Origin of the sequence: Shewanella vaxholmensis (genome assembly GCF_031932135.1) — a bacterium.
Taxonomy (GTDB): Bacteria; Pseudomonadota; Gammaproteobacteria; order Enterobacterales; family Shewanellaceae; genus Shewanella; species Shewanella hafniensis.
Window position 1 is genome coordinate 1 of record NZ_JAUOEV010000029.1, and the last position, 57,671, is coordinate 57,671.

Sequence of the window (57,671 nt, forward strand, 5' to 3'; positions counted from 1 at the left end):
TTGCTTCCGTCTTACGACTTCAGCGGCTCAATGAATTCTGATTTTTTGTTTCTCGCACTCCCTATAAAAGAAGGGCTAAAACAAACTGTACATATTGCTATGAACACTCATTGTTACATTGATTTAAATTTTTGACTGCCAACCCTAAGGTTAAGCAGTTTCGATTAACTCAACACCTGTGAGTGTCCACACAGATTTCTTGTTTTATCTTGTTAAAGAGCAACTCAATATCCGTAAGAGGACGTGAGTACCACACTGAGCGTCGAACGCTTCCAGGTGGCTAGGGCTGCGTATTCTACGCATTTCCCGTTTCGCGTCAAGGAGTTTTTTCAACTTCTTGCTGCGGTTGAATTAAGTGCCATTCTCAACACAGAGTAAGCCATTCAATTCAACCTAACTCGTCAGCTTGCTTTCGCTGTCTGCCGTGTCAGTGGATGCGCATTATAGGGAGCAGGAGATTTTGTGCAACCCCTATTTTAAGGAAATTTGCAGTTAATTCATATTCCTCAAGCTAGTCACAAGATACTCACCACTTACCCCCAAACTTATCCACACACCGCTCAATTTTGAGTCAGTTCCAGCTTAATATGAGGTTGGATTGGCCTGTATTACTACGGATAAGGCATAGGGTTTTCGTTGATTATCGAGGCCAAAGGTAGGTTCTTGGTGCTGCCTGTTCAGTTTTAATAGGCGAACGGCTGATTAAAAGGGTTCTTTGACGACTTAATCAGAGATACTGGTCTTGCACAACGCTGATACTGGTCACTTGTATACTATGGACTTATTTCTTGGCTCTAAGTTGGTTCATTAAAACCGTCATATATTAAGAGTGTTAACCTTCTTTCATATATTGGCGCCAAATAACAATGCTAAAAAAATACCCGCCAGTGGCGGGTATTTTCTCATTCAGCTATTGCGTTAAACGCTGAGCTTATTCTTCAACTGGCGAGACCACGAAGAGTAAGTCACCTTGAGACACTTGCTGACCATTGCTGTTCAGGATGCGCTCGATGCGATACTTCTTATCCTCAGGGTACAGAATCGCACTCTGACGGTTAAAGCCGGCTAAGGTCACTTGCGAGAACATCTTCATCGCTTCTGTGAGTGCTAGCGTTTGATCGACTGTGACTATGTCACCTTCTTTCACGAAATCCGCTTCACCTGGCGCAGAAGAGGTATAGAAGATACCTGCGCCTTGGGCTAACACTTTCAGTTCGTTACTTTCACCAACACGCAGTGACTCAGTGTCCACTTCCACAGTTTCAGCAGCGGCTTCCATTTCAGCGATCAACGCAGGAATATCCAGCTCAGCCATTAAACGTGGCAGATAGTTAGTATCGTAAACACCTTCGTTGAAGGTGCCGTCTTTCAGGATAAGCTTGAGTAACGGAATGTTAGTCGCGATGCCTTTCAGCACTACGCTGTCTAAGTATTCGTACAGTTTGGCGATCACATCTTCACGGTTTTCACCGCGCATGATGATTTGCGCAATCAAGCTATCGTAGTATGGCGATACTTCTTTACCTGGCGCAGCAATCGAAATGATTTCCACATCTGGATGTTCTGGGAACACACATTCAGTGATCTTGCCTGGATTTGGAATGAGCTGCAGTATACCATGGCTATCGAGCGCCGCTTTCTCAGCCGTCACACGTACTTCCATCGCATAACCAATTTCTTTCGGCTCTAACGCTTCAATTGAACGGCCAGCTGCGATATCAAACTGCGCGCTAACGATATCAATACCTGACGTCGCTTCCGTTACTGGATGCTCAACCTGCAGACGCGTGTTCATTTCCATGAAGTAGACTTCGTTTGCATCTAAGTTATAGATGAACTCAACGGTACCTGCGCCCATGTAATCGGTCGCGTCACCTAAAGCACGGGTATAAGCCAGTACTTGTTTCTTCAGCTCATCTGGCAACATAGTTGAACCAGACTCTTCGACTACTTTTTGGTTGTTACGCTGAACCGAACAGTCACGTAAACCCAATACTTTTGCGTTGCCGAACTTGTCACGCAGTAACTGCACTTCGATGTGACGCAGTGATGTCACATATTTCTCTAAGTACAAGTCACCATTACCAAAGGCTGCAGCCGCTTCGGTTGCCGTTTTTTGGAATAGACCAATCATGTCTTCAGGGCGTTTCACTACCTGAATACCTTTACCGCCACCACCTTGTACCGCTTTAAGCAGCACTGGATAGCCGATTTCGCTCGCCACGTTTATGGCTTGCTCAGCATTGGTCAGAATGCCGTGAGAACCTGGCACTACAGGTACATTTTGCGCTTGTGATGTCTTAATGGCGTTCGACTTGTTACCCATAGTCGTCATTGAATGCACGCTAGGGCCAACAAAGTTAACACCGTTATTCACACATAAGGCGGCGAACTGCGGGCTTTCAGATAAGAAACCGATACCTGGGTGCAATGCATCCACTTGCTCATACTCGGCTACTTTTAGCACTGAGTAAGCGTTCAAGTAACTTTCGTCCGAGGTATTACCCCCTAAACAAACTAACTTGTCGGTGTCTTTCAACATGTCGGCTGGTACTGACGTCATATCAGGATCAGACGCCACTAATACCACATTGATATTATTGTCGTGAGCCTTACGGATCAGTTTCACCGCAGTACAACCACGGGCGTGAACCAATACTTTGTTAATTGGCTTCATTAACTGGCGTGGATCGTTCTGTACGATCACATCTTCTTCAACAGTTGCTTCAACCACTAAGGTCGATAGTGCATTGATGATCACGTCGTTAATTTTTGCCGAAGGCATTGGCATCAGAGGATCGATACCCGCTAACTGAGTGTCTAAATTGTCGCTGAATGGGTTATGGACTAAGCCCGCCATTGCGCCAGGTACTTTTGACAAGTAGTTAGACAGCGTTGCCGTTGATGGTAAGTAAGCTGGCACCACCATTTGACCCGCGAACGGCATGTTAGTACCAGACAGGTAGTAAGTTTGCACTAATGGGTGAGTCACAAAACTCGCCTGCGCACCACCGGTACAGTCACCAAAACCAAACATCAATACTGGCAATTCGTTATCACGAACAAAGCGCGTGATACGGTCGTTCACCACAGCCATAGAGAATAGCGCCGCGGCACCTTCTTTAGTCTGCATCCCGCCTGAACTGATAAAGCACACGACAGGTAATTTACGCTTAGCACACTCGATCAATAGTGCAGAGAATTTCTCGGCACTGGCCATATCGAATGCACCGGCTTGGAATGCAGTGTTAGACACAGCCACACCCACACGCACTTTTTGACCTTTTTCTTTGAAGTCAGCAATACCTGTGATCAAACCACATGGGCGAATGCCTTTATCTAACGCGTCTTCAATCGATAAACGGAAGCCCGGGAAGTTGAGCAAGTTAGCCGACATCTTGTCGCCATTGATCTCTTCGAAATGGGTAAAGAACTGCTTAACCACATTTTCCCAAGTCATGTTGCCTTTACGTTTTTCGTCACGCAGCACTTTTTGGATCAATAGATCCTGATAACCCATGGTCAAGCGGTTCCAGAAGTCCTTACGACGACCGATACGCACAGGGTTGATCGCGCCAGTGTACTTACTGGTATCGCTTTCGCTATCGAAATACTCAGGCAGTAAACGTTCGAAGAAGTAAGTCAGTACCACGAATAGACTGTCGTTAAGCTGCGGGAAACCCACACTCTTCCACTGTTCTACGCGGACTAATAAATCTGCACGGTTCGATTGACCCATGAAGTATTTAAGCCACTTGTAGAATTTAGCTTTGTCGTTCGAGGTATCTTGTGTCGACATTGCATGGTCGATTGACTTGTGCAGCAGGTTGTTCACTGAATTACGTGACAAACTCTTCGACATCATGGCTTCTTTCGCGATTGACGCTAAGCTGCCGACAACGTTGTCGTACAAGGCATTGAAGATCAGAATGTTATGGCATTGCCAAATAAAGTCTTCACGCAGCTCTTCATTCACAACCACATCGAGTACGGTCAGCTGATTCAGCTCAGGCCATTTGGCTTGAGTCACAGACTTTGGCAAACTTTCTAAGTGCTGAATCAGCCCTTTGAAGTTGTTGGCCGCATTGCTCTTCCAGCGGTGATATAAAGACCAGCTGATGTTAAATAACAGCGCCTTACGTGCTTTCTTATAGTTCTCTTTTGGTTCACCCAAAATCAAACGAGTCAACATGTTACGCTCGGTAGACACTTCATCACGCTTAGCGACAAAAGTAGTCCACAATTTGTTCAGTTCTTCGTCATAAACCAGTTTGTCTGGGTTAGATAACCAAGCTTGGAACACACGGTCTTGTTCTTGTTGAATACGCGCCAACAAATCACCTTCTGGCACGCTAGCACGTGACAGACGACCATACTGCTCTTGAGAAATCGAATGGATACGGCTACGCAGCGTTAAATAACGCAGATAACGATAGGCGCTACCGAACAGGTTGTGGTGACTGGTCGGGCTCGTTGCCACAGCCAATTCTGCGTTCAGTTCCAAAGCCATCAAGTTTTTAGATGGATTCAAGAAACGGGTTAAGCTGCGATCATAATGCTCACGTAAATCTTTAGATTCACGCACAAAATTCATCGCTGCACGCTCAACCGCTTCTACGCTGCTAATAATAGCGCGGCGCAGATTGTGCTGACGCTCATCACGGTCGCCCGGTGAAAAGTCGATAATACCGTCGATACAACCTGAGGTATAAAGCTCTTCTGGCGATACACCCACAGATTTCGCACATTCTTGCCAAGATAAGTTGTACTTACGGGCAATACTTTGCAGACCTTGTGGCTGGATCGTGTTGAAAATACCGTCACGCAACGACAACAGAATGTTCGCCGCCGCTAATGGAATCGCACCGCCAGAATAACCGGCACCGATCACAATACCGACTGTCGGTACGTCAACGTTGGCGCTTTCTGCGATAGCTTTAGAAATTGAATGCGCTTGGTTTTGGCTGTTAGCGATTTCGCCAGCATCCGCCCCAGGAGTATCAATTAAATAGATAATTGGCATAGACAATTCGGCAAAATGACGAATTGCTTTACAGGCGGCGTAATGATGCTCAGGCATCCAAGCACCGTTTGCGGTAGTGCGTTCTTGGGCGATAAAGCCAATACGACGAGTGCGTGAACCGAAGTTCAGCTCGACCTCAGCACTGTAAAAAGAGCCCAAGTGAGTTTCAGTAATCAAGCGACCTTTAAGATCGGCAATGATACGTTTTGCACCAGGACGACCTTTATCTTGGGTCGGCTGGATCACTTTAGCAACGTAACCGTCGACATCTAACGATGCCAAGTCTTTCAAGTTTGCCTGAATAGCATCCTCATTTAAAAGACCTTTAATTTCTTCCGATAAACTCTGTTTGCTGTGCTTAGGAAACAGAGAAAAATCCTTTGCCAAATGCTCGGCTTGTAAAAAAAGCGGATCGGGCGTTTGGGCTTGAGTCATGTGTGTGGGCTGATTATTGCTGGTCATCAAAAGATCCTCTGCTTAGCCTCTGAAAATTTTTAGCCAATAAATATAACTTTGTTATCCCGTCAAATGCCATTAAACTGCATAAGACGCTATGTTCCAAATATGAGACAGTGGGAAAAACATGCCAGATTTAAACGGTATGATGCTATTTGCAGCCGTAGTTAGAGCTAAGGGATTCTCCCAAGCTGCACGTGAAACCGGCCACCCAAAATCCACCATAAGTCGCAAAATCGCGCAGCTTGAAGAACAACTTGGCGTGCGATTACTACAACGCGACACCCGTAACTTGAGTCTGACCCAAGTCGGGGCACTCTTTTACCAACACTGTGATTCCATTCGCAATGAGGTGGAAGCGGCCAAGGCTGTTATCGAGAATACTCACGATGATGTGTCAGGATCATTACGGATTGCGATCCCTGTGTCATTTAGCCAAGAATTAATCGCTAACCTCTGTAGCGGATTTATGCGTTTATATCCCAATGTTGAATTGGATGTCCAGTTTACCGACAACGATATTGGTTTAGTCGGCGAAGGATATGACATAGCCATCAAATATGGCCCACTTCAATCGTCGGACTTAGTCGCACGATTACTGTTTGAACGCCAACCGATTTTAGTCGCAAGCCCTGGTTACTTAAAACTCAAAGGCACGCCCGCAACGCCAAAAGAACTCAGCCTGCACAGTGGTATTTTATTGGGCACTTCTCGCTCGGCGCCGATTTGGCCATTGGGTAAAGGTTCGCGTAAAACCATGGCGAACTTCCAACGTAAAGTACGGGTCAACAGCCCTATCATGGTGAAGCAATTAGCCATGGATGATTTTGGCATCGCCATGCTATCCAATTCGGCCTGTAAGACCGAACTCGCCAATGGACAGCTAGTACCGATTTTACAGGAATGGCCAATTGAACCCTTTAAGGTTTACGGGGTTTATTCGAGTCGACGCCAACTGGCCACCAATATCAGCGTCTTCTTAGACTTCTTCGTAAAACGCTTTAGCAGCCAAGAAAGTCTGCAATCCCTCATGGGCTAAGGAATTACGTGTTCCAGTTTTAATACTTCTTTAGTAATGGCTTGGCGCAATGGCAAACCTGCGGCATCAGGGATATCCATATTCATTGCAAAAAACCACACATTATCATCGAGTTCTATCCAACCAACCCACCAGCCAATGCTTGGCTCAGCTCTGACCGCATAACCGGTTTTTGCGCGGATAATATAATCAGAATTCGCCTCGGTGAGCATGGCTTGCTTAACGATGCGTTGACTGCGCTCTGAAGCGTGTATTTTGTTGTAATAAAGTCGGCGCAGGAAATCGATTTGCTCAGTGGCCGATATCCGAATACCACCATCAAGCCAAAAGCTATCTAAGTTACCCGAGATAGTCTCATTACCATAATCGAAAGAGGCGATCATCTTCGACATTCGCGCCTCACCAATTTGGCGGGCAAACTCTTGATAGACTGGCACAACCGAATACTTCATCCCGGTAATCAAGTTGTGGTCACGATTCCAAGTGGCAATATCACGGCTTTTACCATCCCACTTAAACACTTGGTGCTCATCCTTCACCACACCCAACTCGAGCGCAATCAAGCTATTGGGGATTTTAAAGGTCGATGCTGGTAAAAAACCTTTATTGGCACGTTTAAGATTGTTGGTATATCCCTGTTGCTTGTTTTCGTTCCACAGCACCACCACGCCCGAGGCTTGTTGGGGCTTAGTTTTTTGCGGTTTAGCTTGTAGTTGCTTAGCTTGTTGCGGTTCAACTTGGTGCTGAGTAAAAATGGCATCCCAACTGCGTGTTTCTTGCCACTCCGTCTTCGCCGCTGTTGAGGCAAAAGCTGGGGCAGCTATGATTGACGACGCTAACAGTGAGGACATCACCAACACAGTCGATATGGCGAACGAACGCATAAAGTCTCCTTGTAGAAACAAAAAATCCAAAGAACTAAAAAGTGCTTAAGGCTATCACTTAGCGTTTTTGCATGCCCTAGCAAACTGCTGACCAATTGTGGCAAAAAAGAGGCAAGTAAGTTCTGCCATAGAAAGACTGATGCCAGCTCCGCCGGCTTTGAAATAGAAGATGTTGAGATAGAAGATATTGGCATAAGATGACTAAGATCACTGAGCATAACTTTATTACCCTCAGCTTGTAGTGCATACTTTTTGGCATAAAAGCCTTCCGCAGGACGAGATGAACATCATTTCCAATCAATAACGTCTAATCACTACAGGGAAATCAAAAATGTTGAAGCCAGTATTGAAGCCAGTGTTAACGCTAATCCTCACCAGTAGCTTGATCAATACGGCCAGTGCTGTGCAGCTATTTGGTGATGTTGAAGTTTCCCGCCTACCAACAGCCGAAAAAACCATGGGCGAAGTCGTGACTCGTTATCAAGCACTCGATGATGGCCTGACCCAGCAGTTAAGTTCTAAGAAAAACGAAGTTGACGCCACCCAATTAGCCGCGCGCCAAGGCCATAGATTATGGCAACAGGCGGTACGCGATGTGCAGTCAGGTCATGTTGACGACCGACCTTTATATTGGGCGCGCCTTGCCATGCTTAATAGTCTTAAGAGCACCAGCGCCAACTTTAAAATGGCCGATTGGCAAAATGACATATTAATGAGTGCAGTTGAAAAGGCCTCACGGGGATTTAGCGATATTCAATATGCTGATGATGTCCAAATCAAAATATTCCTCACGGGTTTCGATCCTTTCTTTCTCGACAAAGATATCACCCAGAGTAATCCTTCCGGCTTAGTCGCCCTCGCCTTAGATGGTTTCCGCTTTGATGTAAATGGCAAAACGGCGCAAATCGAAACTGCTATGGTGCCAGTGCGTTTTGACGATTTTGACCAAGGACTTATCGAATCGCTACTGAGCCCGATATACCGCGATCCTAAAACCCAATTTGTATTTACCGTCAGCATGGGCCGCACTGACTTTGATATTGAACGCTTCCCAGGGCGAAATCGCAGTGCCGCGGCGCCCGATAACCAAAATGTCCTCACTGGCGGCACTAAAACCGCACCGGTTGCCCCTAAGCTCAATGGCAAAGATTTTATCGGCCCGCAATTTGTCGAATTCTCGCTGCCTGTTGCCGCCATGCAAGTAAAAGATGGCGAATGGAAAGTCAACGATAACCACACTGTCACTACCCTCGCCCGCGGCGAGTTTAGTGCAACATCATTAGGCGAACTGCAAAATGAAACGTCGGTCGAAGGCTCTGGCGGCGGTTATCTTTCTAATGAAATTTCCTATCGCGCCATAGTGTTGCAGCAAAAGTTTAATAGCCGTGCGAAAGTCGGCCATATTCACACCCCAAGAGTCAAAGGCTATGACGCCGATACTGAGCAAGCCATAGTCGAACAAGTGCGCACTATGGTGATGCAAGCGGCGGCGAGTTTATAACCAAGCCACACTGGCTGAAACTGGCATTGTCAGATAGCGTTCGCTATGATGCGAACGCTTGGCCTGACTCTTATTTCAAGCGCTAATTTCAATCGCTGATTTGGAAGGCTGAGTATAAGAGCGGATTGCAAGAACAAGCGTTCGAACGCAGAAGCCAAGCGCCATACTTAGGATTGGCTTCATAACTGATGCTTTTATAACTAAATGAGTGTTAAGCACTCAATGTTTACCTTTAACCGACGAGATCCAACGCTAACCTATGTTGAAACCTGCAGACTTACTCAACGCTTTACGTCGTCGCAGCAGTGAAGCACTCGCCCCACTGACAAAATCAACATACGCAGCCTTAGGCCAAAGCCAAGATAAGTCGCATGTGATAACGAGTCCACCAGTACAAGATACGGCTCAGGCGCATATTTTCACCGGTTCATCACGCCCACTCTCATCACTGCAAATACAAGTACTAGAGCGAATTGAAGCTTGTTATCAAGAAGCGGAGATATCGCTTAAGCGCGCTTTCCCACGCCCAGTCACACAATTTAGTCTCAGGGGAAAGAGCGCGGGTACGGCTCATCTGCAGCAGAATCGTTTGCGATTCAATCCGGTGTTGCTACGCGAAAACAGCGAAGCTTTTCTAACTGAAGTTGTACCGCACGAAATTTGTCATTTACTGTGTTTTCAGCTTTTTGGCAAAACCAAGCCCCACGGTAAAGAATGGCAATCTTTGATGCTAACGGTATTTAAGGTTAACCCGAGTACCACCCACAGCTTCAATACCACTTCGGTGGCAAGTCGCGACGTGGAGTATCGCTGCGCCTGTGGACCGATTCGGTTAAGTATTCGCCGCCATAACAAGGTGCTACGCGGTGAAAGCCGTTACATCTGTAAGCGCTGTAAGACCCATTTAACGGCGATCTAAGCACTCTTCCCGCACAATCCTCACACCCACTCCAAAATTCGAATTTCAGCATTTGGGAATTGCGTGAGTAAAAAGTACGACGCAATTTGCATAAGCAGCGGCATTTCCCTTACCATCACGCCATAAAAGACGAGCCAAAGGCTCGCGTAGTGTTTGTTATTTTGGGATAAATTTTGAACAAAACTTCTTTAACCGTTAATTCGCGGCGACTTTTGTTGTGCCTAATCACTTGGGCCGCGACCTCATCTGTGCCCGCTAGCGCCTCAGTGTCACACCCCAGCAGTTTCAGCCAAGCGAAAACCAAGTCGCAGGCGCTCTACGCCGGAAGTCGCCAAGGTACTCTACCCGCCACCAGTTTTTACTGTGGCTGCGATATTCAGATCAAAGGCAAATCGTGGAAACCCGATCTCGCCAGCTGCGGTTATCAAGTCCGTAAACAGGAAACCCGCGCCAACCGTATCGAGTGGGAACACATAGTGCCCGCCTGGGAATTTGGCCATCAGCTCCAATGCTGGCAAAAGGGCGGGCGTAAAAACTGCGCCGATAACAGTAACGAATTTAATAAGATGGAAGCGGACATGCACAACTTAGTGCCCGCCATCGGTGAAGTGAACGGCGATCGCAGTAACTTCCGTTTTAGCCAATGGAACGGTAAAGCCGACCAATATGGCCAATGCGCTATGGTGGTCGATTTTAAGAATCGTCAGGCGCAGCCGCCCGTAAACGCCCGCGGCAAGATAGCCAGAACCTACCTCTATATGCAGCAGACCTATGGGCTTAAAATCGCGTCGAGCCAATTAAAATTGTTTAAAGCATGGGATAAAACCTATCCAGTTGATACTATTGAGTGCAAACGCGATAACGCCATAGCGCAAACTCAAGGCAACCATAACCCCTTTGTGCAGAATGCCTGTAATGCGCCACCACTGCGTCAACAACTAGCCGAGTAAGGTCGAATGAGAGTCCCAAGAATTTATCAACCTCAGCCATTAGCCATCAATCAACAGCTGAACTTAGACGAAGATGGCGCGGCCCATATCGGCAAAGTGCTGCGCATGGGTAACGGCGAACATATCAGCCTATTCAATGGCGATGGCCATGATTATCTTGCTGAAATTGTCGATGCAGGTAAAAAGCATGTCACAGTAAAACTGCTTTCCTGTGAGGCAAATTCATCTGAGTCGCCACTCAACTTGCACTTAGGCCAAGTGATTTCCCGTGGCGACAGAATGGAATTCACCATTCAAAAATCGGTCGAGCTGGGGGTTAATACCATTACGCCGCTGTTTTCCGATCGCTGCGGTGTAAAGCTTAATGGCGAACGCCTAGAGAAAAAAATTCAGCAATGGCAGAAAATCGTTGTGAGCGCCTGTGAACAATCGGGCCGCAGTCAAGTACCTGTGGTTCGCCCAGCGATGGACTTACACGATTGGTGCAGTGAGCCAACCTCGGCACTGAAACTAAATTTACATCCACGTGCCGCACACGGCATCAATGGCTTAGATTTAGCGCACACACGCGTGCGCCTGTTAATTGGCCCAGAAGGTGGTTTGTCGGCGGAAGAAATCGCCATGACAGAAACCTATCAATTTACCGATGTGTTGCTTGGCCCTAGAGTACTTCGCACTGAAACCGCCTCGCTCACGGCCATTACGGCGCTGCAACTCAGATTTGGTGATTTAGGCTAAACCGCAGCCGCAAGCTGCGCTGGCATGACAGACCCCATTATCCAATAAATGCTTTTTTGCCTGCAAACGGCGACAAATAAGGAACAGATTAATGATAAAACTCGGCATAGTGATGGACCCCATCAGTGAGATCAACATTAAGAAAGACTCCAGTTTTGCCATGTTAATGGCCGCGCAGGACAGAGGTTATCAACTGTTTTATATGGAAATGGCCGATCTTGCCATGGTCAACGGCGTGGCGATGGCCAATATGCGTCCGTTAACTGTTATCAATGATGCGAGCAAATGGTATGAGCTAGGCGAATCTCAAGACACGCCAATGAGCGAACTCGACGTAATCTTAATGCGTAAAGACCCGCCATTCGATACTGAGTTCATCTACGCCACTTACATGCTTGAGCGCGCCGAAGAACAAGGCGTATTAATCGTCAACAAGCCGCAAAGCCTACGCGATGCTAACGAAAAGCTGTTCACCGCATGGTTTAGCGAATTCACCCCAGAAACGATCGTGACCCGTGATGCCAAACGTATCCGCGCCTTCCACCAAGCTAAGGGCGATATCATTCTCAAGCCTTTAGATGGAATGGGCGGCACCTCGATTTTCCGCGTGAAGCAGGATGACCCTAACCTTGGGGTGATCATCGAGACCTTGACCAGCTACGGCCAACAATATGCGATGGCGCAAGCCTTTATCCCTGAAATTACTAAAGGCGATAAACGCATTTTAGTGGTCGATGGCGAGCCTGTACCTTACGCGTTGGCACGTATCCCAATGAAAGGCGAAACCCGTGGCAACTTAGCCGCTGGCGGTAGCGGTGTGGCACAGCCTTTATCCGACAGCGATTGGGCGATTGCCCGTGCCATTGGACCTGAGCTTAAAAAACGTGGACTGATTTTTGTCGGGCTGGACGTGATTGGTGACAAGCTGACTGAGATCAATGTGACGAGCCCAACCTGTATCCGTGAAATCCAAGCGGCATTTGATGTCGACATCACGGGCATGTTAATGGATGCTATCGAAGCACGCATTAACGCCAAAGCATAAGAATTTACCAACGAGTTTGTTGATTGTAAGGCGCGAGCCAACCGCGAGCGCCGAACCACTTCTAGGGATGTGATATGAGTTTCACCAAAGCGCCACTCTTGTTACTCGGCATCAGTTTGCTGTTATCTACGCCAGCTTGGGCTGATGAAACGGGTCCAACAAAAGCGCCATCGCGACCGAAAAATATCGTCATCATGATAGGTGATGGTATGGGACCGTCTTACACCAGCGCCTACCGTTACTACAAAGATAATCCTGACACTGAAGAAGTCGAACAAACCGTATTCGACCGTTTACTGGTGGGCATGGCGAGCACCTATCCCGCGAGCGTCAGTGGCTATGTTACTGACTCAGCCGCGGCCGCGACAGCGCTGGCCACAGGAGTAAAATCCTATAATGGGGCGATTTCAGTCGATACCCAAAAACAACCACTGCCGACCATACTCGAAAAAGCCAAATCCCTTGGCCTCAGCACAGGAGTCGCGGTAACGTCACAAATCAACCACGCCACGCCAGCCGCCTTTTTGGCCCACAACGAGAGCCGTAAAAACTACGATGCTCTGGCACTCAGCTATTTAGAAACCAACGCCGATGTATTTTTAGGCGGCGGTCAAAAATATTTTCCCCCTGCATTATTAGAGCAGTTCAAAGCCAAAGGTTATCAGCACATTAGCCGCTTTGAGGATCTCACCAGCATCACCCAACCTAAAGTGTTGGGCCTGTTTGCTGAAGTCCAATTGCCTTGGGCAATTGATGAAAAAGATGCGAAGAAACTCAGTACCTTAACCCAAAAAGCACTCAGCTTGCTGTCACAGAATGACCAAGGGTTTGTGCTATTAGTCGAAGGGAGTCTCATCGACTGGGCGGGCCATAATAACGATATCGCCACAGCCATGGGTGAGATGGATGAATTCTCCAATGCCATTGAAGTGGTTGAGCAATTTGTGCGTGAACATCCCGATACCCTGATGGTGATCACCGCCGACCACAATACCGGTGGTCTATCGATTGGCGTCGATGGCAACTACAGCTGGAACCCTGAAATCCTGCGTAATATCTCGGCCAGCACAGACACTTTGGCCTTAGCCGCCATCACTGGTGAACAATGGCAAGCCGATCTCGCCCGCGGTTTAGGCTTTGAGCTTAGCGAAGAAGAAGTCGCCAAATTGAACGTCGCCAGAATGCAGGGATTAGAAACCATGGCGGTGGCGATTCGCCATGTTATTGATAAACGTACTGATACAGGTTGGACAACCGACGGTCACACAGGCACAGACGTACAAGTCTTTGCCGCAGGTCCGGCGTCTGAGCTGTTTAACGGCCATCAAGATAATACCGATATCGCCAATAAGATTTTTAGCTTATTACCTAAACCGAAGAAACCTAAAAGCTAAGCGTTAATCGATTCCGTTCATTAAAGGCAACCGCATAATGCAGTTGCCTTTTTTATTGGGTCTTTTTATTAGGGATTTTATTAGGGATTTTATTAGCTCTTTGAGTAGGGATTCGATGCAAACTGGCTCAGGCGTGAATAACGGGTATAATGCCCACACTTAAGTTTATAGGTGCCAGTAACTGTGTTAACCAATCCATCGCAAGTCATTATTCGTAATCAAGACAGCCTAAGCCAACACAAAGTATTAGTGCTCAATCATGAAGCCGATCTACTGCCAAAAGCCCTGCTCGATGTCGCGGCATCGGTCGATGCACTCGCCTTGGATTACCACCATTACTTGCACTTAGCGCCGCACGCCAACACAAAGCTGCGTTGCTATTTCGGCCATGACCTGCCGCACCAAGATCCGCTTGAACGAGAAAAGTACGATACGGTTATTGTTTATTTCCCCAAAGCCAAACCCTTAGCACCTTATTTGTTTAACCTCGCCGCCAATCATCTTGTGCCTAACGGCCAACTGTTAGTCGTGGGAGAAAACAAAGGCGGGATTAAGTCTTTAGTGAAGCTGTTACCTGAGTATTTTGCGACTGGGATGAAGCTCGATAACGCTCGCCACTGCCTGTTATTTGGCAGCCATTTAGAGGGCAGCGCGCCGGCGATGAAGCTCAGCGATTGGGTCAGTCAGTATCAACTCGCGACGCCACAGGGCGAAATCAGTATCTGTAACTTAGTCGGGGTGTTTAGCGAAAAACGCTTAGATCTGGGCACTGAATTATTACTGTCGCACCTGCCGACACTCTCGGGCCGAGTGCTCGATTTTGGTTGCGGCGCCGGCGTGATTACCGCTGCCCTACTCAAGGCACTGCCGAGCTTATCCTTAGAGTGTGTCGATATTAATGCGATGGCCTTGGCTTCCTGCGAACTCACCTTAGCCGCCAATGGCATGACGGCCAAAGTCTATCCTTCCGATGGACTGGCGCAAACCACGGGGAAATTTAACGGCATTATCTCTAATCCACCGTTCCACGATGGCCTTGCAAGCACCACCAGCATAGCGCAGAACTTTGTCACTGATAGTGCCAAGCAATTACAACATAACGGTATTTGGCAAATTGTCGCCAACCGCCACTTGCCCTATTCCGATATCATTGCCGCCGAATTTGGCCAATTAAAAGTGGTTGCCGATAACAACAAGTACAAGCTGTATTACTTCCAACACAAGTAAAACTCTACAGATAACGCGCTTATGCTTTGGTTATAGGCGCGTTATTGACTACGCCTCATACTCACTCGTGTCACTATCCCATTTTTCAGATAAAGCTTATCTTTCCTCGTGTTACAAAACTCAATATTGTGATCTGCCGCATGTCAGCGATTCCCGTAAACACAGTTCCATTTACCTCAAACTGCCGTTCCTAGCATAGGAATTTGATTTAAAACACCAAAATAATCGCTAAAGCGAAAGTTAGCATTAAGTTGCGACTTACACTGCGATTAGTAGGAATAAACCAGAGATAACACTGTTTATCTCATTCAATTTCTTATAAAAAACCAACTATAAATCGCCCAGTAGACCATTAACAACAAAATGCCAACATTTGCTGTTTTTGCAGCCAAAAAGGCTTCTTTACCCTAAGTTTCTACTGTTATACTCAAATCAGCTTCTTAAACAATAATAAAACGCAATTACTAGGAATGCCCCTATGCTGGACCCTGAACTCATAGAGCTAAACAGCGATAAGACCAAAGCTGAATTGCGCCTGATCCCTAATGTCCATGGCCCAGTCACCCATGAAGACATAATGCGCCTGCTGTCTTTACCTGAATTCGGTTCCCTGTTTCCTTTAGAGCCAGCTATTACTAAAACCGTCGCTAAAATTAACGCTCTGTGCAGCCAAGATGAGGGGAAGTTTGAGCTATTCGCCACTTTAGCTGAACGCCGCGATGGCACCATAGCAATCGAAATTAGCCCAGATAAAATGCAAGCCAGCCTCAAACTGACCGCAGCATGGGGCGGTAAACAGATAGATTTGCCAGAGATCCTCACCCATCTCAAAAAGAACAACGTCTGCATGGGGTTAAGCAAGCTCAAAATTCAAACCCTACTCAAACAACTTAGCACGCTGAAGCCGGGTGAAGTTTGCCAAAGTGACATCGCCCAAGGTAAAGCGTCGGTCAATGGACTCAATGCGGTATTAGAACGCAAAGTGTTCCTCGCGCGTGAACGCTTACTTCAACCACAAGAGCGGGAAGATGGCAGTGTCGATATGCGTAATCTCGGCTCACTTATCGTCGTCAAAGCCAATGATCTCTTGATGGTTAAACACCCCGCCACCGAAGGCACACCAGGTTACAACATCAAGGGCGAAGTACTTAAACAAAAACCGGGTAAAGATGCCGTACTCCAAGCGGGTACCGGCACAGCTTTGCATCCGCAGGATCCCAATAAACTCATCGCCACTGTGCCAGGCCAACCCGTCGAAACCCGTACAGGCATGAATGTCGATGATATTTTGCAGCTTAAAGATGTCGACATCGGCACAGGCCATATCAGCTTTAAGGGCAGTATTTTAATCACAGGTGATGTCCACGAGGGCATGCTAGTTAAAAGTTCGGGGGATATAACCGTAATGGGCTTTGTGGACTCCGCGACCCTAGAGGCGGAAGGTGATGTCACAGTCAGTAAAGGCATCATAGGCAGACAAATTAAAGCTAATGAATACTCTACCAATATCCATTCTCAAGGCCAGATCAGCGCCCAGTTTGTGCAATATTCCAACTTAGTGGCCAAGGGCAATATCTTAGTCACTAAACAGTTGCTGCACAGCCATACCAAAACAGCTGGCAGTTTAACGGTCAGCGATCCGAGTGGTCGTCGTGGCGATCTGGTGGGCGGTGTCGCACGTGCAGAGAAAGGCATCACGGCGGTTGTCATAGGGGCAACGGCGGGAACCAAAACCGACGTTTATTGCGCAATGGAACATGCCGAACTCAAACAAGCTCTCAAGCTACTCGATGAAAGCGTTAAAGCTATGGTTGTCGCCAGTTTAGATATTGAGGCTCGCCTCAATAAATTACCCCCAAAGTCAGAATGGCAAGGCGACGCGGCGATGATCGAGCAAATCAAGATGATGCTCGACCAGAAGAATCGCATTTTGGATGAGCGCACCCGTGAAGAACTCGAGTTCGATACCTTAAAACAAGAAGTCGAAGGCTATTACGAGAAATACCGTATCGAAGTGCTTAAACACGTATTCCTCAATGTTGAGTTACATATAGGTCCAGCGAATCATCGCACCGCCCGTGAACACGGCACTTGCTGCATTGCCAATGTCAGTCAAGAGATTAACTTTGACTATAACGCCAAAGCCAAAGCCGCACCGACCGCATGATCTTGGCTAGGTGTGATGACTCAGTCGTCACGCCTTCCTCATTCAGCCAGACTCAGTGAACTTGTTCTGGCCTCTATCAATCTTCCCTCAGCGTGGCATACTGCTGTCAGATAAACTCACGCAGCAGCATGCCAAGTATCTTCTTGTATAATCCTAATCCTTGTCTACTGCCGCCGATTGTTCTCAGAGACTGTCTCAGAGCCCATTTTAAACTTCCTAAGGATCTGAAATGACTAGCGTTAAGATGTCGAGTATTGAATGGCCAGCCATTGTAAAACTGACTCAAAGTGACGAATTACTTTACCTAGAACACCAAAGGGATTGGCTCGAACTCGCCTGTCTCTATCAGCATCATTTTATCGATACCGATCAATTACTCGACTCTAAAGGCCAGCGTTATCTAATCAGTGCCTGTCCGCAGAAAATCCATGAAGATCCCGTCGGCGAACTGCCGCAATTACTGCGCCAAAAACAAGATTTACCGCTCAATGAATTTATCAAGTGGGTTCAAAACCATGCCCAAGCACTGGGGCAATGCTGCGTTGCTAAGCTGGCTTTCACAACGATTTCCCAAGGGATTGAAATTGTACGCACCCTCGATGAATAAACGGCAAGCAGCTGAGATACTATCTACCAACAACTCAGTTGCTCAATAAAAAACACTATGACCTTAAAAGCTAATATCCTCATAGTGAATTCACAGGCATAATTTGCCGCTGTGTAGCAGCGCCGAGTCCACTGGCAAAGCGCGGCTAAAATACACTTCAAAATGACCATCTTCTTCGTCGACTCAAGGGATGACGTTTAAGTTGGCACTAAATATACAAACAGATGGAACCGAAATTGGAACTACTTAAGATTGACTGCTTAGGCAAACAACTGCGCTTAGAAGGCTCACTCGCGGGCTGGCAACAACTCTTCTGGGACAACACCTTAGTCTCACAAAAAGAAGCTTCCGTCGACAATGGCGGCCTCAAGGTTCATGTCTTTGAGCTCACCCACCACAGCAGCCCATTGGCGACCGAAAGTGGCGAGCAAGCCATCGCCATGACAGAAAATAAAATTCAAGTTCGCCTCGAAACCGATCTCGTTTGGCAGCCTTTCCGCCTTGATTACTGCTTGCTGCTGGATGACAAAATCATCGACCAAGGCCGACGCACCGAAAAAGATATTGAACGCCAAACTCCAGAAACGCCCATTGTGAAGCAGCAAAAACTGAGCATGGTAGGACTTGCCTCCCTTGGTTTTAAACTGTTAAAGAGCGCCAAAGTCATAAAAATAGTGTTAGCGGGCGCCAGCGTTGCCGCTTATTCTTGGCTATTCTCCTTCCAATTTGCCCTCGCGCTCATCGCCTGCTTAGTGTTCCACGAATACGGCCATATCCGCGCGATGAAATATTTTGGGATGAAAACCAAAGGAATTTACCTTATTCCCTTTATGGGCGGACTTGCCCTCTCCGATGAGAAAATTAATACGCGTTGGCAAGATGTGGTGATTTCTATCATGGGGCCAACCTTTGGACTCTTGATGTCCATCGCATCCTTGATTGCTTACCACGCCACGGGCAATGTGTTTTTTGCAGGCCTTGCCGCCTTTAATGCGCTACTTAACCTATTCAATTTATTGCCTATTTTGCCACTCGATGGCGGGCATATTTTAAAGAGCATTAGTTTTTCAATGAACAGCATCATGGGCTTGGTCGCCTGCGCCGCCGGTGCCGCTTTCGGAGTGTATATCAGCTACACCTTAGGCTTAGCGCTATTGGGCTTCTTATTGTTAATTGGCAGCCTAGAAATTATTTTCGAGTGGCGTACTCGCCATCAAAGCCATCTGCTGCCATTAGACAGATACGGGCAAATCTTCTCGGTTATTTGGTATTTGCTCACGGTTGGCGCCTTAGTCGGCATCATCTGGCACTTAGCTGGAACGGGCGATGATATGCTCAGCCTGCCGTTGCAAATACTCCGCAGCTAATGTGGCTTAACGGCTAAGCACAGCGCAAAGGCAATAGCACTCAAAGACTTGCGCTTGCCTGAGTTATATAAAAACGAAAAACCGCTATTAATAGCGGTTTTTTATTTTTCTGTCGCGCTGTGATGCTTTTACAACCGTGCGTTATTCCTTTGCCAAAGGCGGGGCGATATCGCTGCCGCCAAGGGCTTGATAAAGCGTCGCTTGGGCGGTGAGTTGGTTGTAACGATTCTCGAGCAAAGCCGCCTCGGCGCTACGACGATTCTCTTGGGCATCAATCCAATTCTGAATACCGATAGCACCATTGCGATACTGGCTCTCATAAATGGCTTCAACGGCCGCCGCGGCGCTAAATTGCTGCGCCAACTTCTCCCCTTGATAGCGATATTGCTGCTTAGCCGAAATCGCATTATCGACATCTTCAAAGGCGGAATAAAGCGTCTTGCGATAATTCACCACTGCAGTTTGATAATCGATATCGGCAATATCATTATTGATTTGCATTTGATTCCACTGCAAAAAGGGCAAGACCAGCCCAGCGCCTAAGCTGCCAACGGGATTGCGTAACAACTCTTTTAACTCAGAGGTCGACTCTCCAACACCACCCGTTAAACTCAGGCTGGGGAAATAACTTGCATAGGTCGCATCTTTACTCGCCAAGGCGGAGCGCAGTTGATACAAGGAGGCCTTCACATCTGGGCGTCTGACTAACAAATCTGCGGGTACACCCACGCTAACGTCCGGCACTGCCACATCGGGGAGTTGCTTAATCTCAACCCAAGTGTCCCCTGAGGCTAAACTCTGCGCCGGATCAGCAGCTGGTGCCTGATTGAGTAATATCGCGAGGGCGTTTTTAGCCACAGTTAATTGTTGAATAAGCTGGCTATGCGCAGCCTCTTGTCCCGCCATACTGCGCTGAGCTTCAAGCACATTCACTTGCGTCACGGCGCCAGAATCATACTGCCTTTGGGTTAATGCCAGCGTTTGCTTACTGTACTCGATACTCTTTTGGCTTAAATCAATCCGTTGATTTAAATAACCTATCTGCCAATACAAGGATGCGGTGGTCGCCACTAAGCTTTGGGTGGTGCTTTCCCTATCTTCGGCGCTCGCCAGCGCCGCCCATTGGGCTTGGTCGATATTGGCCGACACTTTGCCCCACAAATCCACCTCATAACTCACGGACAAGTTGGCTTGATAGCTCTTAGTCGCATCGCCGCCCTCAAGTGGCTGATTACGGGAAGCACCAAGATTGGCCGATAATTGCGGATACAGATCGTCCCGCGTTAGCCCTGCCTGCAAGCGCGCTTTACGCAGCGTTAAGGTCGCCAGCGTTAAGTCATTGTTAGTGCTCAATACTTGGCTAACCAGCTTATCAAGCTCGGGCTGATGAAACTGCTGCCACCACGGGTCGACCTTTACTTGCTCGTTCACTGTGGTGTGTTGCCACTGTTCTGGAATTGCCAATGCTGGCGGTTCAAAGTCTGAGCGCATCAAACTGCCGCAGCCACTTAGCAAAACGATTCCCAAAGCCATGCCCACAGCAATAGTACTGCTACGAAGCGAAAATGGCTGATTAAAAACTTTATTATTCATGGTGTTATTACTCTCTGGCTAATGCGTCAACGGGATCTAACTGCGCCGCATTGCGGGCGGGTAAGAAACCAAATAGCACACCAATTAAGGTCGAACAGGCAAAGGCGGCAACGATGGAGGTGGTGGAATAAATCATTTGGAAACTGCCCCCCGTTTGAGCAAACACCACGCCAATTAAGTAGGACAAGGCTATGCCTAAGGTGCCACCACACAAACACACTAAAATGGCTTCGATAAGGAACTGGCGCAAAATATCACTCTGGCGCGCACCCACAGCCATACGAACACCGATTTCACGGGTCCGCTCAGTCACAGACACTAACATAATGTTCATCACCCCAATTCCGCCAACGACAAGGGAAATCACCGCGATAGCCGAGATCAGTAAGGTCATGGTTGCTGTGGTTTTTTCGATGTTCTGCCTAATGGTATCGGTATTGATGGTGAAGAAATCTTGCGTGCCGTGGCGCATTTTAAGCAGCGTGATAATACCCTGCTCCGCCGCGTTACTCGGCACAGTTTCATCGAGTCGAACGGTAATACCATCCAAATAATTTTTACCCACCATACGGCCAGAAACTGTGGTGTAAGGCACCCATACATTAAGCGCATCGCTGTTACCAAAAGCACTTTCTTTGGGCTTCGTCACACCTATGATACGTACGGGTAAATCTCCAAGGAAAATCACTTGCCCTATCGCCGAGTTATTGTCGGCAGCGCTGTTAGGAAAAAGCTCCTTACGGGTGTTGTCATCAATCACCGCATCTTGGGCGAGCGATGCGACACTGGCATCATCCCAAAATTGCCCCTGCGCTAACTCGTAACCTCTCACGCGAAAGAACTCAGGCCCCACCCCATTCACCGATGCCGATACCGCTTTATTGCCCAAACGTACCGTCGCGCTAGAGCCAATACTTGGGGTCACACTATCGACATAGGGCAGATTTTTAAGGGCATTGGCGTCCGTTGCGGTTAAGGTGCGCACCCGCGCCGAGCGTCGATCGCCAAAACCTGAACCTGGGCGAATATCAATCGTGTTGGTTCCCATCGAACTGATACTTTTAAGAATGGCCTGCTGCGAGCCTTCACCTAAGGCCACTACTGAAACCACAGAGGCAATACCGATAATAATCCCGAGCATAGTCAAGAAGGTACGTAACCTGTGGGTCGACATCGCCACCAGCGCCATTTTAAGCGCTTCGACATATCTGTCCCACGAAGCCACCCGCGCACGCGAGCTGTCTTTTGCTGCCACTGTTTTTGCGACCACTGTGCCGTTAGGCTTTTGTGACGCCGTATTTTGTGAGGTCGTGTTTTGTGATGTCGAGCTTTGTGGCTTAGCCGTTTGTTTATCCTGACTGCGCTCATCGCTGATGATTACGCCGTCTTTGATTTCGATAATGCGGTCGGCATATTGGGCCACGTGCATATCATGGGTCACGATAATGATGGTATGACCGTCGCTGTGAAGCTCCTGCAACAACTGCATCATTTCTTCGCCGCTGTGACTATCCAGCGCACCGGTCGGTTCATCGGCGAGGATCACATCGCCGCCATTCATCAAAGCGCGCGCCACACTGACCCGCTGCTGCTGTCCGCCACTGAGCTGATTGGGTTTATGGTCGAGCCTATCGCCAAGGCCTAAACGCGTTAACAAATGCTCTGCCCTGTCCTTACGAACCGTGCGCTCTTTACCCGCATACACGGCAGGCACTTCGACGTTGCCTATGGCGGTCAAATCGCCCAGTAAATGATAACGCTGAAAGATAAAACCAAAGTGCTCGCGGCGCAGTTGAGCTAACTCATCCACGTCCATAGTCGAGGTATCTTGGCCATTGATAAAATACGCGCCCTTTGACGGTTTATCTAAACAACCAAGAATGTTCATTAGGGTCGATTTACCCGAGCCAGAAGCGCCTACTATCGCCACCATCTCGCCACGGCCAATCGACAGGTTCACATCTTTTAGCACAGTAAGTTGTTGCTCACCCGCCAGAAAAGTGCGATAACAACCTGAAACTTCAAGTAATGCCGTTGTCACTGTTAAAACCTCACGCTAGCTGGACGACGGAATTTGCTGCTGCCATCATCGGCGGACGGCATGCCAAGCACGACCTGATCGCCCTCCTTCAAACCCGCGATGATTTCGGCATTGATTTTGTTGTTAATTCCCACAGTGACATCCACATATTGCACTTGGTTATCAACTAACACAGGCACTTGATATTGCGGGCCGCTGCGGGCTTTACGCTCGCCAGACTTAGCCTCTGGCACCGCGGATTTCTCCCTCGGCTTTATACGCAATATCTGCGCAGGCACTAATAGCGCATCATCGGCCTTAGCTAACACTATAGACACCTGCGCCGTCATGCCGATACGCAAGGTGCGGTCAGGATTTTCAACATCAAATAACCCATGGTAATAAATGGCGTCTGAATCGCTAGAGCTCATATTGCTATCGTCGCCATCCATCGAAATCGGTCCAGGTTCAATCGCCCTTAAGATGCCACGGTAGGGATGATTTGGTTTGCCAAGTACCGTGAAATACACAGCTTGACCCGGATGGACATTGACGACATCGGCTTCGGAAATCTGTGCTTTAACTGTCATGGTATCCAGCTGCGCCATTTCCACTATCGTCGGCGTCGTTTGATTGGCGTTAACGGTTTGCCCCACTTCCACCGCCGAATACACCACAGTGCCGTCCATAGGTGCGGTAATTTTGGTATAACCTAAATCGATTCGGGCACTGTCGACGTTAATCTCAGCCTGTTGTTTTTGCGCTTCTAATTGCTCAAGCTCGGCTTGATAAACCGTTAAATTAGCATCAGCCACTTCATAATCGGCACGGGAACTGGCCTTGTCGGCAAGCATTTGCTGCTGGCGGCTAAATTCCAACTTGGCTTGGCGGATCTGCGCCTGTTTGGCACGGAACTGAGCATTGATACTCTTGAGTGATGCGAGGGCATCCTTCAAATTATTCTGCTGCGCTAGGCTGTCAATTTGAGCAATCAAATCGCCTTTCTTTACTTCATCCCCCAGTGCCAGCGGCAAACTTAAGATTTGCCCCGATACCTGCGCCCCCACACTCACCAGTTTAGAGGCCTGCAACATGCCATTGGCCAGCACTGAGTTTTCGATATCGCCACGGCGCACCACTTCTGTCACATAGGCAGGTGCCGTTTCAGGCTTATGCCACATAAAATAAGCACCACCACCCAGGAGGATTAAGCCGCTTAACGCGAGCAGCAATTTACGCTTTGAGGATTTTTTCATCGGTATTGTCGTGTCCATCAATGCTAAAGACAGCAAGCATTCATCTTGCTAAGGAACAGAAATTGTTCCAACAGTATATAGAGTTAGCCAAAGACAGTAGACGAAGGAAGTGTCGTTAACAGGTAAAGATTTGCAAATATCTGTGTAGAAATTTGCATGACAAGCACGGCTAAGTGGTGCTTAGGCAGCAATGCCGATTTAGTGCGATACCAAATCGTTAGGTGGTCAATTGTCGGGGTCTATATTTTACAGTCGTATAATTTAAGCAATACTCGTTATTCTTCGCTTAATTATTTTTCAATAAAAATCAACGTCGTGTTTGCAAACAAAAGAAACCATTAGATTCCCCACCAACCCATTGCGAAAAAAATAACGCCAAGTCACTGGCCATCCCCAGTGAATGACCAATGATTAACCGAATGAATCACTTCATTCGGCTAATTCATGCTGGCGAGGATCACCTGCGTGGCATCAAAACAGGTAAAACATGGTTCGCCGACAGCCAACGCCTGCGTTTGAGTCAGTGGCATCACTGAATAGATAACATCTTTACCATCAATATCTATGGCTAATTCGGCCTTATCGCCAAGTTTAGTTACGCTCAGCAAACGACCGCTTAGGCAATTTTGCCCATCCACTTCGCAGGCATGGGTCGTCGCCAGTACAGCGGGGGCTTTAAACAGTAACAACACAGATTTATCCATGGCTAACTGCAAGCGTTCGCGGCTCGAATGGGTCACTGAAATCTGAATCTGTTGCCCGCCCGCTAAGGTCACGCTGATCTTGTCATTTAATCCAAATGATTCAATGCCATTGATACGACCCGTTAACTGATTACGGGCGCTAGTATTGAGTGAGAAATGCGCCATCACATCCAATAAACTGTGCATGTCGACGGACTCATCGAGCAAGGCGGCCAAGGCCATTTCTTGTACTTGGGAGGTGATGGAATACACCTTGAGCAAACGCTCGCCAAATTCGGTGAGTTTAGCGCCACCACCACCTTTGCCGCCCTTTTCGCTGCACACTACGGGTTCGGGCATGGCGGTGTTCATCTCATTGATCGCGTCCCACGCCGCTTTATAACTGATCCCCGCAAGCTTGGCGCCTTGGCTTATCGAGCCTGTGTTGGCGACCTGCTCGAGTAGGCTTATCCGCCTAGGATTGGCGAAGGGCTTATCCCCGAGGGAAAGCGTAAGTAATGCATGTAAATCCATCGTTTATCCTGCACCCAAGTCTGACTTGAGCCCTATTGTCCTCCATCACCTTGAGGATACCAATAAGATTGCCGAGATATTTCAGCGGATTAATACCATTAATCCACAAGAAACCGCACACAGATCACTAATTGATTGCTTAGGGCTTGAATAATCGATATATAGATTGGTATATAACGATCACTTTTTATCACGGAGGAATACAATGAAATCCATTCACCTTAAGCAATTGCTGCGTTTTACCACGGCTTCATTATTCACAATGGCACTGACATCTAGCCCAAGTTTTGCGGCAGACGATGAGCAAGTAACTGTTTTTGCTGCGGCATCACTCACCAATGCACTTAACGAAATCGGCCAGCAATATGAAAAAGAACACAATACTAAGGTGATATTCTCCTTCGCCTCTTCTTCAACACTGGCAAAACAAGTGGCCAATGGTGCGCCCGCCGATCTGTTTGTCTCGGCGAATCAAAAGTGGATGGATTATCTGGTCGAGGCCAAAGCGGTCGATGTTAACAGCCGTAAAACCTTGCTAAAAAACACCTTAGTCTTGATTGCAGAGGAAAATAGCCCCATCACAGAGGTGGTGCTCAATGGCGATTGGGATATCAAAGCCGCATTAAAAGGCAGCCGTATGGCCGTTGGCGATCCTGATCATGTGCCCGCAGGACAATATGCCAAGCAAGCCCTCGAGAATCTCAAGCTGTGGCAAGCTGCTGAGCCATTACTCGCCCGCGCTAACAATGTCCGCGCCGCCCTCGCCTTAGTCGAACAGGGCGAAGCGCCGCTAGGCATAGTGTATTCAACCGATGCGAAAGTCGCCCAGAAGATCAAAATCGTGGCCACCTTCCCAGAGACGAGCTACAGCCCAATTGAATACCCTATCGCCTTAGTCAAACAAGAATCGACGGCAAGCGCCAAAGCGTTCAATGAGTATCTGCAAGGCCCAAGCGCAAAAAATGTGTTTGAAAAATATGGCTTTGGAGTGAATTAGGGTGCTGAGTGGATCTTTGTTAAGCGGTTCTCTGCTAACTGGCTCTCTTTTAAGCGACTATGAAATTGCCGCACTGCTGCTCAGCTTAAAGGTGTCATCCGTTGCCGTTATCGCCAGTTTACCCTTGGGCATCTTATGCGCTTGGGTGCTGGCCAGAGTCGAGTTTCCTGGCAAGGCTATATTCGACAGTGTGCTCCATCTACCACTGGTGTTACCGCCCGTGGTAGTGGGTTACCTCCTGCTGATTAGCATGGGCCGCCAAGGCTTTATCGGCCAGTGGTTATTTAATTGGTTTGGTATCAGTTTTAGCTTTAGTTGGCGCGGTGCGGCCCTCGCGGCGGCGATAGTATCTTTCCCGCTGATGGTCAGAGCCATACGCCAATCCTTTGAAACCGTTGATATTCGACTCGAGCAGGCCGCACGCACGTTAGGTAGCAGTCGATGGCGGGTATTTCTCACCATCACACTGCCGCTTACCTCTCCAGGGATAGTGTCGGGCATGATTATCGCCTTTGCCCGCAGCCTAGGAGAATTTGGCTCGACCATTACCTTCGTTTCTAATATTCCCGGTGAAACTCGTACAATTCCGCTCGCCATGTACTCTTTTATTGAAACCCCAGGGGCCGAATATCAGGCCATGCGTTTGTGCATTATCTCGATAGTGATCGCACTCGCGTCTTTACTTGCCTCCCAATGGCTGAGTAAAAAAGTCCTGCAGAGGACGGCAAGCGTATGTTAACAATCAATATTGAAAAACGACTCGGACAACTGCAACTGAAAGTCGATACCCAATTGCCATTGCAAGGCGTGACCGCCGTTTTTGGCCGCTCGGGTGCGGGTAAAACCTCGCTCGTGAACCTGCTCGGCGGGCTTTCGACCCCAGATAGCGGTGAAATCCGCCTCGGTGACAAACTGCTTTATCAGCAAGGCAGAGTGAACCTTTCCCCAGAAAAGCGCCATATTGGCTATGTATTTCAAGAGGCACGGCTGTTTCCACACTATAGCGTAAAGGGCAATCTCAACTACGGTGTGCGTAAAGCCAACCCAGTGTTATTCGATAAAATTGTGAAGTTACTGGGAATTGAAAAACTGCTCAGTCGCTATCCCAGCACGCTATCGGGCGGAGAAAAACAACGGGTTGCCATTGGCCGTGCCCTGCTAACATCGCCCGATATGCTGTTGATGGATGAGCCGCTGGCGTCACTCGATTTACCCCGTAAACGCGAGTTACTGCCCTACCTGCAAACCTTATCGCAGGAACTAAAACTGCCGATTGTGTATGTGAGCCACAGCTTAGATGAGATCTTACAACTGGCGGATTATATGCTGGTGCTGCATCAGGGGAAATTGATCGCCCAAGGCGCCTTAAGTGAAGTGTGGAATAGTGAGCAAATGCGGCCTTGGGTGCCATTGCAGGAACTCAGCTCACTCCTCAGTGCTAAGGTTGCCGACAGACATCCCGACTACCCCATGACGCGACTCGTGATGGCTGATGATAACCATCTATGGGTAAGCGGTTATCTAGCTGAAACGACAAAGAAACTCAAAGTGCGTATTCAGGCAAACCATGTCTCGGTTTGCACCGAAATCCCCAAAGGATCGAGTATCCGTAACCTATTGAAGGGAAAAATTAAAGAGTTATACCCCAGTGATAATGGCGAGCAAATCCAATTAAAAATCGCCCTAGGTCGCGATGAACTTTGGGCCAACATCACCCCTTGGGCCTGCGATGAACTGCAACTCACCCATGGCAAAGCGATTTATGCACAAATCAAAGGTGTGACTATGACGCAAATGGATATCGCCGAATCCCACTAAATCGACTTACTGCCAAATTTCAGGTACAAAAAAACCGACGCTAGGTCGGTTTAGTTCCTTCATCAGAAGGATTTGGTACCAGTGGCCAGACTCGAACTGGCACGCTTTTAAGGGCGCGGGATTTTGAATCCCGTGTGTCTACCGATTTCACCACACTGGCATATCAAATATGCACTTAGAAGCAATCAAAACAACTGGCTGTCTCTAAGTGCTGGGAATTATACCTTTGCCCATGACAATGGCAAGTCTTTTGCCGCGACTTTAATACAAATTGCATTTAACCGCTCAAAAATCATGCTCTTGGGGTTATTCTGCACCATGGGATAACAAAAAGGCGGTATATTCTTTATCACTTTTTTGGATATGGTTAACCAGCCAAGCCTTCAAGAAAGTCATTAATTCGTCGGCAACATCTTCCCCTTTTACAACCCGCTTTTGAAAATCAAGTACTTGCCCCACTAACTTGCCGTGCTTTTCCTTATGACTGTCGGTCTGTGGATAGCCAAAGCGGGCAAAGAGCTCTTCTTCATAGGCAAAGTGATTGGCGGTGTAATCCACCAGCCCTTGCACGATACGTTTGATGGCTTCGAGCCCATAGTCTTCGTTTAATGTGCGATGCAATTCATTGATCAGCGACACTAATCGTTGATGTTGACGATTGATCTCTGGCATCCCTATGTCTAACTCAGGTCCCCATTTCACAAACAGTTTATTTTGTGCCTGACTCGAGTTAAAGAATGCCGCATTCACATGGAATCGGTGCAGCAAGGAGCCGATTTCCTGCGACATGTTATACACTTTCAAACTCGATAAGTTAGTGTTGTTAGTGTGGGACGCATTACTCAGGGCGAGCTCTGCCATCACAGTGATATTTTTATTAATTTCTTCAGCAACTGTGTGTTGTTGCCCCGATGCCGTGGCGATTTGATGGGACATATCGGTAATGGTCTCCACCTGCGTGACAATCTGCCCGAGTGCACTGTGGGCTTGATCAACCATATCAGCCGTTTCGTCGGCAATAGCCACGTTTTTCAACATGACTTCAACACCATGTTGTGCACCTTTTTGTAAGGCGGCGATTTGTTGTTGGATTTCAACCGTGGCTTCAGATGTCCGCTTAGCGAGATTACGCACTTCATCGGCGACAACGGCAAAGCCGCGACCATGCTCGCCAGCTCTCGCACTTTCAATGGCAGCGTTTAAGGCGAGTAAATTAGTCTGCTCAGCCACCTGCGAAATCGTTTCGATAATGCTACTGATATTGTTGCTGTCGGCGGCCAAGTGCTCAATCACGGTTCGAGTGCTATGGATCTGCTCTGACATAGCGCCAATTTTAGTGACTATGCCATTCATGATTTGGTCGCCATGCTTAGCAGAACTTTGGGCAATATCGGCAGCTTTCGCCGCACTGACTGCATTTTGCGACACAGCTTGCACGCTTGAAACCATTTGCGTCATCGCACTCGCGGCCAGTTCAGTTTGATGCTCTTGCTCTAACACACCTTGTTTGGCCTGCTCACTGATGACCTTAATATCTGAGGCGACTTTTTTCATGCCTTCGCAGGTATCAGACAAAGATAAAATGGTGCGGCTAACATCCTCGCCCATGCGGTTGATGCTATGCACGACCTTAATGAACACGCCCGCATCTTTCTCCTCTAATTGATAGCTTAAATCCCCCTCACCTAAATGATGGGCGGCACGTTCAAGCTGTCTTAAATTGCGAATTAATTTATTGATGTTGAACATTAAAATGCCGGCGAGCGCACTTAAACACAGGATGGCGACAAAGTGCCCTGTGGCAACTAAACAATAGAGTGGATAAATCAGCAACAGCAGTGGCGCAAAGATAGAATTATATCCCATTGAATCCTTACGACTTTTATTAGAATCCATTTTTTACTCCTTTAAAAAACTAATATCGCAGCATTCACCTAAAAAACCAAAACCAATAAATAGCATGGTGCGATAACGAAATATCGATCTGGTTAAGTAGATTAATCCTAGACACTAACAGAAGAAGAAACAAAGCCAAATTATTTGAACTCATCACTGTTAAGCATAGCCTCAAACTTGACCAAGATCACAGAGTTAACTAAGAGTTATCGCTTTGTATTCCCATGTCGATTTTTTATTGATCGAGATCAGTATTTTGGCTATCGAATATCGCTAATTTAGAGAGGACTTCACAGGAAAGAGGATTTCAGTCATGGCATTTTGGTTAGATCTAATGTTTGGTAACCCCATAGGCTTACTTTCAATGATCGTTATCTTTAGCACAATAGGGATAGTGTCCTATATCACTTGGATGTTCATTGTGAAGTCGGCACCGAAACAATAGTTTTTGCTCCAGTTGTTCTTCATGTTCTTGTATAAATGCAAAATCTAGGGGGTTTTTATCACCCCCATTTTTTGTTGTCTCGCTTTTCAGAATACTGCAACTCATCTAAAGCCAGCACTCATCCGAGCGAGACAAAACACGCCTATGCAGCGTGTTTTCTGTTTTGTACCAGACCATTTAAAAATTGCGGACGCGCTTTAATCAACGACTGCATCTCTTCTTGGCTCGGCTCACCAGCAGGCAAACGCAACACATCGCGATTGAGATACATGCGGGCCTTCATGGCAATCTTATAATCGGCTGTCGGTCCCTGAATCGCATAATGGCGCTCGTTACCGAGTTTTTCTAAGATGCAGGCATTCAATAAACTTTTCACTGCGGTTTCATTTTGCGGCAGAGTCAAAATCGTGGCGCCCTGAAGAAAAAACTCTCTGACTAACGCTCGCTCAGCGGGATCAAGCAAGTTCACTTTAGCTTCAATCGTCTCAATAACGCGCTTATCACTTAAATGACGAATTGATTCATCTAAGCCTAAGTTAATCAGCTGACTCAAAAAATAGGCGATAGAGATGATTAGACCTAATCCAACAAAATGAGCATGTTCGGGCACAAATTTATCGAGCGCCAGCACTGCCAACGCATTAGGAGGAATAAGGAGTAAGACAGTACAACTCACCATTAGCCACAGCATGACTCTAAACATCATTTTCTTCGGGCTAAAAAACTTAACTGAATCCAGCTTGAGTTTAAACATAGTGCTATCCCAGTGACAAAAAATTGAACTTATTGGCTACAAAGCAAATTTAATGCCACAAATGAAGACATATTTCATTGATTTTATCTGCGAGAAAATGCACTTTCTGGATCTGTAGGTCTATGCTTATAAGCATCTCAAGCCGCTATTGCATAAAGAAAATTTAAGATGCTGACATTCTTTAGCCAACTTATCAAAAGTCCCATAGGCAGGCACCTTACCTTGTCTATTGTACTTTTTAGCTCTGTTATCACCTTAATCACCACTGCCTATCAGTTGATCAGTGATTATCGCAATGACGTTGTGCGCATCGACAGAGTGTTTTCCAATATGGAAAAAGTGAACTTAGATGTTCTCGCCGCCAGTATTTGGGTGATTGACGAGCGGCTAATTAACACTCAGCTCAATGGCTTAATTCAGCTGCCCGATATTAACTACATTTCGATTAAAGATGACAGCGGCCAAGCATGGAATGCAGGCGAGCAAAAGCAAGAACACTCCTTAGATAAAACCTTCCCGCTAGTTTATAAATCCCCGACCGAGAGTATTAATGTCGGCACACTCGAAATACAAGTCGATGTCGATGCCATCTATCAGCGCTTGTATGATAAAGCCATTATCATTCTGCTCTCTAATGGAATAAAGACCTTCTTAGTTGCTGGATTTATTCTGTTTTTAGTATGGTTCAATATCACCAAGCACTTAGATAAACTCAGCCAATACTGCAAAGATATCGACCTAGATCAAGAATACGAGCCGCTGCAATTTGCCCGCCAAGAAAAAATTGATGAGTTTAAACAAGTCGCCGACTCCATCAACAGCATGCAAGTACAACTGAGAAGCTCCTTTGGCGCCTTAAAGAAATCTAAGGCTGAACTGCAAACGGCCCTAGAAGATAGAGAGCGGCTACTCAAGCTCGAACGTAGCTATAAAGAAGAACTCGCCAGACAAGTCAAAGAAAGGACCATAGAACTAGAACAATCCCTTAGCGCACTAAAACGGGCGCAACAAGTGTTAGTTGAGCAAGAAAAAATGGCGGCCTTGGGAGGTTTGGTGTCAGGCGTTGCCCACGAGATAAACACGCCGATTGGCATTTGTTTGACGGCGGCGAGTGCGCAGCTCAGCCATATTGAAGAGCTGATCGACCTGATCCACAGCGACCAAGCCACCTTAGATGAAATCAATGAGATCCTTAATGAGTATCAAGAAAGCTGTGAACTCATTGTCCGCAATATCACCAAAGCCAGTAGTTTGATCCAAAAATTCAAAACGATCGCTATCGATCGCAGTCATGAAGAACACCAACCTTGTAACTTAAGTCAGCAACTCAACGAGATTTTAGAGTCGACGTTAATTATGCATCCGCATGTCAACGCGGTAACAGAGATCAGCGTAGAACCCACACTCAATATTCAAACCAATATCAGTTTATTAAATCAAATCGTCAGCAATATTCTGTCGAACGCCTTTACCCATGCTTTCCAAGGACGTGAAGATAATCTCATCCACATCAGCGCCACAGTGGACGAAGAGTCGATTTTAATTAGCATTCAAAATAATGGCTTAGAAATTCCAGCCGATGTCGCTGAACACATGTTCGAGCCATTTTTCACTACGAATCGTAATAAAGGCGGCACGGGCTTAGGATTATCAGCGGCCTTTAATGCCGCGACGCTGTTGAAAGGCACTATGAGTTATCGCGCAGACTCAAAACTTGGCGGCCCGCAATTTGATATCAAATTTCCGTACACTCAATGTGAGCCTATGGTCCTCAATGGCCAACAAGATTTTTATATCTAGATATAACGCAGTGGAATGACACAATATTGCAGTGATACTCACCGCTCATACGAGCGGTGAAATCATCAGTAGAAAAACGTTAATCCTTTAAAGCGTTTCTTGAGCCTGCAGCGCTAAGCGCGCTAATACTCGACTTGCCGCCACAAAACCAAATGTCCCTGTGACCATAGTGACAGCGCCAAAACCTGACGCACAATCCATTCTCATGCTGCCATCGGCCGCCGCTTTAGTACCACAAACAGAGCCATCGGCTTGCGGATAAACTAACTGCTCACTGGAAAAAACCGCATCTATCGCAAATCGGCGTTGCACGTTTTTAGAGAAGTTATATTCGCGGCGCAAAATATTGCGCACTTTGGCTAACAAAGGATCTTGGTAAGTTTTAGCGAGATCGGTTAACTGAATTTGAGTCGGATCTGTCTGCCCACCCGCACCGCCTACCGTAACAATCTTGATTTTTTGACGTTTACACCAGGCAATTAACGCAGCCTTTTGCTTAACGGCATCAATACAGTCAATAACATAATCAATATTGCCGCCCTCTTTAGCCCCGAGCAAATACTCGCCTAGATTATCCAATGTAATAAAATCTTCAATTTCATTCACTTGGCAATCAGGATTAATTTCACGGATCCGCTGCGCCATCACAGCGACTTTAGAGCTGCCGATAGTGGAACTGAGCGCGTGAATTTGACGGTTAGTGTTAGTGACACAGATATCGTCTAAATCCATCAAGCTTATCTGTCCGATGCCGCTTCTCGCTAAGGCCTCTGCCGCCCAAGTACCTACGCCACCAATACCAATCACCACCACGTGGGATGTGGCAAATTTAGCCAGAGCCTTTTGTCCATACAAACGGCCAATCCCGCCAAATCGATTTAGATAGGCCTCAGTCATAAATACTTACCTTATATTACCCAATAACAGCAGGAGCGCTTGCCCTAGCATCGAATGGATGCCAACAGGGGCAGCTTAATAGCAACACCAGAAATGTGCGGTGGATTCTAAACGATCTGGACATAAATCGAAATCAGATCCGCAGACACATAACGCCAGATGCAAAAGGATACGATTGCCAAGCAAGCGTAATAAATGCAAAGACTCATAATGCATGACCGAACAACTCGGTAATCAACATAATTAAAAGCTGTATTTTACTTGTAAAACAATATGTTGAATAAACCGCTCTTTATATAAAACTTGATCCAGATCACACTTTATTGCTGAAAGTCTGTGCAGACTTTGCCACACAAAAGCTCAACAGCATGCATAGATACTTAAGTTATCTATGCATATAACAGCGATAAGCACAGGAAAATGAAGATGAAAAAGACTCTGCTGACTACGGCTATTATTTCTAGCCTCACACTCTATTCATTCACAGCACTCGCCGATGGCCCTGAATTCTATGGTCATGCTGATCTTGCTATTACCAACTCAGACACAGGTTACGCAACTCAGAACCAAAAGGACGGCACTGTCCTTGAAAACAACTTCTCATGGTTAGGCGTAAAAGGTTCTGAAGCTGTAAGCCCCTATTTTGACATCATTTATCAAATGGAATTTGGCGTCGAAAACTTTGATAACTCAAACAAGACGTTCAATGCCCGTAATACTTTCCTTGGTATCAGAAGTGCGGCTGGTACTGCCTTAGTGGGCCGTAACGACACAGTATTTAAATCAGCTGAAGGTAGCTTCGATCTCTTTGGCAACACCAACGCCGATATCGACTTGCTGGTTGCAGGCCAAACTCGCTCCGCCGATGGCATTTCTTACTATTCACCTAAAATTGCCGATCTGGTGACGCTTAATGCCACCTATCTGATGAGCGATAACTATGATCAAGTGGATAGCAATGGCGACGAGGTGTACAGCAAAGATCACATGTATGCTCTGAGCGCCACCTTAGGGGATAAAGCCTTTAAAGCACAAAACTACTATGTCGCTGCCGCCTATAGTGATGGTATTGATAATGTCGAAGCCTACCGTGGTGTGGCCCAAGCTAAATTCGGTGACGTGATCTTAGGTGCCTTATATCAACACAGTGAACATGTGGATGATAAGTTTGCCAATCTCTCAGGTGATACCTACTTCGTCAACGCGGCTTACTTAATTGGCGACTTGAAATTGAAGATGATGTACGGCAAAGATGACTCAGGTTTAGGTAAATACGTGAGCCGTTATGTCGGTGACCAAAACAACAGCGGTTTGGAACAGGTTCGCGATGTTGACCTGCAACAGTTCAGTGTGGGTGCCGATTACCGTCTGAGCACTAAGACTATGGTCTATGGTCACTACACGCGCTTCGATGGTGATCTTATGTTGGCCGATGTGAAGCAAGACCTTAATGACAACGTCTTTACTGTTGGTTTACGCGTTGATTTTTAAATAGATTAATAAACTAACCACAAGGTTATTTCTTGATAAAAAAGCGGCTTCGGCCGCTTTTTCTGCTTAGATATCGTCCCCAAACACATATCCATAGCCGATATGACAGACTTGCTACAGTATTAGTATATGCTACAGTTACCCTCGCCGACCCACTGTCTAAGGCAATCTGCCTTACCTACCACTTAAGTAGTAAGTGAAAAATACAGTTTTGCACCTTTCAGGTAAATTTGCAGTCAAGGTATAAGGAAATATCCTAGAAATAGCCCGAATATGGACAAGGAGAGCCAAAAACATGATCTGCACCACAGCCTACGAGTCGTAAAACTGTAAAAATCGGCTGCAACTTTGTTACCGACTCAGGTGACAAATGCGTTAAACCACACAAAAACCATGAAAAATGGAAAAGAACTTAGGTTCGAGGGAGCACAAAACATGAAAAAGACATTCATCTCTGCATCAGTTGCATCAGTATTGGCATTGGCTTCATTCGGTGCGCTAGCCGAAGGCCCAAGCTTCTATGGTCGTTTAGAGCTTGCTTTAACCCATACTGACACTGCTGCGACCCTACAAGGCGGCACTAACGGCATTAATACAACTAATTATGCCGATGAAAACAACGCTGGCACATACTTAGAAAACAACTTTTCTCTGTTAGGTGTAAAGGGTTCAGAAAAGATTGCTGATGGCTTTGAAGCTATCTATCAAATGGAATTCCAAGTTGAAAATACATCAACAACAGGCGATGTATTTAAAGCGCGTAATACTTATTTAGGTTTAAAAACTAACGCAGGTACTGTGTTGATAGGCCGTAACGATACAGTATTCAAACAAGCCGAAGGCGGTGTGGATATTTTCGGTAACACTAACGCCGATATCGACCGTTTAATCAGTGGCCAAACTCGTAGCGCTGATGGTATGTGGTACTACTCTCCAAAAATCGCTGGTTTAGTAACGCTGAACGCGACTTATTTGTTTGATGATAACGACACTACTGCAAAAACTTCTGAAAGCTTATATGCATTAAGCGCGACTTTAGGCGATAAAGCGTTTAAAGATCAAAACTACTACGTTGCTGTAGCCTATAACAAAGGTATTTCAGGCATTGATGCATACCGTGGTGTGGCTCAAGTTAAATTAGGCCAATTCAAAGTCGGTGGTTTATTCCAACAATCAGAAAATGTTGTGAATAACGATATCGATGGCAATACTTACTTCGTGAACGTTTCTTATGATCTGAACGGCGTAAACCTGAAAGCTGAATACGGTGTTGATGATGCTGGCTTCGGTAACTACTACAAAAACGTGAACAAATATACTGAAACCGTTAATGGCAATGTAGTGAACAGGACTACAACTGGCACTGATATCAACGTACAAAACTTCAACGTAGGTGCTGACTACCGTTTAGCTAAATCAACTATGGTATACGGCCAATATGCTATGTACCGCGGTGACCATGTTGTTGCTGGTAACAAAGTTGATCTACAAGATGACAACGTATTCTCTGTAGGCGTACGTTACGACTTCTAATCTCTTAACCAAGAGATAATTAAAAACCTACTGTAGCGATACAGTAGGTTTTTTTATGTCTCAAATCGAATAAACGGTCGAGACTCAGGCGATAAAAACAAAAAAGCCACCCAAGTAAACTCAGGTGGCTTTCATTTATGTCTTTAATGCTTCAAAACCTTGAGTCCATCAAGGCATTAGATGCTCGGTAATGGCTCGCCGCCGTCACCTAATTCAACACTATCGACACGTTGTAAGCCTCTAGGCAACTTAGCGCCACGACGACCACGTTCACCACGATAATGCTCAAGATCGCTAGGCTTAAGAGTGAGCTTACGCTTACCCGCCCACAAGGTGACTGGCGTGTCACTCGGCACTAATTGTAAGTGCGTCATCAGCTCTTCACGATTCTTGGCTCTTTCCGTAGGAATGCCGATAATCTTGTTACCTTTTCCCTTAGATAATTGCGGTAAGGCCTCAAGGGAGAACAACAACATTCGACCTTCGTTCGTGATCGCCAAGAGCGACATTTCCTTCGTGCGATCAATCAACTTAGGCGTTAATGACTTAGCGTTTGTCGGCAAACTCAGCAAGGCCTTACCCGCCTTATTGCGCGACACCATATCATTGTACGAGCAAATAAAACCGTAACCCGCATCAGTTGCCAACAGATAACATTGGTCTTCCTCACCCATCAATACATGCTGCATGGTTTCGCCAGGCGCCATATTGAAGCGAGTCGTAATAGGCTCACCTTGGCTGCGTGCCGATGGCAAAGTATGACTGTCGGTCGCAAATGCCCGCCCAGACGAATCAATAAACACCGCCGCCTGATTACTACGCCCTATGGCACTGCACAAGTATTGGTCGCCAGACTTATAGGAGAGCGATAACGGATCGATATCATGACCCTTAGCACAACGCACCCAACCTTTCTCAGACAAGACCACTGTCACAGCCTCAGTCGGCGTTAACTCTTGTTCCGTTAAGGCGCGAGACTCGTTGCGCAGCACTATTGGAGAGCGGCGATCATCACCGTAGGTTTCGGCATCTTGAATTAATTCTTTCTTGATCAAGGTCTTCAAGCGACGCTCTGAGCCCAATAACTGCTCGAGTTTCTCGCGCTCGGCTTCAAGCTCATTCTGCTCGGCCGTGATCTTAAATTCTTCTAACTTAGCTAAATGACGTAACTTTAACTCGAGGATCGATTCGGCTTGTTTATCACTGAGTGAGAAACGGGCCATTAACTCGGCTTTAGGCTCATCATGAAAACGAATAATCTCAATCACTTCATCAATATTGAGGAAAGCGATCATCAAAGCTTCGAGTATGTGTAACCGCGACACGACTTTATCTAAACGGTATTCCAGACGACGTTTAACAGTGTCGACTCGGAACTCTAACCACTCAGTTAATAAGGTTTTTAGCCCTTTAACCCGTGGACGGCCATCGAGACCCAGCACGTTTAAGTTAACTCTAAAGCTCTTTTCTAAATCCGTGGTAGCAAACAAATGCGCCATCAGCTGATCGCAATCGACACGGTTTGAACGCGGCACGACCACCAGCCGCACTGGGTTTTCATGATCCGATTCATCGCGTAAATCGGCCACCATAGGCAATTTCTTCGCCTGCATTTGGCCGGCAATTTGCTCTAAAATTTTACCGCTACTGGCTTGATGCGGCAGCGCAGTGATGATGATTTCACCACCATCGACTGTGTAAACCGCGCGCGCCCTTAATGACCCACGGCCCGATTCATAAATTTTTGCAATATCGGCAGACGGAGTAATGATCTCGGCTTCGGTCGGATAATCAGGCCCAGGTACAAAGGCCATCAATTGCTCGAGCTCAAGCTTAGGATCATCAAGTAATGCTACGCAGGCCGAGACTAATTCCCTGACGTTATGCGGCGGAATATCCGTCGCCATGCCCACGGCAATACCGGTAATACCATTAAGTAAAATATGCGGTAAACGTGCCGGCAGTACTTTTGGCTCTTTTAACGTGCCATCAAAGTTAGCGCCCCACTCAACCGTGCCTTGCCCCAGCTCGCTGAGCAGCACTTCGGAGAATTTAGATAAGCGTGCTTCGGTGTAACGCATGGCCGCAAATGACTTAGGATCATCGGGTGCCCCCCAGTTACCTTGACCATCAACTAACGGATAGCGATAGGAGAATGGCTGCGCCATCAATACCATAGCCTCATAACAGGCGCTATCGCCGTGGGGATGGTATTTACCTAATACGTCACCGACCGTACGTGCCGACTTTTTATGCTTAGATTGAGCCGATAAACCTAACTCACTCATCGCATAGATAATTCGACGCTGTACCGGTTTAAGCCCATCACCAATGTGTGGTAGGGCTCGGTCCATAATGACGTACATGGAATAGTTCAGATAAGCCTCTTCGGTAAAGCGCCGTAATGGCATTTGCTCTACCCCATCGAGACTTAACTTGATAGCGTCACTCATTTTCTTCTAGTTCCTGTGGTTCTTCAGTACTATCGCCCTTGTAGAACAAGCGATACACGTTACCTTTTAAATCATCTGAGATGTACATAGCACCGTCGGCTGCCGATAACAGCGCAAAGGGACGAGCGACGGGAAATTCACCGTCAAGGAAACTGACAACCGTTTCACGACTCACCACTTTTTGATCTTCAATCTTAAGCATAACCACTTGGTAACCGACTTTGCTCGAGCGATTCCACGAGCCATTTTCGGCGACAAACAACTGATTATGGTAAATATTTGGAAATTGACTGCCGCGATAGAACGCGAGCCCAGTGGGTGCAACATGGGCTGGCAGTTCATATACTGGCAGCGTAATTTTTAGATTTTTTGGCTTTTCATAGGCAGGCTCAACCACAGTACTGGCATGCAAGTAAGGGAAGCCATAATGACTCCCTATCACATCAACGCGGTTAATCTCATCGGGTGGCAGGTTATCTCCCATCCAATCACGGCCTTGATCGGCAAACCATAATTTTCCGTCTATTGGTGACCAATCAAACCCACTCGCATCACGTACACCGGCCGCAATCTGCTCACTCGCGCCAGTATCGATATTGATGGCTATGATACTGCTGTAAGGCACTGGCGCTTCACAGACGTTACACGGCGCACCAATAGACACGTATAAGCGACCATCTGGCCCAAAATTAATTGACCGAGAACTTTTCTTCTCAGAGTAAGGCAAGTCACTGTAGATTTCTTTGGGTCGACTCGGGCGGCGCAACCTTTGCTCAATATCAACAAAGCGCACGATCTGATTTTCAGTGGCGACATATAAGTCGCCATTGTGAAATGCAATCGCATCGGGTGATTCAAGCCCTTTGGCTATCACGTAACGCTTATCGACACGACCATCTTGATTGCTATCGACTAACGCATGAATAGTGCCGCTCTTATTGGAACCGACAAATAAAGTGCCATTCGCCCCCATCGCCATTTGCTTTGCATCACCAATATCCGAGGCATAAAGCGATAAACCAAACCCCTTAGCGACGGTAATCATGATCGATTGGGAACCCGCAAAGGCGCTATTGCAGAGCAATAACGTTACACTCGCTAGGAGTGTAAAACCGGCAGACAACACCTTTAAGCAATTATAATTATTAGTTTTAATACACAACATTGTAATTTTCTTTATGCCTATGTTTTATTGTTATCGGCAATAGTGCACAACATTAAAGTAAAGCCATGTCACCCTTATCTTCGAGCCAGTTTTTACGGTCCGGCGAACGCTTCTTAGCGAGCAACATATCCATCAAAGCATCTGTCTCTTCGATATCATCTATGGTCAACTGTACTAAACGACGGGTGTTCGGATCCATCGTTGTTTCACGAAGTTGTAAAGGATTCATCTCACCCAAGCCTTTAAAGCGGGTGACTTGTACCTTGCCCTTTTTATTCTCAGCGGCAATGCGATCTAAAATTCCCACTCTTTCGGCTTCATCTAAGGCGTAATACACCTCTTTGCCGATATCGATACGGAACAGTGGCGGCATGGCAATATACACATGCCCCTGTTCAACCAAGATACGGTAATGCTTCAAAAATAGCGCGCATAACAAGGTAGCAATGTGCAATCCGTCGGAGTCAGCATCCGCAAGGATACAAATCTTGCCATAACGCAGTTCAGAGATATCACTGCTATCGGGATCGCAACCAATTGCGACCGAAATATCATGGACTTCCTGTGAGGCTAACACTTGTGAAGCATCGACTTCCCAGGTGTTTAAGATTTTGCCACGCAGCGGCATAATGGCTTGAAACTCGCGATCGCGGGCCTGTTTCGCACTACCGCCCGCAGAATCTCCTTCCACGAGGAATAACTCTCCGCGCATCGGATCTTGGCCACTACAGTCCGTTAGCTTACCCGGTAGTGCAGGCCCTGAAGTCACTTTTTTACGGGCGACTTTTTTAGCGGCCTTTAACCGACTCTGGGCGTTATTAATGCACATTTCGGCTAACGATTCAGCGAGTTCAGTATTGGAGTTCAACCAAAGTGAAAAGGCATCACGCACTACGCCAGACACAAATGCAGCGCATTGGCGGCTCGAAAGCTTTTCTTTGGTTTGGCCAGCAAATTGCGGTTCTTGCATCTTCACCGACAAAATAAATGCGGCGCGATCCCAAATGTCTTCGGGTGAAAGTTTAATACCGCGGGGAATTAAGTTTCTGAATTCACAAAATTCCCGCATTGACTCCAATAAACCTTGGCGGAAACCATTCACATGGGTACCACCGAGCGGAGTCGGAATTAAGTTAACATAACTCTCGCCAATGGATTCACCGCCTTCTGGCAGCCAAGTAATCGCCCAATCAGCGGCTTCTAGCTGGCCCTTAAAACAGCCGACAAACGGCTCATCTGGCAACCTTAAATTGTCGCCAATCGCCGCCTTCAAATAATCAGTTAGGCCGCTTTCATAGAACCATTCATGGACTTCATTTGTCTGTTTGTTGGTGAATTTAATCCGTAAGCCAGGGCACAGTACCGCTTTAGCCCGCAGCAGATAAATCAGTTTTGAATTAGAGAAGTTAGCCGAATCAAAATAGCTGGCGTCGGGCCAAAAATGCACTCGTGTTCCGGTATTGCGACGACCACAAGTTCCCGTTGGGCGTAACTCTTCAACCTTAAAGCCATTTTCAAATGCAATATCATACACTTGGCCATCACGGCGAACTGTCACTTCAACACGGCGCGACAGCGCGTTAACGACTGAAATCCCCACACCATGCAAACCGCCAGAGAACTGGTAGTTTTTATTCGAAAATTTACCGCCGGCATGCAATTTGGTCAGAATTAACTCGACCCCAGGAATGCCTTCTTCAGGGTGGATATCCACCGGCATACCACGGCCATCATCGGTGACTTCGAGGGAGTTATCTGTATGTAGAACAACTTCAATTTTGGTCGCGTGGCCCGCTAATGCTTCATCGACACTGTTGTCTATGACCTCTTGGCCCAAATGGTTCGGTCTGGAGGTGTCGGTATACATACCTGGACGGCGTTTAACAGGATCGAGTCCGTTGAGAACTTCAATGGCGTCAGAGGTGTATTGATTCGTCATAGGGCACGCTATAGGTTGTTATATCCGGCCATGTTGCGGCTCGGCATGTCTGTTTGTCAAGGTAAGTGTAAAAATTGGCTTACAGTTTGCAGATGCGATTCGTAGCCAACAAAACTGTGATCGCCTCCCGCTTCAATTCGCAATTGGCAGTGATGGTACTTATTGAGCGCTTCGCGATAATCCAGCACTTCATCACCCGTCTGCAATAATACCAAAAAACGATCCGGATTGCGGATAACAGCTGTATTAAATTCAGTAACTTCCCGCTTATGCTCGGGCACGACAAGATAATGCTGTTCGGTATAGGGATTAAATTGCGGCCCCATAAACTCATCAAATAATTCAAAGGGTTTTACCGCTGGATTGACTAACACAGCTTTGCCGCCATAAGTTTCGGCTAAATAGCTGGCAAAATATCCGCCTAACGATGAGCCTAAATAAGCTAATGGCTCTTTGGCATCGAGAGCCGCCTCAACATAAGTGGTTAACAGCGCCATAGCAGCCTTGGGTGTATTGGGCAATTGAGGCTGATGAAAGGTCACACTCGGGTGATGCTGCGCCATGTACTTAGCCGTTATCACAGCTTTATCTGAAAAGGGTGAGCTATTAAATCCGTGAATATAAAGCAGCATATTTCCTCAGGCTGCGGTTATTCGCGTTAATAACCGCTAGAGTTGTTGTCGGGGGAAAAATGGTTACCCGGTACGCGATACACTTTAGTGTTGATGCTACCATCGGCTTTCAACTCCAGCAAACGATAACCCGGTTGGACGCTATCCAAGGCAAAATAAGGCGATAACGGCTTAAATTGAATACAAGTGGAAGGTGTCGCCATCAGCTGCATGCTGCCATGGGGGCCGTTGTGGTGGGTATCGATACATTGGTGCACATGGCCCCAGAGTAATCCTTTGACCTGCGGATACTTTGCTACTCGCGCAATAAATTCGGCGCCATTGTCCATGCAGTGCTGATCTAGCCAAGTGCAATTCACGACAATGGGATTGTGGTGCATCACCAATAAAGTGTGGCATTCGGGATGTGCGGCAATGGCTTTATCAATTAATTCAAACTGAGTCTCGGCCATATTGCCGCCGGGCTTTCCCCGCACGGTTGAATCCAACATGAGAATTTGCCAGTTTCCGGCCAGAATACGCTGCTGTCCAAAAATCTGTTCACCTTGCATGTGCAGATACATAATCCGCGGATCATCATGATTTCCGGGAAGATAATGGCAAGGTAAACCAATAGGAGTGACGGCTTTCACAAATTGCTGATAGGACTCAGCCGAGTAATCTTGACTTAGGTCACCCGTGGCAAGCATCAAATGAGCGGGATAGTCCACAGCTCTAATTGTATTTAATACGGCAGCAAAACTCTTGCTAGTATTGACTCCTAATAGCTGAGCTTCAGGATCGGCAAAAAGATGCGGATCTGTGACTTGCACGATACGCACGCTTTCCCCTTCAGCTATGGAGTAAGAGACAGCCTCTTTCAGCACATTGAATACCCAATTCTAAGACTGGCACACGACACTATGGTGGTAACCAATCTTTAATAACTCTTCCAGGAATGCATTCACCTGGTGCTTTTCATCACTTTGATACATACGTACATTGGGATAATCATACACTGGGCGTAATTGGTAAATCTGTTGACCAGTTAACACTTCTGCTAATTTAGCATCGTGATAAATTCTCACTAACACCTTGGGAATATTGATAAACTCCTTGATTGCAATGGGGCGTGATATCTCAACTAATTGAGTATATTTGGTATTTTCTAAAATTCGCACTACTAATATACCAAACTCACCTTCGAGTCGCCATGACTCACCGATAGCTATCTCTAACGGTAACCATTTCAACATGTAGCCATAATTTCGCCCGCACAGTGCAAGAAAGTCACTGACATTGGGTTTATAGCGTCGTTTTAGACTCGAAGTAGCCAAATTCATCCCAACTTAAACCAGTTGTTGATAGTTTAATTGTAACCATTGTAATCCAATGACGGTCGACGCATTATCGATCTCGCCCGCAACCACACTATGATAAGCTTGCTCGCGGCTTAGGACATGCAATCGAATATCTTCGTGCTCTTCAGCTAATCCATGCAATCCTTGAGCGTCGTTCGAATCAACATCGGCCCAATAGAAATAAAAACGTTCTGTGCTGCCACCTGGGCTGGCGAGATAACTATTCACACTGTGCATTTGCTTAGCGGCCAAACCGGTTTCTTCCATTAATTCGCGGTGCGCAACGTCCAGAGGCGTTTCTTCGGCTGCAATCATACCCGCGACCAACTCGAGAAGCCAAGGAGATTTAGTGGTTGCTAATGCAGGAAAACGTACCTGTTCGATAAGCACCACTTTATCTTGTCTGGCATCATAGGGTAGAACGACGACGGCATGACCCCGCTCAAACACTTCGCGGGTGACAGGTTTGCTCCAGCCGCCTGCAAACAATTTATGTTTAAAAGTGTATTCGTCCATTGAGAAAAACCCTTGATACAGGGATTTTTTTTCTAAGATCTCAATATCCGTTTGCGAAAAAACAGGGGGTTTCATACTCTATCCTTAAAAGTTGAATTTGCGCCTATAATCAAGGCAATTTGAGCACATTTTTAAAATAAAATCTGTTACACTTCGAATTTGACTTGAAAGTGTCAGAGTTCTTAGACTCTAGGTCATTAAGTTTTAGCTGTATCGGGAAGCGTCGGGAAGCGCAAACCGCCTTGGTAAAGGCATTACTTAGTCTAAACGAAGTTAAAATATTCCTCCGTGGGGGGATTTTGTCTAATAAGGACAGCAAATGAAATTTAAGATCCATAATTTATGCGCAGCATTAACACTTGCGGCTTCCGCTTCAGCGGTACAAGCAGATGATTTGTTGCAAATTTATCAACAAGCACTGACCAGCGACCCGCTCGTATTACAAGCCCAAGCCCAGCGTAATGGTTTATTTGAGAAAATCGAACAAAACCGTGCTCCGCTATTGCCAACTATTAGTGCAAACGTCGGTTATGACAAAGCTTGGAATGATCCTAAGGATGATTCAAGTGGTCTAGTGGGTAGCCTGAAATTAAATCAAGTGATTTATGATCATAGTGCTTGGGTCGGTTTAAGCCTTGCTGAGAAAGCCGCTTCTCAAGCTGATTCTGCCTATGCTTCAGCATTACAAAACTTGATTACTCGTATCACTACAGCCTATTTCAACGTATTAACGGCGAAAGATAACTACGAGTTCCAAGGTGCAGAAAAACGCGCGATCGAACGTCAACTTGAACAAACTAAACAACGTTTTGCTGTGGGTTTAACCGCAATTACCGATGTGCATGAAGCCCAAGCTCAATATGACTTAGCCTCAGCCACTGAAATTTTAGCTGAAAACACACTCGCTAATAGCTATGAAGCCTTACGTGAAATCACTGGCATCGATCACAAGACAATTAACGTGTTAGATACCAACCGTTTCTCGGCCGTTACGCCAGCGCCAACGTCGTCAAACGAATGGTTAAAGATTGCTGAAACCAATAGCGTCGATTTGATGACTCAACGTATCGGTAAAGATATCGCTCAAGAAACCATTAAGCTTTATCAAGCAGGCCACATGCCTTCTTTAAGCTTGAATGCAGGTTACAACAAAGGTCTTGAGCAAAAAACTGGTAATATCAATGAGCCTGACTTTGATAACGTCAGTGTCGGTGTCAACTTAAGCATTCCGATTTTCGAAGGCTTTAAAGTGAGCTCACAAGTTAATCAAGCGCAATTTCAATATGTTGAAGCGAGTGAAAAACTTGAGCAAGTTTACCGCGGTGTAGTGAAAAACGTCCGTAATAACTACAACAACGTAGGCGCTTCTATCAGCTCAATCAAAGCCTATGAGCAATCGGTTATTTCATCAGAAAGTGCACTGAAAGCCACTCAAGCGGGTTTCGAAGTCGGTACGCGTACTATCGTTGACGTATTGAACCGTACTCGTGACTTGTACGATTCAAAACGTAAACTATCAGATGCGCGTTATAGCTACATCAACTCGGTCATTGCCTTGAAGCAAGCAGCGGGTACATTGAATGAAGATGACGTGATTGCCATCAACAATGGCTTAATTGCAGAGTAATCTCTTACCGTTAGCAGATTTAAAGTTGTTAGATGTAAAAAACCGCCAATAGGCGGTTTTTTTATATTCAAACGCTACATCAACAGATTAGAAGTTAATTTCAACGCCCGCGAAGTAACCTTTAAATTTTGTATCGGCACTCACACCCGAGAAGTTACTCACGTCGAATAAAAACTCACGGTAGCCTACACGTACACGGGTATCGACGGCCAAACCATCGAATTGCCAGCCTAAACCAATCGCATAATCGTGAACGCTTGATTCATTTACGCCCTGCATTAAATCAGCAAAACCGTACAAGCCTAAGCCTGGCATACCCACATGTGTACTGGCATAACCCATCACAATGCCGCTATCGACATCTTTCTCTTCAGGGTGACCAGGATCTTGCACGCGCAGGGAGCCATTCATTAACTTGTAAGCAGCACCAAGATCCAATGACACTATGTCGTTATCCAATATTTCGTAATACAACACGAAATCTGTGTTGCTCAGATCGGTATAAGCAGTCACATTACCTTTAAAATCATGACCATTGAAGTTGAAATCAGCACCTGACATGCTGCCTTTCTGATCTAAGCTATTTTCACGGATTTTAATATTAGGGACAAATGGCAATGGATGCTCAACCGCAATCCAGTAGCTACCTTGAGCCGATGAACTGTAATCAAATGTTTGCTGTGGTTGGCCTTTATCGGCAAAAGTACCGCTAGTATCGGCGCGCCAGTAGTCACCGCCAATTGTGAAACCGACCACAGTGGCCGCTTGGGCTGATGTGGCCATGCATAATCCTAATACCGCACTGGCGAGGAGAGTTTTTTTCATAATTAACCTTGAGATAGCAAGTTCGTTAAATCAATCACCGCGGCATTCGCACGGGATACATAGTTAGCCATAACCAATGAATGATTAGCGACTAAGCCAAAACCGCTGCCATTAAGCACAACAGGGCTCCAGACAGTTTGCTGAGTCGCCTCCAGTTCACGAATGATCTGTCTTAGGCTCACTTCAGCATTTTTCTTCTTTAAGACATCGGCAAAATCGACTTCCACGGCGCGCATAAAGTTCAGCAAGGCCCATGAAGCACCACGACTCTCATAGAAAACATCATCAATTTTCCACCAGCTGGTTTTCACCTGATGGCTTGCCAAGTTAGGCGTGGATTGACGCGCCGCATTATCGCCGGCTAAATCGGTATTCAAACGCTCTTGGCCAACACTGGCCGATAAACGCTGCGACATGCTACCCAGACGCTTCTGCACTTCTTTCAACCATTCATTGAGGTTGTCGGCGCGGGCATAAAACTGTGCATCTTGATTGTTAGGGTCCATCATGCGAGCACGGTACAGCTTCAGCAATTTAATGGCATCGCGGTATTCGCTTTCAGCACTTGGCACTAACCAGCTCGTGTGATCGATATTGAGCTTAGATTGGGCTTCGCCTAAATCTTTATCCGCTGCCGATTGTGACTGCGAGCGACTAAACTCCTTACGCATAATCAAAGCTAAATCGCGGGCTTGTTCTAATGCGCCGTATTCAAATGCGGGCATGTTATCCATAAAGATAGAAGGTGGCATCACATCGTTTGATAACCAACCGCCTTGCTTATCCAGTAATGTTTCGACCGTGAGGATCAGCGAAGTGGTGGTTGCGTATCCGACCACATTTTTATCGGTAGCCGTCAATTGTTGAGGATTGATAGGATCGGGCTCGATACTCCACCACACACTCAGGCCATAACCGATTAATACTAAAAATAAACCGACACCGGTAACTTTTTTCCATGTAATTTGCATCAAGCGACTCCTTAATGATGGTGATGATGCTCTTGCTCTGCGGCGTTTTCTGCTTCTTTACTAACAGGCAGCGTAATCGCCATCTTCTTGCCATCGTCAAACTCTAATTGCAGTTCAACTTGCTGCTCTAACACCAATGGTGCTTTTAAACCTAGCAACATGACGTGATCCCCTGACGGCGTTAACGTTAATGCGCCATGGGATGGGATATCAAAACCTTCAACATGGCGCATCTTCACCATGCCTTGGTCTTCGATAATAGTGTGTAATTGGGCATCCTTTGCCACAGTAGTACTGACGCCGATAAGACGAACCGCTTTATCTGTGTGGTTTTCAAGCGTAAAGTAGGCGGCAGTATTTGGTACTGTCTCAGGCATGGCGCGTACATGACCTTCGGTCACTATCACGCTCGCCAACGCTGAAAATGATGCACAAGATAAAACTAGACAATTAAACAGCTGTTTGAATATTGGTTTCAATGTCTTAAACTCCATGTCTACCCAATGTCGTCGTAAAGGAAACAACCCATGAGTCATATACAGGTTCAGGATGATCAGGGCGTACGTATTATCAGCTTTAATCGCCCCGATAAACGCAATGCACTTGATCTTAATATGTATAAACAACTGACAGAATACCTGATCGAAGGTGAAGCAGACAACGACATTCGTGCCTTTATGCTCCATGGCCAAGATAATTGCTTCACCTCAGGCAATGATGTTGCAGACTTTTTGAAAAATAGTGACTTAGGGCCAAATCACCCCGCGGTACGTTTCTTATTTTGCCTGTTAGAACTCAAAAAACCGCTGGTTGCCGCCGTTTCTGGCGCCGCCGTCGGCATTGGCACTACCGTACTACTGCACTGCGATCTGGTATACGCCGATAACACGGCGAAGTTTCAACTGCCCTTCGTCAACTTAGCACTGGTGCCAGAAGCGGGTGCTAGCCTACTGTTACCTGAACTTGTGGGTTATCAAAAAGCGGCAGAGCTATTGCTACTCGGCGAAAGTTTTAATGCCGAGACGGCCCACAGACTCAATATGATCAACGAAATTGTGGCCCATGAAGACCTACTCAGTTATGCATTGTCTCAGGCTAAAAAGTTGGCAAATCAACCGCCACAAGCCCTACAAATCACACGTCAATTAATGCGTCCGCATAAAAATCGTGTACAACACCAAATGCATCAAGAATTAGAACAATTTAGCGCTAGGCTAAAAAGTGATGAAGCCAAGAGCAGATTTCAGGCTTTTTTGAAGAAGTAGTCTACAAGCAGTATGCACATACATGTCGCATGAGGGTCAAAGTGCCCTCTTGTTGATAGGGTTAACACCCTATTTTTTTTAAAAAAATTCTTTCAATTTTTCAATCAAGACAAGCCTCAAATATAAGTATCACTGCGGGCTTAAACGGGTCTTTTCCATTGATCAACTAACAGTGCTAAAACAAAGTAAATCAACAAACTCACGCCAGGCATAAATACCGTCGCGCCAGCCCACACCACTCGAGTCCAAAAGCAAGACCAACCAAATTTCCATGCCATACCAGCGGCAACACCACACACTAATCGCTCTGGGCTCTCCATACGTGCTTTTACTCGTTTCATCTAAAACCTCGACTCAATTGATTGTAATTTATTTATCACTATGCCACTGAAACCAGCAAATAATGCCTGAAAACAACGCAAGACTAATTACAGGTAACAGTAGCAAAGTCATTAAAGGTGCTACAAACCACATAAGCAGATCCCCTACTTAGCGCTATATTCATCGGCACTTGCCGACTCACCTTCATTCTCAGCGCTTAAGCCAAGTTGACTGTTAAAGTCATAAATACTTTCAGCAAGTTGTGTTTGCAATGACATCACAAACTCACGCTTAGCACTGACTAACATTTCTTGTGTTTGGGTAGTTAGCGTTTGCTCAATGGTTCCGACAACATCCGATATTGGCGCGGCTTCTGCGTGTACTGCAACGCTACCGACTAACGCACCTAATAACACGCTCATTTGTACTGATTTTTTAATGGTTAACGTAAACATGATGGCATCCCTTTCGATTAATTAACTTGACGAAAGGAGTATTACAAACTGCGTGCCAACTTATAAAAGTATTTTTAAGATTATGATTTTAATCATTTAAAAAAATTTTATGTGGATAAGATGAGATATAGGGATGGATTGAAAAATAACAAGTGGTGAAAAATACTACTCAAATTAGTAAATTTCACCATCTTTTAAGTCGAGTGGAAATTACTCTGTAACTTCAGCCTGAATATTCTGAAAAGCCTGCTTTACCACTTCTATCCCAGCGCCGTTTTTATGGGCATTTTCGCTCAAATAACGACGCCACGCACGGGCACCCGGTAAGCCTTGGAATAACCCTATCATATGGCGAGTAATATGATTGAGTCGCCCACCCGACAGCAAATGTGCTTCGATATAAGGCAACATTGCCTCAATCACATCCTCACGGCTGATCACCGCCTTTTGGCTGCCACATAGAATTTGGTCTACCTGCGCCAGAATATAAGGATTCTGATAGGCCTCACGCCCCATCATCACGCCATCAAGCAGCGCTAAATGGAGTTGCGCTTGCTCGAGTGTAGTAACACCACCATTAATGCCAATATTGAGCGCGGGATAATCGCGCTTGAGTTGATAGACACGCTCATAATCGAGCGGCGGGATCTCGCGATTCTCCTTCGGACTCAAGCCTTGAAGCCAAGCCTTACGGGCATGAATAGTAAAATCCGTACAGCCTTTTGCACTGACCACATCGATAAACTGGGTTAAAAACGCATAACTGTCTTGTTCATCAATCCCGATACGTGTCTTAACAGTCACAGGAATATCAACCACTTGCTTCATGGCATCAACGCACTCAGCCACCAACTCTGGTTCCGCCATCAAACACGCGCCAAAGCGACCATTCTGCACTCGATCGGAAGGACAACCCACATTGAGGTTCACTTCATCGTAGCCACGCTCAGCCGCAAGTTTAGCGCAACGCGCTAAATCGACAGGATTAGAGCCACCTAACTGCAACGCCAAAGGATGTTCTTCTTGGTTATATGCCAAGTAGTCACCACGACCATGCAATATCGCCCCAGTCGTCACCATTTCCGTATACAACAAAGCATTAGCCGACATCAAACGCGCAAAATAACGGTAATGGCGGTCAGTCCAATCCAGCATGGGCGCAATGGAAAAGGTGCGGTCGAGCAGTAGGCCATCATTAAGATTATTTTTCAACACGTTACTATCGACTCAAGTAATTAAAATTTGCCAGTAAGTTATCGCTTAGAAAGGTAAAGAACCTTAATTTAAGCCGCAGATTACCAATAAACCTTATGCTTAAAAATGGAAAAACAGTAAACGAGTTAACGTTTACTGTTTTATTGCCCCCTCAGAGCTAGCGGATTATATCCTAAACTGACCACTTTGGGGAGTTTAAGCTGGAATTGAGGCCTGTCTCTGAGCCAAAACTATAGCTCGCTCCAACGCCTGAGTAAGTTATGGTAAATCCCCGTCAAATCAAACAACTCTTGTTCTGCCGTGGTTTGTGCTGTCAAAGATTGAATCGATTGATCAAGTTGAAATAGCAAACGACGCTGACCTTCATCACGCACCATACTTTGCAACCACATAAAGGCAGCGGTACGCTCTCCCGAGGTCACAGTAGTTACCTGATGCAAACTCGTCGAGGGATACAAGACTAATGAGCCGGCAGCAAGCTTAATACTTTGCTGACCATAGGTATCTTGGATTACTAATTCGCCGCCCTGATAGCTTTCTGGTTCACTGAGAAACAAGGTCGCAGAAAGATCGGTACGCACCATACCCTCGTTTGTCGAGCGAATTGCATTATCAATATGATAACCAAAAGTTTCTCCGCCTTGATAACGGTTAAATAAGGGAGGATAAAACTGTAATGGCAAGGCCGCCGATACAAATAATGGATGGGCCAGTAAGCGTTCCATAATCAGCTCACCAATGCGAATAGCCACGGGATCGTCTTTGTCTAACTGTTGATTCCGTTTACGGGTTGTCGCCATTGCGCCAGAGGTTTGATTACCGTCTATCCAGCGGCGGGCATCTAACTGTTCGCGTAAGTGACTCACTTCTTGTTTTGAGAAAACATTAGGAATTTCAATCAGCATCTCAGGGTTCCATAGGGCAAAAATACAATATGACTTATAGCGTTTATAAAACATAAAAGGCAGCCCGAAGGCTGCCGTAACATTAGCTAATGCCTAACATTAAAAATGCATATCAGCACTTAACATGACCAAACGTCCAGGCGCCATGTTAGCAAAATGCGCGGTATAGGCTTTATCGTAATAACGCTCGTCCGTTAGGTTTTGCACATTCAAGCGCAACGTCAGAAAGTCATTCATCTTGTAAGATGAAACCACATCAAAGCGCCAGTATGAAGGAATCGATAAGGTATTGGCGGTATTACCATAAACCTGACCCATATAGTAGGCGCCAGTTCCAACATTTAACTGCTCAGTAATGTCATAAGTCGTAAATAAACTGATGCTATTTTTGGCAGTATTAGGGAAACGATTGCCATCGAAAGCGGCATTAAATCCATTACTTTCTAGACTAGCATCAAGATAGGTGTATCCACCAAATCCATGCCAATGCTCAGTGATATCACCTGAAAAACCAATTTCGAAGCCCTTCACTTTCTGCTCACCGACGTTTTCTTGCGGTGAATTGCGATCAGCAGAAGTCGCAACGCGAGCGTTGTTTTTCTCGATTTGGAATACTGAACCATTTAGCGATAAACGGCCACTAAAGAGATCCCACTTAGTACCTAGCTCGTAACTTTCAGTATCTTCAGGTTTTAAATCTTCATTGTTACTACCAAGACGATCTGAACCATCACCATTAGATGTTCCTGGCGGATTCGAAGATGTGCCCCACGCCGCATAGATACTGCCATTAACCGCAGGTTTATACAGCACTGATAGCTGGTAGTTTAAAAAATCATCGTCATTGGATAGTGATGAGGTCGAGTTCTGTGCAGCAGTGCTGTAATCATCCCAGCGTACGCCACCGTTAATCATCCAAGATTCATTCAACTCTATGGTATTGAAAGCATAAACTGAGCGAGTGTCTGTTTCGGTTACAGTAGCATCAGTCCCTAGTGTTACGCTGCCGACCCAAGGATCGTGAGGGTTAGGGTTAGATAGCAAAGTACAATTGTAATTAGCCAGCAGTGCATCATTACAACCCGCATTACGACCATTCCCCGTATCGACCGTATAACTTAAGTTGCTGGTGCGCTCGTTGCTAAACTCAGTACCAATCGCAAAACGGTTGGTGAATCCAGCCAGTTTAGCCTCACCCGCCAACTGTAATTGGGTTGCGAGCGTTTTAGTCACTGAGTGGCGCGATTTAGTATTACGCCAGACATAACCATTGGCGACATTGCCTGTCGTGTCATCGGGGTTGGTCACAATGTAATAATTGGTATTACGGCTATACACTGAGGTCGAGGTAAATTGCATGTCACTGTTGAAGTCATGGCTTATCAGCACTGAAGCTGTATCGTCATTATTATCGCGAAAATCCCGCGACAATAAGCCATAAAAATTATTAGGATCGACATCGGCAGGCTCACCAGTTGCTTGATCGTAGGGGATCCCATAATCAGGTATGTCATGATTTTCAAAATGATAGTATTCCAACGTCACCTTAGTGGGTGTCGTCAAACCAAAGGTCACTGAGGGTGCAATGCCCCAGCGATTACCAGAGACTTCATCACGACCCGGTGTATTGGCATCGTGCGCCATAAGATTCACCCGCACCGCAGCTTCATCAGCAATGACATGGTTAACGTCAAGACTCGCGCGTTTTAAGGAATCAGTACCAATCGCCACATCCGCATTAATAAAATCTTCTGCTTGAGCTTTTTTCGTCACAATATTGATACTGCCGCCAACAGCGCCACGGCCGTTATAAACAGAACTAGGCCCCTTCAGCACCTCGATTTGTTCGATGTTAAAAGTCTCACGGCTCTGGGAACCCACATCTCGCATACCATTAATAAACGTCGAAGATTGAGCGTCATAACCACGAATAAACGGTCTGTCACCGTAGGGATTACCACCTTCACCCGTACCAAGCGTAATACCAGGGGTTGCCCGCAGAGCATCGGTAAAACTTTGTGCCCCCATGTCTTTGATCAAATCTTGGTTAATCACAGTGACAGTTTTAGCGCTATTGAGCAGATCATCAGTAAATTTACCAGACTGTACTTTGCGCGTGTTGTAACCCAAATATTCGCCGTTAACCTCAATATGTTCGACTTTCTTACCAGCGACTTGTGCCTGCTCCGCTGCTATCGCAGGGGTAGCTGATACAGCCATACCTATAGTTAATGAACCTAAAACATGGGCGCCGAGTGCGACTCGGCCATTGCGGCGTTTTGCAAATTTCATTAAAAGCATTCCTGTTGCGGACTAAACCCTGTAACAGATGTCCCCCACCTGTTAATCGCCCGCTAATATAAGGAAATCGCACAAACTGATCAATAACTATTATCATTTGCATTATTGATTAACATTAATTGCAGGATTGTTCACCCAGCAATGCAGGTTTACTGCTTGCAGCTGAAATTGAGAGTAGTGGGAAAAATGAGAATGTCTTGATGTTTAAAAAACCGGCGACGAGCTAACCACATAAAAATATTACGTTATTACGTTATTACGTTATTACGCGAGCCGAGTCAGTTTGTGCAATGACGACTGTAATGAAATTATCTACGGGGGATATTTTAATGTTGCTGTTGATAAATCTCGTTAGCTGCCAGACGATAGCGAATGGAATGGTATCGCAGAATCGCACTAACCGAGATGCCACAGAGTCGGGCAATAACCGCTCTCCCCTCAGTTGTTGAATAGATAAAAGTCGAGTTACTCCATAAAAAGGCTAAAAAACTTTGCAGCATCGACACACATGGGCCACTATGAATGGGGCTAATAGTGTCGATATTGCATCATGTTTTGTATTTATGTAGCGTAAAACAGCGCCATTTGACGTTCAACGTCTTCCTGAGTAACACTTGTAAACTATGATGCAAAGCGATCGCAACCATAAATGGCACAGTGATATTGGGCCTTAGCCGCATATATCTCGGATAAATGATAAGAATATCTTTAAATTAGCCTCACATTTATAGCTGTCTCATCTAAGCTGATAGAGTGTGATCAAGATTGCTGTCGATAAGCAACTTTTCTAATAGCCTTAAGCAATGCCATTACTTCATGGTTTAGGCTCAAAAGAGGACAAACTTAGGCATGAACGTTAATTTTATTAATCCTTTCCTCCAATCTCTGCTCAATGTCATTTCGACTATGGCGAGCATGGATTTGACGCCGGGCAAACCTCAAATCAAATCAGATAACTTAGCGAAGGGGGATGTGTCTGGCCTCATTGGGCTCGTTGGCCCCCAAACAAAAGGATCACTATCGATTACCTTCGAACAAAAGCTGGTTTTGCAGATAATGCAGAATATGCTGGGCGAAAACCCGGGTAAAATTAACGAGGAAGTGACTGACCTAGTGGGTGAAATTACCAACATGGTGACTGGTGGCGCAAAAAATCTATTGGGTCAGAAAGGCTATGAGTTTGAAATGGCCACCCCTATGGTCGTGTCAGGAAAAGGCCACACCATTTCCCATAAAGCCAATGGCACTAAGATTATTATGCCATTTACCAGCCCACATGGGACTGCTTATATCGAAATATGTTTTGAAAACTAATAACTTATAATGTACTAAGCCAAGATGGCTCAAATGACATTAACGCTCCTGTCGCTCTGGTTCTTATGTTTCATTCGCTTATTTAAAGCCAGATAACAAAGATCAGAACGGCTGGTTTAACATCATCTGAATATACCGCTACTGTTCATCTACTTTCTCATTTGTGTCTAAGACCTGTTCAACTCGCACGGCTCTATCCGTAAACATATCGAGTCACCCTGCCAACACATGAATACTTAAGTGAAATTCGCTTATCTAAGCCCTACTCGTTCAACAAATAACAAACTAGGGACTAGCAGGTAACAGGGTTTTATTCACTGCTGTCAGCCAATGCAAGGATAATGCTAGTGATTCATCACGGAACTTTATTCTAGGATTACCACAAATAAAAAAAACGGTGTTTAAGACACCGTTTTTATAATGCTGCATTTTGAGCTTAACTCGCTTAAGCCAAGGCGGTTTATTTCATGAGACTAGGTCGACGAAACCATGCCTAGGAGAAGACTAAACCCGTGAGTCTAAGCTCATGGAGGTAACATCACGAGATAAAGCTATCAAAGCCTAACTAAGCCAAACAAACCGCGACTCTTGGAGTGAGCTTAGTGACTAATTCATAAGCGATAGTACCAATATGCTCAGCGACTTCTTCAACGGGTAATGCTTTACCCCACAACAAAGCACTGTCGCCAACCTTATCCTGCGCATCTTGGCCTAAGTCGACAGTCAACATGTCCATAGAGACGCGGCCAACTATGGGTACGCGACGACCATTAACCCACACAGGTGTACCTTCCGGTGCATTACGGGGATAACCATCACCATAACCAATTGCGACGACACCTAAACGAGTATCTTGCTTCGCGGTCCAAAAACAACCATAACCCACTGGTTGATTGGCTTTATGATCCCGCACCGCAATCAACTGTGATACCAGTTCCATCGCAGGTACGAGTCCGTGATTCGCACCGCAATCCCCCGTGACGGGTGAGACACCATAGAGGGCGATTCCTGGACGGATCCAATCGCCTTGGCTTTGCGGCCAATACAAGGCACCAGCAGAGTTGGCTAAGGTTCTAAATCCGGGCAAGCCAGCCGTTAAGCTATTAAAAGCCGCCATCTGCACTGAGGTATAACTATTATCAGGCTCATCTGCACAGGCAAAATGCGTCATTAAATGAATCGGTTTTGCCACATTGGGGCAGGCCATTAACCTTGCGTAAACCGTTGAAAATTGCTCAGGCGTAAAGCCTAAGCGGTGCATGCCTGAATCCACTTTCAGCCAAACAGTCACAGGTTTAGGCAGCACGGTTTGCTCTAACATCTCAAGCTGAGAGCTATGATGCACCACAGTGTCGATATCATGCCCGACGAGTAACGGGAGATCGGTGGCGCG

The 57,671-nt window shown here is 46.3% G+C and carries 46 protein-coding genes and 1 tRNA gene (1 of these 47 running past the window's edge); 21 read left to right on the forward strand and 26 right to left on the reverse strand.

All coding sequences use genetic code 11. The annotated features are described in order from the left end of the window. Positions 1 to 931: 931 nt before the first annotated feature. Positions 932 to 5,485, reverse strand: coding sequence for an ATP-binding protein (locus Q4Q46_RS19390; protein WP_311906809.1), 4,554 nt, complete (start codon positions 5,483 to 5,485; stop codon positions 932 to 934). A 121-nt stretch (positions 5,486 to 5,606) separates the two neighbouring features. Between Q4Q46_RS19390 and Q4Q46_RS19395 the strand changes: the two genes are divergently transcribed. Next, the gene (locus Q4Q46_RS19395; protein ID WP_006082994.1) at positions 5,607 to 6,518 is read left to right on the forward strand and encodes a LysR family transcriptional regulator; all 912 of its coding nucleotides are present in this window, start codon (positions 5,607 to 5,609) and stop codon (positions 6,516 to 6,518) included. Here the strand turns inward: Q4Q46_RS19395 and blaOXA are convergent. After that, a complete protein-coding gene (gene blaOXA / locus Q4Q46_RS19400) occupies positions 6,515 to 7,402 on the reverse strand; it encodes an OXA-548 family class D beta-lactamase (RefSeq protein ID WP_311906810.1) in 888 nt (295 codons plus the stop codon). The genes Q4Q46_RS19395 and blaOXA overlap by 4 nt on opposite strands. Before the next feature lie 331 nt (positions 7,403 to 7,733). Here blaOXA and Q4Q46_RS19405 point away from each other — a divergent pair, with 331 nt between their 5' ends. From Q4Q46_RS19405 to Q4Q46_RS19450, 10 genes are all read left to right on the forward strand, one after another. Continuing rightward, on the forward strand, positions 7,734 to 8,903 hold the full coding sequence (locus Q4Q46_RS19405) for a PA0049 C-terminal domain-containing protein (RefSeq protein ID WP_311906812.1): 1,170 nt from the start codon (positions 7,734 to 7,736) through the stop codon (positions 8,901 to 8,903). Positions 8,904 to 9,162: 259 nt separating this feature from the next. Continuing rightward, positions 9,163 to 9,822, forward strand: a complete 660-nt coding sequence (locus tag Q4Q46_RS19410) for a SprT family zinc-dependent metalloprotease (protein ID WP_311906813.1) — start codon at positions 9,163 to 9,165, stop codon at positions 9,820 to 9,822. 173 nt (positions 9,823 to 9,995) lie between these two features. Then, complete coding sequence (gene endA, locus Q4Q46_RS19415) at positions 9,996 to 10,772, forward strand: endonuclease EndA (RefSeq protein ID WP_006082998.1); 777 nt, start codon at positions 9,996 to 9,998, stop codon at positions 10,770 to 10,772. Between the two features lie 6 nt (positions 10,773 to 10,778). Next, entirely contained in the window at positions 10,779 to 11,510 is a 732-nt protein-coding gene (rsmE, locus tag Q4Q46_RS19420) for a 16S rRNA (uracil(1498)-N(3))-methyltransferase (RefSeq protein ID WP_106649512.1), read from the forward strand. Positions 11,511 to 11,601: 91 nt separating this feature from the next. Continuing rightward, on the forward strand, positions 11,602 to 12,555 hold the full coding sequence (gene gshB, locus Q4Q46_RS19425) for a glutathione synthase (protein WP_063884004.1): 954 nt from the start codon (positions 11,602 to 11,604) through the stop codon (positions 12,553 to 12,555). A gap of 74 nt (positions 12,556 to 12,629) precedes the next feature. Continuing rightward, the gene (locus Q4Q46_RS19430; RefSeq protein WP_311906814.1) at positions 12,630 to 13,949 is read left to right on the forward strand and encodes an alkaline phosphatase; all 1,320 of its coding nucleotides are present in this window, start codon (positions 12,630 to 12,632) and stop codon (positions 13,947 to 13,949) included. A 183-nt stretch (positions 13,950 to 14,132) separates the two neighbouring features. Beyond that, positions 14,133 to 15,176, forward strand: a complete 1,044-nt coding sequence (locus Q4Q46_RS19435) for a methyltransferase (protein ID WP_311906815.1) — start codon at positions 14,133 to 14,135, stop codon at positions 15,174 to 15,176. A gap of 478 nt (positions 15,177 to 15,654) precedes the next feature. Continuing rightward, positions 15,655 to 17,343, forward strand: coding sequence for a flagellar assembly protein A (locus tag Q4Q46_RS19440; protein WP_311906816.1), 1,689 nt, complete (start codon positions 15,655 to 15,657; stop codon positions 17,341 to 17,343). Positions 17,344 to 17,572: 229 nt separating this feature from the next. Then, a complete protein-coding gene (locus Q4Q46_RS19445) occupies positions 17,573 to 17,950 on the forward strand; it encodes a DUF4144 family protein (protein WP_006083004.1) in 378 nt (125 codons plus the stop codon). A 224-nt stretch (positions 17,951 to 18,174) separates the two neighbouring features. Beyond that, on the forward strand, positions 18,175 to 19,317 hold the full coding sequence (locus Q4Q46_RS19450; RefSeq protein WP_311906817.1) for a site-2 protease family protein: 1,143 nt from the start codon (positions 18,175 to 18,177) through the stop codon (positions 19,315 to 19,317). 141 nt (positions 19,318 to 19,458) lie between these two features. Here the strand turns inward: Q4Q46_RS19450 and Q4Q46_RS19455 are convergent, their stop codons facing one another. From Q4Q46_RS19455 to Q4Q46_RS19470, 4 genes are all read right to left on the reverse strand, one after another. After that, a complete protein-coding gene (locus Q4Q46_RS19455; RefSeq protein ID WP_311906819.1) occupies positions 19,459 to 20,910 on the reverse strand; it encodes an efflux transporter outer membrane subunit in 1,452 nt (483 codons plus the stop codon). 7 nt (positions 20,911 to 20,917) lie between these two features. Continuing rightward, positions 20,918 to 22,951, reverse strand: coding sequence for a MacB family efflux pump subunit (locus Q4Q46_RS19460; RefSeq protein WP_311906820.1), 2,034 nt, complete (start codon positions 22,949 to 22,951; stop codon positions 20,918 to 20,920). Between the two features lie 2 nt (positions 22,952 to 22,953). Further along, positions 22,954 to 24,186 (reverse strand): efflux RND transporter periplasmic adaptor subunit, encoded by a 1,233-nt coding sequence (locus tag Q4Q46_RS19465; RefSeq protein WP_311906821.1) that lies wholly within the window; start codon positions 24,184 to 24,186, stop codon positions 22,954 to 22,956. 437 nt (positions 24,187 to 24,623) lie between these two features. Next, positions 24,624 to 25,403: a TOBE domain-containing protein gene (locus Q4Q46_RS19470; protein WP_311906823.1), complete on the reverse strand. Its 780-nt coding sequence runs from the start codon at positions 25,401 to 25,403 to the stop codon at positions 24,624 to 24,626. A 205-nt stretch (positions 25,404 to 25,608) separates the two neighbouring features. Here Q4Q46_RS19470 and modA point away from each other — a divergent pair, with 205 nt between their 5' ends. From modA to modC, 3 genes are read left to right on the forward strand one after another with little or no spacing between them, the layout of a single operon-like run. After that, entirely contained in the window at positions 25,609 to 26,400 is a 792-nt protein-coding gene (gene modA / locus Q4Q46_RS19475) for a molybdate ABC transporter substrate-binding protein (RefSeq protein WP_311906824.1), read from the forward strand. A 1-nt stretch (position 26,401) separates the two neighbouring features. Continuing rightward, positions 26,402 to 27,139, forward strand: a complete 738-nt coding sequence (modB, locus tag Q4Q46_RS19480) for a molybdate ABC transporter permease subunit (protein ID WP_311906825.1) — start codon at positions 26,402 to 26,404, stop codon at positions 27,137 to 27,139. Next, positions 27,133 to 28,218 (forward strand): molybdenum ABC transporter ATP-binding protein ModC, encoded by a 1,086-nt coding sequence (gene modC, locus Q4Q46_RS19485; protein ID WP_311906826.1) that lies wholly within the window; start codon positions 27,133 to 27,135, stop codon positions 28,216 to 28,218. The genes modB and modC overlap by 7 nt, the downstream gene beginning before the upstream one ends. 73 nt (positions 28,219 to 28,291) lie before the next feature. On the opposite strand, the gene Q4Q46_RS19490 is transcribed toward modC, so the two are convergent. Continuing rightward, a tRNA-Leu gene (locus Q4Q46_RS19490) sits at positions 28,292 to 28,378 on the reverse strand. Between the two features lie 146 nt (positions 28,379 to 28,524). Then, entirely contained in the window at positions 28,525 to 30,114 is a 1,590-nt protein-coding gene (locus Q4Q46_RS19495) for a bacteriohemerythrin (protein WP_311906827.1), read from the reverse strand. 313 nt (positions 30,115 to 30,427) lie between these two features. Here Q4Q46_RS19495 and Q4Q46_RS19500 point away from each other — a divergent pair, with 313 nt between their 5' ends. Continuing rightward, positions 30,428 to 30,559: a DUF3149 domain-containing protein gene (locus tag Q4Q46_RS19500; RefSeq protein WP_006083014.1), complete on the forward strand. Its 132-nt coding sequence runs from the start codon at positions 30,428 to 30,430 to the stop codon at positions 30,557 to 30,559. 142 nt (positions 30,560 to 30,701) lie between these two features. Here Q4Q46_RS19500 and Q4Q46_RS19505 read toward each other — a convergent pair whose 3' ends face one another. Further along, positions 30,702 to 31,313 carry a superinfection exclusion B family protein gene (locus Q4Q46_RS19505; protein WP_311906828.1) on the reverse strand — a complete coding sequence of 204 codons (612 nt, stop codon included), beginning with the start codon at positions 31,311 to 31,313 and terminating at the stop codon, positions 30,702 to 30,704. 168 nt (positions 31,314 to 31,481) lie between these two features. Here Q4Q46_RS19505 and Q4Q46_RS19510 point away from each other — a divergent pair, with 168 nt between their 5' ends. Further along, positions 31,482 to 33,113, forward strand: a complete 1,632-nt coding sequence (locus Q4Q46_RS19510; protein WP_311906830.1) for an ATP-binding protein — start codon at positions 31,482 to 31,484, stop codon at positions 33,111 to 33,113. Between the two features lie 87 nt (positions 33,114 to 33,200). Here the strand turns inward: Q4Q46_RS19510 and tcdA are convergent, their stop codons facing one another. Next, entirely contained in the window at positions 33,201 to 34,010 is an 810-nt protein-coding gene (tcdA, locus tag Q4Q46_RS19515) for a tRNA cyclic N6-threonylcarbamoyladenosine(37) synthase TcdA (RefSeq protein ID WP_006083017.1), read from the reverse strand. A gap of 426 nt (positions 34,011 to 34,436) precedes the next feature. Between tcdA and Q4Q46_RS19520 the strand changes: the two genes are divergently transcribed. Together Q4Q46_RS19520 and Q4Q46_RS19525 are read left to right on the forward strand one after the other, a co-directional pair. Next, on the forward strand, positions 34,437 to 35,501 hold the full coding sequence (locus Q4Q46_RS19520) for a porin (RefSeq protein WP_311906832.1): 1,065 nt from the start codon (positions 34,437 to 34,439) through the stop codon (positions 35,499 to 35,501). A 435-nt stretch (positions 35,502 to 35,936) separates the two neighbouring features. Next, the gene (locus Q4Q46_RS19525; protein ID WP_006086040.1) at positions 35,937 to 37,034 is read left to right on the forward strand and encodes a porin; all 1,098 of its coding nucleotides are present in this window, start codon (positions 35,937 to 35,939) and stop codon (positions 37,032 to 37,034) included. Between the two features lie 176 nt (positions 37,035 to 37,210). Here the strand turns inward: Q4Q46_RS19525 and parC are convergent, their stop codons facing one another. The 7 genes from parC to nudF are packed head-to-tail and all read right to left on the reverse strand — an operon-like array spanning position 37,211 to position 45,154. After that, positions 37,211 to 39,487 (reverse strand): DNA topoisomerase IV subunit A, encoded by a 2,277-nt coding sequence (gene parC / locus Q4Q46_RS19530; RefSeq protein WP_006083020.1) that lies wholly within the window; start codon positions 39,485 to 39,487, stop codon positions 37,211 to 37,213. Beyond that, positions 39,480 to 40,652, reverse strand: a complete 1,173-nt coding sequence (locus Q4Q46_RS19535; protein WP_311906834.1) for a PQQ-dependent sugar dehydrogenase — start codon at positions 40,650 to 40,652, stop codon at positions 39,480 to 39,482. Before Q4Q46_RS19535 ends, parC begins: the two co-directional genes overlap by 8 nt. 52 nt (positions 40,653 to 40,704) lie before the next feature. After that, positions 40,705 to 42,591 (reverse strand): DNA topoisomerase IV subunit B, encoded by a 1,887-nt coding sequence (gene parE, locus Q4Q46_RS19540; protein ID WP_106649494.1) that lies wholly within the window; start codon positions 42,589 to 42,591, stop codon positions 40,705 to 40,707. 56 nt (positions 42,592 to 42,647) lie between these two features. After that, positions 42,648 to 43,223: a YqiA/YcfP family alpha/beta fold hydrolase gene (locus Q4Q46_RS19545; RefSeq protein ID WP_311906835.1), complete on the reverse strand. Its 576-nt coding sequence runs from the start codon at positions 43,221 to 43,223 to the stop codon at positions 42,648 to 42,650. Positions 43,224 to 43,249: 26 nt separating this feature from the next. Next, positions 43,250 to 44,089, reverse strand: a complete 840-nt coding sequence (gene cpdA, locus Q4Q46_RS19550; protein WP_268650224.1) for a 3',5'-cyclic-AMP phosphodiesterase — start codon at positions 44,087 to 44,089, stop codon at positions 43,250 to 43,252. 15 nt (positions 44,090 to 44,104) lie between these two features. Beyond that, positions 44,105 to 44,545, reverse strand: coding sequence for a DUF1249 domain-containing protein (locus Q4Q46_RS19555; RefSeq protein WP_311891524.1), 441 nt, complete (start codon positions 44,543 to 44,545; stop codon positions 44,105 to 44,107). Between the two features lie 6 nt (positions 44,546 to 44,551). Next, positions 44,552 to 45,154 carry an ADP-ribose diphosphatase gene (gene nudF, locus Q4Q46_RS19560; RefSeq protein ID WP_311906836.1) on the reverse strand — a complete coding sequence of 201 codons (603 nt, stop codon included), beginning with the start codon at positions 45,152 to 45,154 and terminating at the stop codon, positions 44,552 to 44,554. 244 nt (positions 45,155 to 45,398) lie between these two features. Here nudF and tolC point away from each other — a divergent pair, with 244 nt between their 5' ends. Beyond that, positions 45,399 to 46,706 (forward strand): outer membrane channel protein TolC, encoded by a 1,308-nt coding sequence (gene tolC, locus Q4Q46_RS19565; protein WP_063882267.1) that lies wholly within the window; start codon positions 45,399 to 45,401, stop codon positions 46,704 to 46,706. Positions 46,707 to 46,793: 87 nt separating this feature from the next. Here the strand turns inward: tolC and Q4Q46_RS19570 are convergent, their stop codons facing one another. Genes Q4Q46_RS19570 through Q4Q46_RS19580 form a run of 3 tightly spaced genes read right to left on the reverse strand, consistent with a single transcriptional unit; the run spans position 46,794 to position 48,996 of the window. After that, positions 46,794 to 47,531, reverse strand: coding sequence for a TIGR04219 family outer membrane beta-barrel protein (locus Q4Q46_RS19570; RefSeq protein ID WP_006083028.1), 738 nt, complete (start codon positions 47,529 to 47,531; stop codon positions 46,794 to 46,796). A gap of 2 nt (positions 47,532 to 47,533) precedes the next feature. Then, on the reverse strand, positions 47,534 to 48,502 hold the full coding sequence (locus Q4Q46_RS19575; protein WP_006083029.1) for a DUF2333 family protein: 969 nt from the start codon (positions 48,500 to 48,502) through the stop codon (positions 47,534 to 47,536). A gap of 11 nt (positions 48,503 to 48,513) precedes the next feature. Then, positions 48,514 to 48,996 (reverse strand): copper chaperone PCu(A)C, encoded by a 483-nt coding sequence (locus tag Q4Q46_RS19580; protein WP_311906838.1) that lies wholly within the window; start codon positions 48,994 to 48,996, stop codon positions 48,514 to 48,516. A gap of 33 nt (positions 48,997 to 49,029) precedes the next feature. On the opposite strand from Q4Q46_RS19580, the gene Q4Q46_RS19585 reads away from it, so the two are divergent. Continuing rightward, positions 49,030 to 49,767 (forward strand): enoyl-CoA hydratase, encoded by a 738-nt coding sequence (locus Q4Q46_RS19585; RefSeq protein WP_006083031.1) that lies wholly within the window; start codon positions 49,030 to 49,032, stop codon positions 49,765 to 49,767. A gap of 140 nt (positions 49,768 to 49,907) precedes the next feature. On the opposite strand, the gene Q4Q46_RS19590 is transcribed toward Q4Q46_RS19585, so the two are convergent. The 5 genes from Q4Q46_RS19590 to Q4Q46_RS19610 form a co-directional block, all read right to left on the reverse strand. Further along, entirely contained in the window at positions 49,908 to 50,108 is a 201-nt protein-coding gene (locus Q4Q46_RS19590) for a PspC domain-containing protein (RefSeq protein WP_006083032.1), read from the reverse strand. 144 nt (positions 50,109 to 50,252) lie between these two features. Beyond that, positions 50,253 to 50,543, reverse strand: coding sequence for a hypothetical protein (locus tag Q4Q46_RS19595; protein WP_006086053.1), 291 nt, complete (start codon positions 50,541 to 50,543; stop codon positions 50,253 to 50,255). A 210-nt stretch (positions 50,544 to 50,753) separates the two neighbouring features. Continuing rightward, on the reverse strand, positions 50,754 to 51,758 hold the full coding sequence (gene dusA, locus Q4Q46_RS19600) for a tRNA dihydrouridine(20/20a) synthase DusA (RefSeq protein WP_311906839.1): 1,005 nt from the start codon (positions 51,756 to 51,758) through the stop codon (positions 50,754 to 50,756). A gap of 230 nt (positions 51,759 to 51,988) precedes the next feature. Further along, a complete protein-coding gene (locus tag Q4Q46_RS19605) occupies positions 51,989 to 52,663 on the reverse strand; it encodes a Fe2+-dependent dioxygenase (RefSeq protein ID WP_311906840.1) in 675 nt (224 codons plus the stop codon). Positions 52,664 to 52,762: 99 nt separating this feature from the next. After that, a complete protein-coding gene (locus Q4Q46_RS19610; RefSeq protein WP_300478883.1) occupies positions 52,763 to 54,955 on the reverse strand; it encodes a TonB-dependent receptor in 2,193 nt (730 codons plus the stop codon). An 858-nt stretch (positions 54,956 to 55,813) separates the two neighbouring features. Here Q4Q46_RS19610 and Q4Q46_RS19615 point away from each other — a divergent pair. Then, positions 55,814 to 56,278, forward strand: coding sequence for a chemotaxis protein CheX (locus Q4Q46_RS19615; RefSeq protein WP_006083037.1), 465 nt, complete (start codon positions 55,814 to 55,816; stop codon positions 56,276 to 56,278). 565 nt (positions 56,279 to 56,843) lie between these two features. On the opposite strand, the gene alr is transcribed toward Q4Q46_RS19615, so the two are convergent. After that, positions 56,844 to 57,671: the 3' portion of an alanine racemase gene (gene alr, locus Q4Q46_RS19620; RefSeq protein WP_311906841.1), read on the reverse strand. Its footprint extends 249 nt past the window's final position; only the last 828 of its 1,077 coding nucleotides appear in the window; its start codon lies beyond the right edge, outside the window; it ends in the stop codon at positions 56,844 to 56,846.

What these genes read in the sequence shown, in the direction of transcription:
- Q4Q46_RS19390 (WP_311906809.1), bottom strand. Translation starts at nt 5,485, where the DNA reads ATGACCAGCAATAATCAGCCCACACACATGACTCAAGCCCAAACGCCC.
- Q4Q46_RS19395 (WP_006082994.1), top strand. Translation starts at nt 5,607, where the DNA reads ATGCCAGATTTAAACGGTATGATGCTATTTGCAGCCGTAGTTAGAGCT.
- blaOXA (WP_311906810.1), bottom strand. Translation starts at nt 7,402, where the DNA reads ATGCGTTCGTTCGCCATATCGACTGTGTTGGTGATGTCCTCACTGTTA.
- Q4Q46_RS19405 (WP_311906812.1), top strand. Translation starts at nt 7,734, where the DNA reads ATGTTGAAGCCAGTATTGAAGCCAGTGTTAACGCTAATCCTCACCAGT.
- Q4Q46_RS19410 (WP_311906813.1), top strand. Translation starts at nt 9,163, where the DNA reads ATGTTGAAACCTGCAGACTTACTCAACGCTTTACGTCGTCGCAGCAGT.
- rsmE (WP_106649512.1), top strand. Translation starts at nt 10,779, where the DNA reads ATGAGAGTCCCAAGAATTTATCAACCTCAGCCATTAGCCATCAATCAA.
- gshB (WP_063884004.1), top strand. Translation starts at nt 11,602, where the DNA reads ATGATAAAACTCGGCATAGTGATGGACCCCATCAGTGAGATCAACATT.
- Q4Q46_RS19430 (WP_311906814.1), top strand. Translation starts at nt 12,630, where the DNA reads ATGAGTTTCACCAAAGCGCCACTCTTGTTACTCGGCATCAGTTTGCTG.
- Q4Q46_RS19440 (WP_311906816.1), top strand. Translation starts at nt 15,655, where the DNA reads ATGCTGGACCCTGAACTCATAGAGCTAAACAGCGATAAGACCAAAGCT.
- Q4Q46_RS19445 (WP_006083004.1), top strand. Translation starts at nt 17,573, where the DNA reads ATGACTAGCGTTAAGATGTCGAGTATTGAATGGCCAGCCATTGTAAAA.
- Q4Q46_RS19450 (WP_311906817.1), top strand. Translation starts at nt 18,175, where the DNA reads ATGGAACCGAAATTGGAACTACTTAAGATTGACTGCTTAGGCAAACAA.
- Q4Q46_RS19455 (WP_311906819.1), bottom strand. Translation starts at nt 20,910, where the DNA reads ATGAATAATAAAGTTTTTAATCAGCCATTTTCGCTTCGTAGCAGTACT.
- Q4Q46_RS19465 (WP_311906821.1), bottom strand. Translation starts at nt 24,186, where the DNA reads ATGAAAAAATCCTCAAAGCGTAAATTGCTGCTCGCGTTAAGCGGCTTA.
- Q4Q46_RS19470 (WP_311906823.1), bottom strand. Translation starts at nt 25,403, where the DNA reads ATGGATTTACATGCATTACTTACGCTTTCCCTCGGGGATAAGCCCTTC.
- modA (WP_311906824.1), top strand. Translation starts at nt 25,609, where the DNA reads ATGAAATCCATTCACCTTAAGCAATTGCTGCGTTTTACCACGGCTTCA.
- modC (WP_311906826.1), top strand. Translation starts at nt 27,133, where the DNA reads ATGTTAACAATCAATATTGAAAAACGACTCGGACAACTGCAACTGAAA.
- Q4Q46_RS19495 (WP_311906827.1), bottom strand. Translation starts at nt 30,114, where the DNA reads ATGGATTCTAATAAAAGTCGTAAGGATTCAATGGGATATAATTCTATC.
- Q4Q46_RS19500 (WP_006083014.1), top strand. Translation starts at nt 30,428, where the DNA reads ATGGCATTTTGGTTAGATCTAATGTTTGGTAACCCCATAGGCTTACTT.
- Q4Q46_RS19505 (WP_311906828.1), bottom strand. Translation starts at nt 31,313, where the DNA reads ATGTTTAAACTCAAGCTGGATTCAGTTAAGTTTTTTAGCCCGAAGAAA.
- Q4Q46_RS19510 (WP_311906830.1), top strand. Translation starts at nt 31,482, where the DNA reads ATGCTGACATTCTTTAGCCAACTTATCAAAAGTCCCATAGGCAGGCAC.
- tcdA (WP_006083017.1), bottom strand. Translation starts at nt 34,010, where the DNA reads ATGACTGAGGCCTATCTAAATCGATTTGGCGGGATTGGCCGTTTGTAT.
- Q4Q46_RS19520 (WP_311906832.1), top strand. Translation starts at nt 34,437, where the DNA reads ATGAAAAAGACTCTGCTGACTACGGCTATTATTTCTAGCCTCACACTC.
- Q4Q46_RS19525 (WP_006086040.1), top strand. Translation starts at nt 35,937, where the DNA reads ATGAAAAAGACATTCATCTCTGCATCAGTTGCATCAGTATTGGCATTG.
- parC (WP_006083020.1), bottom strand. Translation starts at nt 39,487, where the DNA reads ATGAGTGACGCTATCAAGTTAAGTCTCGATGGGGTAGAGCAAATGCCA.
- Q4Q46_RS19535 (WP_311906834.1), bottom strand. Translation starts at nt 40,652, where the DNA reads ATGTTGTGTATTAAAACTAATAATTATAATTGCTTAAAGGTGTTGTCT.
- parE (WP_106649494.1), bottom strand. Translation starts at nt 42,591, where the DNA reads ATGACGAATCAATACACCTCTGACGCCATTGAAGTTCTCAACGGACTC.
- Q4Q46_RS19545 (WP_311906835.1), bottom strand. Translation starts at nt 43,223, where the DNA reads ATGCTGCTTTATATTCACGGATTTAATAGCTCACCCTTTTCAGATAAA.
- Q4Q46_RS19555 (WP_311891524.1), bottom strand. Translation starts at nt 44,545, where the DNA reads ATGAATTTGGCTACTTCGAGTCTAAAACGACGCTATAAACCCAATGTC.
- nudF (WP_311906836.1), bottom strand. Translation starts at nt 45,154, where the DNA reads ATGAAACCCCCTGTTTTTTCGCAAACGGATATTGAGATCTTAGAAAAA.
- tolC (WP_063882267.1), top strand. Translation starts at nt 45,399, where the DNA reads ATGAAATTTAAGATCCATAATTTATGCGCAGCATTAACACTTGCGGCT.
- Q4Q46_RS19570 (WP_006083028.1), bottom strand. Translation starts at nt 47,531, where the DNA reads ATGAAAAAAACTCTCCTCGCCAGTGCGGTATTAGGATTATGCATGGCC.
- Q4Q46_RS19575 (WP_006083029.1), bottom strand. Translation starts at nt 48,502, where the DNA reads ATGCAAATTACATGGAAAAAAGTTACCGGTGTCGGTTTATTTTTAGTA.
- Q4Q46_RS19580 (WP_311906838.1), bottom strand. Translation starts at nt 48,996, where the DNA reads ATGGAGTTTAAGACATTGAAACCAATATTCAAACAGCTGTTTAATTGT.
- Q4Q46_RS19585 (WP_006083031.1), top strand. Translation starts at nt 49,030, where the DNA reads ATGAGTCATATACAGGTTCAGGATGATCAGGGCGTACGTATTATCAGC.
- Q4Q46_RS19590 (WP_006083032.1), bottom strand. Translation starts at nt 50,108, where the DNA reads ATGAAACGAGTAAAAGCACGTATGGAGAGCCCAGAGCGATTAGTGTGT.
- Q4Q46_RS19595 (WP_006086053.1), bottom strand. Translation starts at nt 50,543, where the DNA reads ATGTTTACGTTAACCATTAAAAAATCAGTACAAATGAGCGTGTTATTA.
- Q4Q46_RS19605 (WP_311906840.1), bottom strand. Translation starts at nt 52,663, where the DNA reads ATGCTGATTGAAATTCCTAATGTTTTCTCAAAACAAGAAGTGAGTCAC.
- Q4Q46_RS19610 (WP_300478883.1), bottom strand. Translation starts at nt 54,955, where the DNA reads ATGAAATTTGCAAAACGCCGCAATGGCCGAGTCGCACTCGGCGCCCAT.
- Q4Q46_RS19615 (WP_006083037.1), top strand. Translation starts at nt 55,814, where the DNA reads ATGAACGTTAATTTTATTAATCCTTTCCTCCAATCTCTGCTCAATGTC.